Below are 56,747 nucleotides of genomic sequence, written 5' to 3' on the forward strand. Positions count from 1 at the left end.
TTGCGAGTCAGCTTCGAGGCGAGGCTGACATCCTTCGGCAGCACGTCTGAATGGGCGGGAACGAGCAGGACGTCGTCAAACGTCAGGGCCTTCTGAATCAGGCGCATATCTACTATCCTTGCACGCAAAGACGCATTATACGGATCGCGCCGGCTTGCTGCAAAACCGGTGGAAAGCGTCACCTGGAGAACACATGTCCCGTAACAGCCTGACCGCTTTTGCCCTAGTCCTGTTTGCCGGCGCCACCAGCGCCCAGATCTACACCTGGAAAGACGCCAGTGGTCGCGTGCATTACGCGGACAGCCCGCCTGCGGGCGTAAACGCGCAGCCTGTACGCGGCGGCGGAACCGTCAGCACGACTGCTCCGACAAGCCAGTCAAAACCGGCCGCGACTGCTTCAAGCCCCAAGTCCTGGGCGGAGAAAGACCTTGAGTACCGGCAACGCAAGGCGGATCAAGCCGCAAGCGATGAAGCAAAGCGCAAAGCCGACGCACAGAAGGCGGAGAAATCCGCCTATTGCAACGACCTGCAGCGCAACATCACCATGCTCGACCAAGGCGGCAGGATCACGCAAGCCGGGCCGAACGGAGAACGGGACTACATGAGTGACGACGCGATCCGCGCCGAGGCTGACCGGCTCCGCGCGCAGCACGCCCGCGACTGCCGCTGATTCCCGCCAGCGTCCCAAGTCAGGCGGCGGCTTTAGGCCCGCCGCCTTTTTTCATGGCCTTGCCTTCTTCCGCCCTCCTGCGGCGAACCTCCTTCGGGTCGGCCAGCAACGGGCGATAGATTTCCACGCGATCACCATCGTGAAGGACGTCTTCGGGCCTTGCCAGCTTCCCGAACACCCCCAACTGGTTGACGCTGCCTAGTGATATCTCGGGAAACATCCGCAGCAAACCTGATGCGGACACCGCGTCCTCCGCCGTGCTGCCCAACTCCAGGTGCAAGCTCACAACCTGCTGCGCCTGCGGCGTGGCGGCATAGCTGACTTCGACGGCGATCATGCGCGGCGCGGCCATCACCCCACCTGCTGCGCGCGCTTCACGAAGGCATCGACGAAGGTGGTGGCGATGTGATGGAACACCGGTCCCACCACCTTTTCCAGCAGCTTGTTCGAGAATTCGTAGTAAAGGCGGAACTCGATCTTGCAGGCGGCTTCTCCCAACGGGATGAATCGCCACTCCCCTTCCAGATGACGGAAAGGGCCATCACGCAGGGCGATCCGCATTTCTCCGGGCGGCACCTTGGTATTGGCCGTCGTGAATTGGGATTTGATGCCGTGATAGTTGATGTGCAAGGTCGCCACCGTCAGCGTCTCCGTTCGCTCGACGACTTCTCCACCGGCACACCAGGGCAGGAACTGCGGATACGCTTCCACCCGGTCCACGAGTTCGAACATGTGCGCGGGGGTGCGCTCTATCAGCACGGTTTTTCTGACTTCGGCCATGAGCGTTTTTGCGGCAGACGGAGGCGGGCAGTTAGAATGTCCGATTCTAGCCGATGGTCCGCCAGATGGGCCCGCGCGCGACACTGACGACACAATGAGCATCATCGACAACCGCAAGGCCTTCCACGAGTACTTCATCGAAGAACGCTTCGAGGCCGGCCTTGCGCTCGAGGGCTGGGAGGTCAAGGCGATCCGAGACGGTCGCGCGCAGATCAAGGAAGCCTACGTGGTGCTGCGCGATGCCCAGGTGTATGTGATCGGCATGCATATTTCGCCGTTGCCGACCGCATCGACGCACATCAAGCCGGACCCGGTGCGCACCCGCAAGTTGCTGCTGCATGCGGAAGAAATCAGCAAGCTGATCGGCAAGGTGGAGCGTGCCGGCTTCACCCTTGTCCCGCTGGATCTGCACTACACCCGCGGCCGGGTGAAGATGGAAATCGGCCTCGCCAAGGGCAAGAAGCAGTACGACAAACGCGACACCGAGAAACAGCGGGACTGGGATCGCGAAAAGCAACGCCTCATGCGCGACAAGGTGCGCTGAGCCCTTCTGGACTCAGCGGCAGCGCGACAACCAGAACAGTCAGCTCACGGTTTGCGCATCGCGCCGACTGCGCGGGCGACAGCTTCCTGCAGATCGCCGGGCAACATCACGATCTTGCTGTTCGGCGAATGGGCCAGCTTGTCCAGGGCGTTGATGTACTTCTCGCCAAGGATGTACATCACCGGCGTCGTGTCGTCGCCCACCGCGTCCTTCACCCGACGGATCGCCTCGGCGGACGAAGCCGCCAACGCGACCTGTGCATTCGCGTCACGCTTGGCCGCTTCCAGGCGCGCCTCCGCCTCCAGGATCGCCGACTGCTTGTCACCTTCGGCACGCGTGACCATCGCCTTGCGTTCGCGCTCGGCAGCCGCCTGCATTTCCATGGCTTTCTGCATCGACTCCGAAGGCTTGATGTCCTGGATCTCCACGGACTTGATGCCGATGCCCCAGTCGATCGCTTCGTCCGCGATGCTCTCGCGCAGGCGGGCCTTGATCTTGTCGCGCGACGACAGCGCCTCGTCCAGCTCCATCTCACCGACGATGGACCGAAGCGTGGTCATCACCAGGTTGCGGATCGCCTCCTGGAAATCGGTCACGCCATACACCGCCTTCACCGGGTCGGTCACCTTGATGAAGGCCAGCGCATTGGTCAGGATCACCGCGTTGTCGCGCGTGATCACCTCCTGCTGCTGCACATCGAGAATCAGGTCCTTGGTGACGACCTTGTAGGCCACCGCGTCCAGATAGGGAATCAGGATCGACAGGCCGGGCATGATGGTGCGCTGGTAACGCCCCAGCCGCTCGACCACCCACTCCTGCCCCTGCGGCACGATGCGCACCCCCTTGGCAATCGTAATGACGACGAAGGCGGCAAACGCGATGACAACAATCAAACCTTCCATGCTGGCTCCCGGATGATGCGGATCAGGCGCCGCGCTGGCGCCGTGCTTCGAACAGACAGATACCACTGGCGACTGACACGTTGAGGCTCTCCACCGTCCCCACCATCGGAATCTTCGCGAGCTCGTCACAGGTCTCGCGCGTCAGGCGACGCATGCCGTCGCCCTCGGCCCCCAGCACCCAGGCTGTCGGCCCGCGCTGGTCGATCGCATGGATGGTCTTTTCCGCCTCGCCTGCAGCGCCGATTACCCACACCCCCGCCTCCTGCATTTCCCGCAGGCTTCGCGCCAGATTGGTCACAGTGATATAGGGCACCGTATCTGCCGCACCGCTGGCCACCTTGATGGCAGTGGCATTGAGCCCTGCCGCGCGATCCTTCGGCGCGATCACCGCGTGCGCGCCCGCCGCATCGGCCACTCGCAAGCAAGCGCCGAGGTTGTGGGGGTCCTGCACGCCGTCCAGCACCAGTAGCAAGGCCGGTTCGCTCAGGTTCTCCAGCACGTCGTCGAGCTTCAGCTCGCGGCGACGCGCATCCACCTTCGCGACCACGCCCTGGTGCCGCTGGCCACCAGCCATGCCATCCAGCCGCGCCGCATCGGAGGGAATCACCCGGACGCCGGCCGCTTCCGCACGCACCAGCAAATCGCGCGCGCGCGCATCCTGGCGCTGCGCAGCGACATGGATTTCCAGCACACCCTCGGGGTCGTTACGCAGCTTTGCTGCAACGGCATGAAAGCCATAGATGAAACGGGTTTCAGCCACGCCGTTTTGCCTTTCCGCGAGTAGCTTCGCTCGCCTTGGTCGTTCGAGGAGCGGATTTTGCCTTGCTCGCGCCTGTCTTGCTTGGCGTTCTGGCGGGCCGCTCTGCACCACCACGCGTACCTCCAGCATCGCGCAGGGCCTTCACCATGCCGTCTGCAGGCAGGCCGGCCAGTTCGCGCCAGCTCACCGGCTCTTCTTCTTTCACGGGGGGCTTCACCGCCCTGGCGGCGCGTTTTGGTGGGCTGGCATCGACGTCATTTTCGATCGGAGGCTTCGCTGCCACCTTCACCTGCTTCCCGGGCACTTTCTTCTCGCCAGCCTTTCCGGATTCTTCGCCCGGTTTTTCCTCAACCAGGCGGAAGTCGATCTTGCGACTCTCCAGATCCACTCTCACCACCTGCACGCGCACCCGGTCGGACAAGCGGAAACGCCTGCCCGTGCGCTCGCCCACCAGTTCGTGACGTGCCTCATCGAAATGGAAGTAGTCGGCACCAAGGTCGGAGATGTGCACCAGGCCTTCGACGAACAGCTCATCCAGGGTCACGAAGATGCCGAAGGAAGTCGCCGCCGAGATGCTGCCGGAGAATTCCGAGCCCACGTGATCCTGCATGTAGAAGCACTTCAACCAGGTCTGCACGTCGCGGCTGGCCTCGTCGGCACGGCGCTCGGTCATCGAACAATGGACCCCGATGGACTCCCACAGCCCTTGCTTGGCCGCCTTGCGCTGCTGCGGTTGTTCGCTCTTCCCGTCCTCGTTGCGCACCCGCTTCACACGGCGCGTGTCGGGCATCAGTTCGACGCCCTCGACCATCGGAACGTACTGCGCGCGATTGAGCACGGCCTTGATGGCGCGATGCACCAGCAGGTCCGGGTAGCGACGGATGGGCGAGGTGAAGTGCGCATACGCGTCGTAAGCGAGGCCGAAGTGGCCCACGTTGTCGGGGCTGTACATGGCCTGCTGGAGGGAGCGCAGCATCACCGTCTGGATCAATCCGAAATCCGGACGCTCACGGATCTCGTCGATGACCCTGGCAAAATCCGCAGCCTTTGGCTCCTCACCGCCGCCCAGCGTCAGGCCGAACTCGGACAGGAAGGCGCGCAGCTTCTCCAGCTTCTCCGGCGTCGGCCGCTCGTGGATACGGTACAGCGTCGGGTGTTCGTGCCTGGCAAGAAAGTCCGATGCACACACATTGGCCGCCAGCATGCACTCCTCGATGACGCGATGCGCATCGTTGCGCGACTCGGGCACGATGCGTTCGATCTTGCCGTGCTCGTTGAAGATCATGCGCGTCTCGACCGTCTCGAAATCGATGGCGCCACGTTTTGCGCGCGCCTTGAGCAGGATGCGGAACACCGCATCGAGGCTTTCAAGTTGCGGCATCAGCGCACCGATGCGCTCCTGCTCGGCAGCATCCTTGTCGTACAGCGCGGCCGCCACGCGGTTGTAGGTCAGGCGGGCATGCGAGTACATGACAGCCGGGTAGAAGCGATACTGCTTGATCTCACCGGTCGTCGAGATCGACATGTCGCAGACCATGCACAGACGGTCGACCTCCGGGTTCAGCGAGCACAGTCCGTTGGACAGCTTCTCCGGCAGCATCGGAATCACGCGACGCGGGAAATACACGGAATTGCCGCGATTCAGGCCTTCACGATCCAGCGCCGAGCCCGGCGTCACATAGTGGCTGACGTCGGCAATGGCCACCAGCAGGCGCCAACCGCGCCCCTGCTTTTCGGCGTACACGGCGTCGTCGAAATCCTTGGCCGTTTCGCCGTCAATCGTGACCAGTGGCAAGTGACGAAGGTCTTCGCGCCCCGTCAGGTCCTTCTTGCGCACGACGTCAGGCAGCTTGCGCGCCTCGGCTTTCACGTCGGCCGGAAACTCGAAAGGCAGATCGTGCTTGCGCAGCGCAATCTCGATCTCCATGCCGTCGTCGGCATAGTTGCCCAGCGTCTCCACGATGCGCCCGATCGGCTTGCTGTGCGGGCCTGGCTGCTGGGTGAGCTCGACGGTCACGACCTGACCGGGTTGCGGCCTCGTCTTGCCGCCCGGCGCCAGCAGGATGTCCTGGCTGATGCGACGGTTCTCCGGCGCCACGATCGCCACACCCTGCTCCATCACCACTCGACCGATGACGCGGGTGTTGGCGCGATCAAGCACCTCGACGATCTTGCCTTCCGGGCGTCCGCGCTGGTCCTTGCCAATCACCTGCACCAGCACGCGATCACCATGCAGGACTTCACGCATCGCCCGCGGCCCGAGGAAGATGTGGTCGCCGTCGTCTTCCGGAATCAGGAAGCCAAAGCCATCCGGATGCCCTTCGACACGACCGCGGATCAGTGCAGCTTTCTCCGGCAGGATGTAATCGCCACGCCGGTTGCGCAACAACTGGCCGGCACGCTCCATGGCAGAAAGACGGCGCGCGAAGTGCTGCTCTTCTTCGGTGGTGATGGCAAAGAAGGCGCGCAAGGCATCGAAGTCCATCGGGCGTGATTGCTCGGCCAGGACCTGCTCGATGTACTCGCGGCTGGGCAGCGGTTCGTCATATTTCTCCGACTCGCGCGCAAAGAAGGGGTCGGCACGGCGGACGGCGGGGAGTCGGGTGTTTTTCTTTTTTGATGTTGACATTCAGTATTGGTCACTTATAATGGCGGTCTTCGTTGCCCAGGTGGCGAAATTGGTAGACGCGCTAGTTTCAGGTACTAGTGCCGCAAGGTGTGGAGGTTCGAGTCCTCTCCTGGGCACCAAATTTCGCAAGGAAGCCGACCCAAAAGGTCGGCTTTTTTGTTTTCTGCTTTTCCGTTGAACAAGAACGGCGCGTTCCGGTAGCGCCGAAAACAGCGAGGCGCAAACAACACGACCGCTTTGCCGTGTTGTTTGCGCCTCGCATGGACAGATCACTGGAACGGGTGGCGCAGGACAATCGTTTCTTCGCGGTCCGGTCCGGTCGAGATCATGTCCACCGGAATCTCGCACAGTTCCTCGATACGCTTGATGTACGCACGGGCATTGGCGGGCAGGTCCTCGACACGCTTGGCGCCCACCGACGACTCCGTCCAGCCGGGCATGGTCTCGTAGATAGGCTCACACGCGCCGACGCTCTCCGACCCTACCGGCAGCAGATCCGACACGCCACCATCGACACGGTAGCCGGTGCAGATCTGCAGTTCTTCGATACCGTCCAGCACGTCGAGCTTGGTGAGGCACAGGCCGGTAACACCGTTGATCTGGATCGAGCGACGCAGCGCTGCCGCATCGAACCAGCCGCAACGACGCACGCGGCCCGTCACCGTGCCGCGCTCATGGCCGATCGTCGACAGGTGATGGCCCACGCTGCCCTCTTCCTCGATAGGCAGCTCGCTCGGGAAGGGGCCGGAACCCACGCGGGTCGTGTAGGCCTTGGTGATGCCCAGCACGTAGTGCAGCATGCCCGGGCCCACGCCTGCACCGGCACTGGCGGCACCCGCCACGCAGTTGCTGGAAGTCACGTACGGATAGGTGCCGTGATCCACGTCCAGCAGCGTGCCTTGTGCGCCCTCGAACAGCAGGTTCTCGCCACGCTTGTGCGCGACGTGCAGCGCAGCCGACACGTCGGCCACCAGCGGGCGGATACGCGGGACCAGGGCCAGTGCCTCATCCAGCGTCTGCTGGTAGTCGACCGGCTTTCCGCCCAACTGCTTTTCCAGCATGAAGTTGTGGAAGTCCATCGTCGCGCGCAGCTTTTCCGCAAAGCGCTCCGGGTGGAACAGGTCGAGTACACGCAGTGCACGGCGTGCCACCTTGTCCTCGTAGGCCGGGCCGATGCCCTTGCCGGTGGTGCCGATCTTGGCGCCACCACGGGCCTCTTCGCGCGCGAGGTCCACCGCACTGTGGAACGGTAGGATCAGCGGGCAGGCCTCGCTGATCTTCAGGCGCGAACGCACCTCGATGCCGCCCGCTTCCAGCTTGTCGATTTCGGACAGCAGATGCGAAGCGGACAACACCACACCGTTGCCGATGTAGCAGGCCACGCCGTCGCGCATGATGCCGGACGGAATCAGGTTCAGCGCGTACTTCTTGCCCTTGATGACAAGGGTATGGCCGGCATTGTGGCCGCCCTGGAAGCGCACCACGCCCTGAGCGTGATCGGTCAACCAGTCGACGACCTTGCCCTTGCCTTCGTCGCCCCACTGGGTACCGACTACGACTACGTTCTTTGCCATTCCCATCAATCTCCAAGCAGGGGCTCGACGCGCCATGCGTCGTCCCGCAAAACCAGTCGGCGGTCGCAACCCGCCTCACGCCAGGTACCTTCGTGGCCCGGCAACTCGATGACGATCACTTCGCCGTCTGCGCGCAAGGCAGCGACCGCATCGGCCAGCCCCGCATCGCCAGCCACGGGCGCGAGGATCGCGCTTGCAACCGGAGCCGTCGCGGACGATGCGCTGACCAGATCACGCAGATCCAGGCTGAAACCCGTTGCCGGCCGGGCCCGGCCGAAGGCCTGCCCCGATTCGTTATAGCGCCCGCCCAGCGCCACCGCTGCAGCCGAATTGCCGCAGTAGGCGGCGAACACCAGCCCTGTGTGGTAGTGGTAGCCACGCAGATCGGCCAGATCGAAGCTGATCGGCAGGTCGTGCAGGCGCTTGGCGAGGTGCAGCAACTCATCCAGGGCGATGCGGACATCCGGCACCGCCGAGAGCTGCTCGTAGGCTTTCACCAGGACGTCGGCGCCACCGTAGAGACTGGGCAAGGCCAGCAAGGGCGCGCGCACGGTCTCCGGCAGGTCCGCGGCGAATTCGCGCAGGGCCGGTACGTCCTTGGACTGCAGGATGTCGAACAAAAGCTCCTCGGCCGCATCGTCCAGCTCCGCCATGCGCGACAGGGCGCGGAAGATGCCGACATGTCCCAGATCGATACGCAGGCCACTCAGGCCGGCAATGTCGAGCCCACGCGCGAGCAGGCGCAGGATTTCTTCGTCCGCCTCGATGCCGGCATGGCCGTACAGCTCGGCACCGATCTGGATCGGCTCCCGGCTCGCTGTCAGCGCCCGCGGCAAGGTATGCACGACGCTACCGCAGTAACACAGGCGCGCCACGCCCCGACGATTCAGCAGGTGGGCGTCAATGCGCGTCACCTGCGGCGTGATGTCTGCACGCAGGCCCAGCGTGCGGCCGGACAACTGGTCCGCCAGCTTGAAGGTGCTGTCGGCCATGTCCTGGCCGGTACCGGAGACGAGCGAATCCAGGTGCTCCACCATCGGCGGCACGACGAGCTGATAGCCGTGAAGGCGGAACTCGTCCAGCAAGGCACGACGCAAACCCTCGACGCGCAAGGCGTCGAAAGGCAGTACATCCTCGAAATGTTCGGGCAGGGCCCAGCGCGGCAAAGCCATTGAAATCAGTGCAACAGGATGAGAAGCACCAAGCCGACGATCATGGATGTCAGCCCGATGAAGCGGACCTGACCATCCGCCATCGCGGTGATGCGTTTGAAGGTTTCGCGCCATACGCCAGGCGCGAGAAAGGGCAACAAGCCTTCGAGCACCAGCATCAGTGCGAAGGCTGTCAGCAGGTACGACAGCATTTTACTTGGTGCCCTGCGCCCCGCCGCTGCCCTTCAGATACCGGAAGAACTCGGTATTCGGCTCGACCACCAGCACGTCGTTCTTGCTGCGGAAGCTCTGCTTGTAGGCTTCCAGGCTGCGGTAGAACCGGTAGAACTCGGGGCTGCGACCGAAAGCTTCGGAATAGATGGCGGCCGCCTTGGCGTCGCCCTCACCCTTCAGCTTCTGGGCATCGCGGTAGGCCTCGGCCACGATGACCTCGCGCTGACGGTCGGCATCGGCCTTGATCTTCTCGGCTTCCGCAGAACCCGTGGAGCGCAATTCGTTGGCGACCCGCTTGCGCTCGGCTTCCATGCGGCGATAGACGGAATCGCTGACGGCATCGGGCAGATCGACACGCTTCAGACGAACATCAACGATCTGCATGCCGAAACGGCGGGCATCGTCATCAGCCTTCTTGCGCACTACATCCATGATGGCGCCGCGTTCGCCGGACACCACCTCGTGCACGGTACGGCGACCGAACTCTTCGCGCAGGCCGGAGTTCACGGTCTGTTCGAGGCGGTTACGGGCGCGCGACTCTTCGCCACTGAACGAGCGGTAGTACAAGGCCGGGTCGGCGATGCGCCACTTCACGAAGAGGTCGACCAGCACGTTCTTCTTTTCCGCGGTCTGGAAGAGCTCCGGCTCGACGGTATCCGACGTCAGGATGCGGCGGTCGTAGTAGCGGACGTTCTGGATCAACGGCCATTTGAATTTCAGGCCGGGCTCGGAAACGGTTCTCTTGATTTCACCCAGCTGGAACACGAGCGCGTACTGGCGCTGGTCCACAGTGAAGAGGGACATCGACAGCAGCACGACCACGAACAGCAGCAGGCCGACGAAAACGGGCAGACGATCACGCATCTCAGCGATCTCCCCGGTCACGGTTGCGCAGCGCTTCGCGACGATCCACCGGCTGTGGTGTCGGTGGCGGCACCGTGGCAGTGGGCTCCGGGGCGCGCGTCGCATCGGCAGCAGTTGCCGCGCCGGCCGCCTGCATGATCTTGTCCAGCGGCAGATAGAGCAGATTACCGCTGCCGCTGGTGTCGACCATGATCTTCGTCGTGTTGTTGTAGACCTGCTGCATGGTGTCCAGATACATCCGGTTGCGGGTAACTTCAGGGGCCTTGGCGTACTCGGTGTAGACCTGCTTGAAGCGGCTGCCATCACCTTCGGCCTGCGAGACGACGCGGGCCGCATAGCCCTGCGCCTCTTCCATCAGGCGCGAAGCCGTACCCTTGGCTTTGGGAATGACGTCGTTGGCATACGCTTCGCCTTCGTTCTTGAGGCGCTCGCGATCCTGACCGGCCTTCACGGCGTCGTTGAACGCTTCCTGCACCTGCTCCGGCGGCTGGGCGTTCTGCATCGTGACCTTGTTGATCTGGATGCCGATCTCATAACGGTTGAGGATTTCCTGCATCAGCACCTGGGCGTTCTTGGCGATCGCTTCGCGGCCTTCATACAGGACGAAATCCATCTTGCTCTTGCCGACGATCTCGCGCATGGCGGTTTCGGCGGCCTGCTTGACGGCGTCATCCGGGTCGCGGCTGTTGAACACGAAGGCACGGGCATCGCTCAGCGTGTACTGCACGGCGAACTGGATATTGATGATGTTCTCGTCGTCGGTGAGCATCAGCGCTTCGCGCAGATCCTTCGCACGCTCGTTGCCGCGATAACCCACCTCCACGGTGCGCACGCCGGTGACGTTCACCAGTTCATGCGTCTCGAAGGGGAACGGCAAACGCCATTGCAGACCTTCATCCGTGATTTCCTTGAACTTGCCGAAGCGCAGGACCACACCCTTCTGGCTGGCATCGACACTGTAGAAACCACTCCCCAGCCATAGCAGTACCACGACGCCGATCACCAGACCGAGGCCACCGCCAAGCTGACGCGGAGAGAAGTTGTTGTCACCGCCACCGCTGCTGCCACCGTTACCACCGGAACCACCCGGGGTCTTGCGGCCGAAAATGCCGGACAGACGACGATTCAGGTCGCGCCACACTTCTTCCAGATCAGGCGGTCCTTGATCACCGCCGCCGCGATTGCCGCCCTGGTTGTTGTTTCCCCAGCGTGGGTCGTTCAATGACATGAAGATTCCAGTAATCACGGGTGCAATCATGCTTAGTAGGTGAGCCCGGAAGGGGCGAACTGGGCTTCCGGCGGGGGCAGGCTGGGGAACAACGTGGCGACCAGCGCCTCCCTCAACAACTCCAGGCCCGCGCCGGTGCGGGCGCTGAGCGAAACCCGCGCGATATTACCATAGGGTGCAAGGTCGTCGCCCCGCTCCAGCCCGGGCTGTCCATGGGTGGCGTCGATCTTGTTCCAGACTATCAACTGCGGTACGTCACCGGCGCCAATCTCTCGCAACACGCCGTTTACGACTTCGATCTGCTCGTCGCGTTCCGGACTGGATGCATCGACGACATGCAACAGCAGGTCGGCCGACGCGGTTTCCTCGAGCGTGGCATGGAAAGCGGCCACCACCGAGTGTGGCAGATCGCGGATGAAGCCGACCGTATCCGAAAGGATGATGTGCCGGTCCGCATCCTGCAGGTAGACGCGACGGCTGGTGGTATCCAGCGTCGCGAACAACTGGTCGGCCGCGTAGGCACCCGCCTTGGTCAGTGCATTGAACAGCGTGGACTTGCCGGCGTTGGTATAGCCGACCAAAGAGACGGTCGGCACCTCCTTGCGCTCGCGTGCGCGACGCCGCACCCGGCGCTGCTTTTCGAGCTGGCGAAGGCGTTCCTTCAGCAGCTTGACGCGGTTGCCGAGCAGACGACGGTCCGTCTCCAGCTGGGTTTCACCGGGACCACGCAGGCCGATGCCACCCTTCTGCCGTTCAAGGTGAGTCCAGCCGCGGACAAGTCGCGTGGCCATGTGCTCAAGTTGCGCAAGTTCGACCTGGAGCTTGCCCTCGTGGCTCTTGGCGCGCAGCGCAAAGATATCGAGGATCAGCGAATTGCGGTCGACCACACGCAGCTTGAAGCGCCCTTCCAGGTTGCGCTGCTGGGCCGGTGACAGTTCGTGATTGAAGATGACGATTTCCGCGCCGAGCGCGATGGCCGTCTCTGCAATTTCATCGGCCTTGCCTTTGCCGACAAACAGCGCCGGATCGGGCGCAGCACGCCTGGCCTGCACCACGCCGAGCGTCTCGGCCCCGGCGGAGCCGGCCAGCAGCTTGAGCTCTTCCAGGCGCTCGGCAACGCCGCCGGCACCAAAATCAATCTGAACGAGTAGTGCGCGATTGCCTGAACCCGGCCTGTCAAACACGGCAGGCCTTGTTCAGGCGGTACAGCCTGGAAGACAACACCACGCGCTCAGGATTCCTTGGCGTCGGCGTTGTCGTGCGGAATGCTGACAGCGCGTGCCGGCACGACCGTGGAGATCGCGTGCTTGTACACCATCTGGGTGACGGTGTTCTTCAGCAGCACGACGTACTGGTCGAAGGACTCGATATGGCCTTGCAGCTTGATGCCATTGACGAGGTAGATGGAAACGGGGATGTGCTCGCGACGCAGGGTATTGAGAAAGGGATCCTGCAGGAGTTGGCCTTTGTTGCTCATGTTGTGGCCCTCAATGTTGTTATTTGGAATGAAAAGTAGTTACCGCAGACTGTCACGCCGCCCCACGCTTGTCAATTTTGACACCCGGCGCCGCACCAAGGTACAGGGCAGGCCTTACGCGTCTTTGACGAAAGGATTGCGCGTACTACGGAATTCGATGCGCAATGGCGTGCCTTGCAGTTTGAACGCCTCTACAAAGGAACGTTCCAGAAATCTCTGATACGAAGCGGGTACATGCTCGAGCGCATTGCCGTGAATCACAACGACCGGCGGATTCTGTCCGCCCTGGTGGGCGTAACGCATCTTCGGACGGAAAGCGCCGTGACGCGGTGGCGCCTGCTTCACGAGCGCCAGTTGCAACACCCGTGTGAGCTTCGGGGTCGGCAGCTTGACCATCGCGGCAGCATAGGCGCCATCCACGGATTTCATCAGACCATTGATGCCCTGTGACTGCAAAGCGGAGATGTAATGATGTCGCGCAAAGTCCAGGAAGTGCAGCTTGCGCGCGATGTCCTGCTTGATGCGTTCCCGGTGGTAGTCGTCGACGTCGTCCCACTTGTTGACGGCAACCACGAGCGCCCGACCGGCTTCCATGACGAAGCCGGCGATATGGGCATCCTGGTCGGACACATCCTGGCTGGCATCCAGCACCAGCACCACGACGTTCGCTTCTTCGACCGCCTGCAGCGTCTTGATCACCGAGAATTTCTCGATGGCTTCGAAGACCTTGCCGCGGCGACGCAGCCCCGCGGTATCGATCAAGGTGTAGTGACGGCCATCGCGCTCGAAGGGCACGGAAATGGCATCCCGCGTGGTCCCGGGCATGTCGAAGGCGATGACCCGCTCCTCGCCGAGCAAGGCATTGATCAGCGTGGACTTGCCGACATTGGGACGCCCGACGATCGCGACACGCGGGCCACGACTGTCATCGTCGTTCTCGCTTTCAGGTGCCGGGAAAGTCTCCAGCACCATTTCCACGAAGGGGCGCACGCCCTCGCCGTGCGCTGACGAGATCACGTGCGGTTCGCCACAGGCCAGCTCGTGGAACTCGGCCGAAAAAACCGCTCGGTCCACGCCCTCACCCTTGTTCACGGCCAGGAAGATCGGTCGCCCGCTGCGGCGCAGGCGCTCGGCGATCTGCTTGTCGTGCGGGGTCAGGCCGGTGCGGCCATCGACAATGAACAGCAGCGCATCAGCCTCGGCGATCGCCGCCTCCGCCTGGCGGGCCATCTCGGCGACGATGCCTTCCTTGGCAAGCGGTTCGAAGCCACCGGTATCCACGACCAGGAACTCGCGCTCGCCAAGGCGGCCAAGACCATAGTGGCGATCGCGGGTCAGGCCGGGCATGTCCGCCACCAGCGCATCGCGGGTACGGGTCAGGCGGTTGAACAGCGTGGACTTGCCCACATTGGGGCGTCCGACGAGGACCAGCGTAGGCTTCACGGCAGCGTCAGATCAGAGGTTCTTGAGATTGATGACATAAACGTAGCCGCGACGCGACTGCGCAACGATACGTCCATCATAGGCGAGCAGCGGCGCCGAGACGCCGGAACTGTCGAGTTCCAGACGGCCGACGAACTGGCCATCGCTGCGGTTCATCACATGCAGCCAGCCCAGCGAGTCCGCCACGGCGACATGGTCACCCATCACCAGCGGGCGGCCGCTACCGCGATTGAGCAGTTTGTCCTGGCGCCAGTTGGTGGCGCCGGTACGTACGTCCAGCGCAGTCACCGCGCCGAGGTCTTCGGTGACGTAGACCTGACGGTCGTCCAGGTCGAGCCCCGCAGAAGAGCCGATGTCACGCGTCCACTGCACTACACCGCGCTGCGTTTCGACGCAGGCAACCCGCCCCTGGTAAGCCGCCACGCAGACGCTTTCGCCACGCACCACCGGATCAGCCACCAGGTCGGCGAGGCGTTCGATCTCGTTGGAACCGCGCGGAATCGCCACCGAGGCTTCCCAGCGCGGCATGCCGGCCGCAAGCGTCACCGCCACCAGCTTGCCGCCAGAGAAGCCTGCAATCAGCAGATCGCCCACGCGGGTCATGCCGATCTGGCCCCGCAATGACAGTGCGGCCTGGCTGCGCTGGTAGATCCAGCGGCGCTTGCCATCCGCTAGCGCATGCGCAATCAGCTGGTTGTCGCCGACGCGGGTAATCACCATGCCATCGGCGATCAGGGGAGCGCCGATCGGCTCGCCGGTCACCGGAGCCTTCCACAACGGCTTGCCGGTCTTGGCGTCGAAAGCCAGCACTTCGCCATCGCCGCTGCCGACGATGACGCGCTCGTCATCCGCCGCAACACCGGCGGTCACCCGCTTGGCAGCCCGGATGCGCCAGGTCTCTCGGCCGAATTCGGTGCGCGCCAGCGTTCCTTCCGCACCCGCGGCGTAGAGGGCGTCTCCGACCAGCGCAGGACGCAAGGCCGCGTCCGCTGTCTCGCCAACACTGCCGCGCCACAACTGCTTGACCTCGACAGAGGGCTTCAGGGTCTGCAGCGGCGTCGGCTCGACGGTTTTCTTGGACGAGAACAGCGAACAGCCGGATAGACCGACCGCCAGCGCGACGCCCCACAGCAATTGCTTCATCAGGCTTCTCCGAGCGCCTCGAGCTTGAGTTCCACGAAGGACTTGTATTGCGCCATGCCCTGCTCCTCCTTGGCCAGCAGATCCAGCGCCTGCTTGTAGGCGGTGCGCGCATCGGCAACGCTGCCCTTGGCCACGTGGATGTCGCCACGCAGATCGGCAAACCGTGCCGCGAAAGCGTCGGAAGGCGCCGCTTCAATGGCCTTCAGCGCGTCGTCGTAGGCCTTTTCGTCCAGCAGCAGACCTGCCAGGCGCAGGCGGGCCAGGTCGCGCAGGGCCGGCTCCGCAGCATGCGCAACCACCCACTCCAGTTTGGTACGCGCAGCCTTGGGCTCATTCGCTTCGATTTCGGCCTTGGACGCCAGCAGCGCGCCCAGGTCCGCCTGCAGGGTGCCGTCGTAACCAGCCAGCAGTTCGCCGGAAGCCTGACGGACCTTGGCCACGTCCTTGGCATTGCTGGCCTGTACCAGGGCGCCATAAACGGCGGAAGCCTGGGCCGCCCGACTGGCCTGGTACCAACGCCATCCCGTCGTGCCCACCACGGCAACGGCCAGAATCACCACGCCGGCGGTCACCAGCGTGCCGTACTTGCGCCACCAGTCCTTAAGCTCGTCGAGCTGTTCCTGTTCCTGCAGGTCGAATGCAGCCATGTTCGTGTCCTTTTTGGATTGTCTCGTTTGCTTGTCACGACCCGGTCAGGGTCTTGTCGCTTTGCGCTTGCTGATCAGCCGTCGCTTTCGTTGTCGCTGAACAAGGCCTCGGCCAGTTCTTCGGCCAGCGACTCCACGGACAGCCGGCGTTGCTCGCCTTGCTCGCGCAAGGGCTTCAGCGTCACCTGCTCAGCCGCCACTTCTTCGTCGCCGATGATCACGGCGTAATTGGCACCACTGCCATCCGCCTTCTTCATCTGCGACTTGAAACTGCCACCACCGCAGTGGAACACCGCGGAAAACCCGGCGCCACGCAGCATTTCACCGATGCGGAAGGCGAATTTCTGGGTCCCTTCGCCCTGATGCACGAGATACACGTCGGGACGCGTCAAGGCGCCCTCCTCCTGCCCCTCGAGCCACAGCAACATCACCCGCTCGATACCCATGCCGAAACCGCAGGCGGGCGCAGGTTTTCCACCAAGCTGCTCGACGAGCCCGTCGTAGCGGCCACCGGCGCAGATGGTCGCCTGCGCGCCGAGACGCGTGGTCACCCACTCGAACACCGTGCGGTTGTAATAGTCCAGCCCGCGCACGAGGCGCGGGTTGATGCGATAGGGGACTACGGCTTCGCGCAACAACGCCTGGACCTCCTCGAAATGCTTCAGCGACGCTTCGCCGAGGAAATCCATCAGCTTCGGCGCAGCCTCGATGATCGGCAGCATGTCCGGGTTCTTGGAGTCCAGCACCCGCAGCGGATTGGTGTGAAGGCGGCGGCGGCCGTCTTCGTCCAGCTTCGACTCATGGCCCTGCAGGTAGGTGATCAACTCCGTGCGATGCCGGGCGCGCTCGTCCGCCTCGCCCAGCGAGTTGATCTCCAGCGTCACATCCTCCAGCCCGAGGTCGTCCCACAGACGCGCACACATTACGATGTGCTCCGCATCGATGTCGGGGCCGGTAAAGCCCAGCGCTTCCACGCCCACCTGGTGGAACTGGCGGTAGCGGCCCTTCTGCGGCCGCTCGTGACGGAACATCGGGCCGGTGTAGTACAGGCGCTGCGGCGCGGCGTACAGCAGGTTGTGCTCGACCACCGCACGCACGCACGAGGCCGTGCCCTCGGGGCGCAGCGTCAGGTGCTCGCCATTGAGGCGATCTTCGAAGGAGTACATCTCCTTCTCGACGATGTCGGTGTGTTCGCCGACACCACGGGAGAACAGCGGCGTGTGCTCGACGATGGGCGTGCGGATCGGGCGGTAGCCGTAGCTCTTGAGCCAGTCGCGCACGATGTCCTCGAACGCTTCCCAGCGCTCCGCCTCGTCCGGCAGCAGGTCGTTCATGCCGCGGACGGCCTGGATCTTGTTGCTCATTCTGGTCGGTTCTTGTGTCGTCGCCGATGCGCCTGCGCGCTCAGCGGATCTTCTTCGGGTATTTGGTGGCGACGTAGTTGTCGAGGATGTCGCGGAACTCCAGCGCGATGTTGTCGCCGCGCAGGGTGGTCACCTTCTGGCCATCCACGAACACCGGCGCCGCCGGCGTCTCGCCGGTGCCGGGCAGCGAGATGCCGATGTTGGCATGCTTGCTTTCACCGGGACCATTGACGATGCAGCCCATCACCGCGAGGGTCAGGTTTTCCACGCCGTCGTACTGCAGGCGCCATTCGGGCATCTTGTCGCGCACGTAGTCCTGCACGCTGCCAGCCAGCTCCTGGAAGAAAGTGCTCGTTGTGCGTCCGCAACCCGGACAGGCCGTCACCATCGGCGTGAAGGCGCGCAGGCCCATGCTCTGCAGGATTTCCTGCGCGACCACCACTTCCTGCGTGCGCGAGCCATTGGGCTCCGGTGTCAGAGAGATGCGGATGGTGTCGCCGATGCCTTCCTGCAGCAGCACGGACAAAGCGGCGGTGGACGCCACGATGCCCTTGCTGCCGATGCCGGCTTCGGTCAGGCCGAGGTGCAGCGGGTAATCGCTGCGACGGGCCAGTTCGCGATAGGTCGCGATCAGGTCCTGCACGCTGGACACCTTGCAGGACAGGATGATGCGGTTGCCGGCAAGGCCGACGTCCTCTGCCGCCTTCGCCGACTCCAGCGCGGACACGATGAGCGCTTCGCGCATCACCGCACCGGCGTCCCAAGGTTCGGCACGCCTGGCGTTTTCGTCCATCATGCGCGCCATCACGGACTGGTCGAGGCTGCCCCAGTTCACACCGATGCGCACGGGTTTGTCGTACTTGCAGGCCATTTCCACGATCTGCGCGAACTGCGTGTCGCGCTTGTGGCCGTGGCCGACGTTGCCGGGGTTGATGCGGTACTTGTCCAGCGTCGCGGCGCAGTCCGGATTGTCGGCAAGCAGCTTGTGGCCGTTGTAGTGGAAGTCGCCGATCAGCGGGACATCCTGGTTCATCTTCAACAGCTGCTCGCGGATGCGCGGCACGGCCTTGGCGGACTCGTCGTTGTTGACGGTGATGCGCACCAGCTCCGAGCCGGCACGGGCCAACTGGGCCACCTGGATCGCGGTCGAGATGTGGTCGGCCGTGTCGGTGTTGGTCATCGACTGCACGACGACGGGCGCGCGCGCGCCGACCAGCACCTTGCCGATGCTGACCTGGCGCGTACCGTGACGAGGAGAGGCCGAAGCGATGGATTCAGTCATACAACGAACTACCGGTCATTCGATGTTGATGCGCGCCACGTCCACCTTGATGTGGGGCTGCAGGTCGAAGGGCTTGCCCTCGACGGAAACACTGACTTCACGCGCGTTGCCGATCACCAGCGCAAACGGCGGCTTGCCCTGGACCTCCTGGCTGCTGCCCGCGGCGTTCAGACGCGACAACAACACGTTGCCGTCGGCATCACGAACCTCCACCCAGCTTTCACCCTTGAAGCTGAGCAGCACCCGCTTCTGGCCGGATACGGCAACCAGCGCGCGCGGTGCGCTCTGCGCCAGCGGCGCGCTCTGGGCGGTGGGTGCGATTTGCGTCGCGGACAAGCCCTGCTCAACGGGAGCGCTCTGCGCGGCAACGGGTGCGGATGCCGACAAGGGCGCGCTTGCGCTCGCCTGCGGAGCGGATTCGGCTGCAAGCGGTTCGCTGCCCGTGACCGGGAACGGCTCCGGTGTCGCTTCCAGCACTTCCGCGACAGGAGCGCCTTCCGCCACCAACTGCTCATCACGCGCTTCGAACCAACCGAAATACCAGCCCGCCGCCACGAGGCCCAGCAAGCCGGCGCTGATCAGCATGGCGCGCAGCGAAGAACGATCCAGGCTCCTGATGCGCGGCATCGGCCCGAGTGCCGGCGGCTGGGTAGGAATCCCCTCGAAGGTGGTGGGCGCCGCGCCCATGCTTGCCAGAAAAGTCTGCGGATCCAGTTGCAGGAAGCGCGCGTAGTTGCGCACGAAACCACGCGCAAACGCCGCGCCCGGCAAATGATCCAGCGCCCCGGCCTCCATCGCTTCGATCTGCTTGGGCGTGAACTTCAGATGCTGCGCCACCTCGGAGATCGACAGGCCGCGCGCCTCACGCGCTTCGCGCAAAAGGTGCCATACCAGTCCGGACGCCTCCTCGGGCGCCGGCGTCTGAAGCAGATCGTCGCTCAATCGAACTTCCCTTGCGTCAAGGCGGCGTACTCATCGGATGAAGGGAAATCACGCTTCAGCTGTGCGGCATAACGTGCCTCACCCTCCCGATTGCCAAGTTTGCGTTCGATGCGCAACCCTAACCACAGTGTTTCCGCAGCGGGAGCAGCCATACGTGCCTGCAGCTCTGTCAGCCACTGACGGGCACGTGCAGCATTGCCTTCGCGATAGGCGATGCTCGCCAACTGGTACAGCACCTGCGGATTGTTGCGGTCGATCTGGATCGAGCGCTGGAAGTAGGACTCGGCCGCCTTGTCGTTACGACGGTTCAGTTCGCACAGGCCGGCATTGGCGAGGGAGCGTGCCGGGAAACGGTAGTACGGGTTGCGCGCTGCCTGCTCCAGCTTCACAAGGCCTTCCGCCTGGCGACCACGGTTGCAGAGGTACCAGCCGTAGGCATTTGCCACTTCGGGGTCGTATGGCGCCAGACGCTCGGCCTGCTGGAACGAAGCCGTCGCCAGTTCATGCTGCTCCAGGAAGCTATACACCAGCCCCATCAGGAGATGGCCGGGTGCGTAGTTGCGGTCATACGCCTGGGCGATCTTGGCCTCGTCAAGCGCTACGCCATAACGACCCGCGTCCAGATAGGCGTTGCCAAGCTCGACGTGCGTTCTGGCCTTGCCCTGGAGCTCGCTCGTGACAGGTTTTTCGGATGTCGCCCGATCGATACCACCTTCGGCCTCCGCCGTGACACCTCCTGTCGATGCACAGCCTGCCAGCGCCATTGCCAGCAACCCGGCCATCCATGCTCGCATCATGTTCTTACCTCGGTGACCGGAATCACGTTCCGGGTGGACTTGCTGGTCCTGCGGGTCTTGTCCTGCACCTGGCCTGCGAGCTGGCCACATGCCGCGTCAACATCATCGCCGCGCGTCTTGCGCGTGGTGGTGACGATGCCGGCATCGATGAGGATCTGCGAGAAACGCCGGATGCGCGGCGCGGGTGAGCGCAGGAAGCCGGAGTTCGGAAATGGATTGAACGGAATCAGGTTGAACTTGCAGGGCACGTCGCGGGTGAGAGCGACGAGTTCGCGGGCATGTTCGTCCTGGTCGTTCACACCGTCGAGCATCACGTACTCGAAGGTGATGAAGTCGCGCGGCGCCTTGTCGAGGTAACGCTGACAGGCCGCCATCAGTTCGCGCAGCGGGTACTTCTTGTTGATCGGCACCAGCACGTCGCGCAGCGCATCGTTCGGCGCATGCAGCGAAACCGCGAGCGCCACCGGGCAGGCATCGCGCAGACGATCCATCGCCGGCACGATGCCGGAGGTGGACACCGTGACGCGGCGGCGCGACAGGCCGTAGGCGTGGTCGTCCAGCATCAGCTTGAGGGCGGACACGACGTTGTCGAAGTTCGCCAGCGGCTCGCCCATGCCCATCATGACGACGTTGCTGACCACCCGCTCGCCGGTTTCGTCGGCACCCAGCATCCGGTTGGCCAGCCAGAGCTGGCCGATGATCTCGGCGGCCGTCAGGTTCCGGTTGAAGCCCTGCTTGCCGGTCGAGCAGAACGCGCAATCCAGCGCGCAACCGGCCTGCGAGGAGATACACAGCGTGCCGCGCGTGGTCTCGGGAATGAAGACCGTCTCCACGGCATTGCCATTGCCGACATCCAGCAGCCACTTGCGGGTGCCGTCGGTCGAAACGCTGTCGCGTACCGGCACCGGCGGCTTGACGCAGGCGGTTTCCGACAGCTTGGCGCGCAAGGACTTGGCCACGTCGGTCATCTGCTCGAAGTCGGTGGCACCGAAGCGGTGCACCCAGCGCAGCACCTGGCGGGCACGGAACGGCTTCTCGCCCTGTTGTTCGAACCAGGCGATCAGGGCTTCGGCGTCGAAATCGAGCAGATTGATCATTTGCAGCATTACGGAGCGGGTAACCGGAAAGGCACCCGCTCCCGACCGATTAACGGCTGTAGACGTTCAGGCCCGCGAAGAAGAACGACACTTCCACGGCGGCGGTTTCCGGGGCATCGGAGCCATGGACAGCGTTGGCGTCGATGGATTCCGCGAAATCGGCGCGGATGGTGCCGGGGGCGGCCTTCTTCGGATCGGTGGCACCCATCAGTTCGCGGTTCTTGGCGATGGCGCCTTCACCTTCCAGCACCTGGATCATCACCGGGCCGGAGATCATGAAGCTCACCAGGTCCTTGAAGAAGGGGCGCTCCTTGTGCACGGCGTAGAACTGGCCGGCTTCCACTTCGGACAGGTGTACCAGCTTGGCGGCGATGACCTTCAGGCCGGCGTCTTCGAAACGCTGGTAGATCTTGCCGATGACGTTCTTGGCGACTGCATCCGGCTTGATGATGGAAAGGGTGCGTTCGATAGCCATGAAAACTCCGAAAATTCGTGTTGGAACAAGGGGGTAATTGACATCAGGTCAATCGCGGATTGTAGCATGGACAAGCTTCAAGCCTAGCCCGTCCGTACCGCCGGACTCCCCGCCAAGGGCACGAAAACACAGGGCCGCGGCCGGAAACACACGTCGTGACACGTTCGTTTCCGTCGCGGCCCATCCGGAGCGCACCAGAATCGGGCCTTCCCGGCGTTCAACCGGTTCCGCCCCGCATCCTGGCGCTTTTCACGGTTCCTCCTGGAATGCCTCCTCGCGCTTCTTGCGCAGCGCAGGGCTCAACACCACGACCAGCGCCAGCACGGCGGTGACCAGCAGGGTCAGGCTGATCGGCCGCTCGAGGAAGACCATCGGGTCGCCGCGCGAGATGATCATCGCGCGACGCAGGTTCTCCTCCATCAACTCGCCCAGCACGAAGGCCAGCAACAGCGGCGCCGGCTCGCTGCCCAGCTTGGAGAACACGTAGCCGAGTACGCCGAACAGCGCCATCAGCCAGACGTCGTACTCGCTGTTGTTCACGCTCATCACGCCGATGGCGCAGAACACCAGGATGACCGGGAACAGCAGGTGGTACGGCACGGTGATGAGCCGCACCCACACGCCGATCATGGGCAGGTTGAGCACCACCAGGAACAGGTTGCCGGCCCACATCGAGGCGATGATTCCCCAGAACAGCGCCGGCTGCTCCGTCATCACCGTCGGGCCGGGCTGGATGCCCTGGATGATCAGCGCACCGATCATCAGCGCCATCACCGGGTTGGACGGGATGCCCAGCGTCAGCATCGGGATGAAGGACGTCTGCGCGCCGGCATTGTTGGCCGACTCCGGCGCCGCCACCCCCTCGATCGCCCCCTTGCCGAACTGGGCGCGGTTGGGCGACACCTTCTTCTCGATGGAATAGGACGCGAAGGACGCGAGCATGGCCCCGCCGCCCGGCAGGATGCCCAGCGCCGAGCCCAGCACGGTGCCGCGCAGGGTCGGGGCGATGATGCGCTTGAGGTCCTCCTTGTCCGGCAGCAGGCCGCTGACGGACTTCATCATCAGCTCGCGTTTCTCGTCGTGTTCGAGGTTGCGGATGATCTCGCCCACCCCGTACATGCCCATCGCCAGCACCACGAAGTGGATGCCGTCCGCCAGCCAGGGCTGGTCGAAGGTGTAGCGCGGCGCGCCGGAAATGACGTCGGTACCCACCTGGCTCAGCAGCAGGCCGAGCAGGATCATGCCGAAGGCGTGCAACAACGAGCCGCTTGCCAGCACGATGGACGCCACCAGGCCCAGCACCATCAGCGAGAAGTACTCCGGCGCACCGAACTTCAGCGCCAGGTCGGCCAGCGGCGGCGCGGCCAGCGCGATCAGGAAGGTCGCCACCGTGCCGGCGAAGAACGAGGCCAGCGCAGCGGTGGCCAGCGCCTTGCCGGCCTTGCCCTGGCGTGCCATCTGATGGCCATCCAGGGCAGTCACCACCGAGGACGTCTCGCCCGGCAGGTTCACCAGGATGGCTGTCGTGGAACCGCCGTACTGCGCGCCGTAGTAGATGCCGGCGAGCATGATCAGCGCCGACTCCGGCGGCAGGTTGAAGGTCATCGGCAGCAGCATCGCGATGGTTGCCACCGGTCCCAGGCCGGGCAGCACGCCCACCAGGGTGCCGAGGATGACCCCGGCCAGGCAGTACATCAGGTTGCTGAAGGTCCACGCCGTGCTGATGCCCAGCGCGAGATTGGAGAGAAGACCGGAATCCATGTGCCCTCCTCCTCAGAAACCGAACCAGGCGCCGAACGCCTGCAGGGGCACGCCAAGCCCCTTGGTGAACAACAGCCAGGAGGCAACGGACGAGACCACCGCCAGCAGCAACACCGGCAAGGGCCGCGACAGCTGGCTGCCCCAGGCGGACACCGCCACCAGCACGACCACCGCGGGCACCAGCCCCGCACCGCGCGCCAGCACCCCGAACGCGACCACCGCAACCGTCACCAGCAGCATCGCCTTCACCGCGAAAGGCATGATGCGGTCGCCATGGCGCAGGAAGGCGCGCACCACCGAGATCAGCCCCACGCCACACAGGGCGTAGCCCAGCACCGTCGGCACATAGCCGGGCCCCATGCGCAGCAGGCTTCCGCGCTCGTAGTCGGCGGCAATGAATACCGCGGCGGTGCCGATCACAAGATAGATCAGGCCGCCCCAGAAGTCCCGTGGCGCCTGAGTAATGTTGAGTTGCAAGACAGCTCCTCTACGCGGGTCACCCGCGTTGCTTTCCAGGTTCATGCATTCCAGGCTCGCACCTGCTTGTCCCCGCACGTCCGTCCTTGAACGTCCTTGACCGTGCAGGTGGCCGTTCCGCGGGCGTGGCGACGACGCCATGCCCGCGGAACATCAGGCCCCGGCCTGCTCAGTCTGCGTAGACGCCGGCCTTCTTGATGACCGGGCTCCACTTGTCGATCTCCGCCTTCAGGTGCGTCCGCAGCGCATCCGGGGTGGCGCGGTTCTGCGGCACCGGCTCGGTTCCCAGCTCGGCCAGGCGGGCCACTACGTTCGGGTCCTTCAGCGCGGTCTGCAGGGCAGCGGTCAGCTTGTCGAGCACGGGCTTCGGCGTGCCCTTGGGCGCGTACAGGCCGTGCCACACCGCCACCTCGAAGCCGGGCAGGCCGGACTCGGCCATCGTCGGCAGCTCCTTCAGCGACGGCACATGGGCCTTCGTGGTCACGGCATAGGCCTTCACCTTGCCGCCCTTGATCTGGCCGGTGGTGTTGGTGGTCTGATCGCACATCAGGTCGACCTCGCCGCCCAGCATTGCGGTCATGGCCGGGCCGGTGCCGCCGTAGGGCACGGTGGTGAGGTCGGTCTGGATCGTGCTCATGAACAGCAGGCCGCACAGGTGCGAGGCGGAGCCGACGCCGGCATGCGCGTACAGCACCTTCTCCTTGTTGGCCTTCAGGTAAGGCAGCAGCTCCTTCATGTCCTTCGGCGGCAACGCCTGCTTGGCGATCATGGTCATGGGCACGTCGGCCACCAGGCCGACCGGCTCGAAGTCGTTGATCGGGTCGAACGCCAGTTTGCGGTACAGGGCGGGCGCCGTGGACATGCCGATGTGATGGAGCAGCAGCGTGTAGCCGTCACCCCCGGCCCGCGCGACGCGGCCGGCGCCCAGCGTGCCGCCGGCCCCGCCGACGTTCTCCACGATGATCTGCTGCTTCAGGTTTGTGGTCATGGACTGCGCCACCAGGCGCGCCACGGTGTCGGTCGGGCCACCCGCGGCAAAGGGCACCACGATGGTGACGGCCTTGTTGGGGTAGTCCTGCGCATGCGCAAAGGTACCCGCCGTGGCGATGGCGGTGATGGCGGCCAGCCCGAGGCGGCGAAGGATCTGGTGTTTCATGTCGTGCTCCTTTGGTGATACGGAGGCGTGGGCCTCGTTGTTTATTGGTGACTGCTACTGCTTTCCCCCGGCATGCCCGGCTTGTTGCGGCTCGATTTCGTGTCTCGTGTCGCGTGTCTCGCGTCTCGTGTCTCGTTTCATTTCCTGGCCGGATCGAATCCCGTCTCGCGGTAGATGGCCTGGATCAGTTCGCCCCCTACCCGCGAAGCCTGGCTCTTGTGCACATCCACGAGCGCACGCTTGAGTGCGGCGCGCTCCGCCGTGGTCGGCACGATGATCTGTGTCTTGCCGGAGCGGTGCACCGCCTCCAGCGCCTGCGCGTTGTCGCGCTCCGCAATCGCATTGGCGAATTCGGTGGCCTCGCGCATGGCCAGCTGCAGCTCGCGGCGCACCGGGCCGGGCAGGTCGTCCCAGAACCGCTTGTTCACGATCACCGCGTAGCCCAGGTAGCCGTGGCTGCTGCGCAGCAGGTACTTCTGCACCTCGTGCATGCCCTGGGTGTAGAAGTTGGAAGGCGGGTTCTCGGTGCCGTCCACCATGCCGGTACGCAAGGCGTCATGCACGTCGGAGAAGGCCATCACCTCCGGCCGCGTACCGAGGGCGCGCATCTGCGCATCGATGACGGCGGAGGACTGGATGCGCATCTTCAGACCGCGGAAATCCTCCGGCTTGCGCAGCGGCCGGTTGGCGGAAAAATCCTTGAAGCCGTTGTCCCAGTAGGCCAGGCCGACGATGCCCTTGTCCTCCAGCTTGTCGAGCAAACGGGCGCCGATGGGGCCGCCGGTAATGCGGTGCACCGCGCGGTAGTCGTCGAACAGGTACGGCAGGTCGAAGACCTCGAACTCGCGGATGCCCAGCGGGCTGAACTTCGCCAGCGACGGCGCCAGCATCTGCACCACGCCCAGCTGCAGCGCCTCCAGCTCTTCACGGTCCTTGTACAGCGTGCTGTTGGGATACACCTCCACCCGCACGCGGCTGCCCAGGCGTGCCGCCACGCGGCTGCGGAAGAACTCCGCCGCCCGCCCCTTCGGCGAATCCGGCGCCACGACGTGGCTGAACTTGATGACGATGGGGCCCTGCGCAATACCCAGGGTGGCCGACACCATCAGGCAGGCAGCAGCAATGGCGACACGCAGGGGCTTGAACATGAATCGGGGACGCAGATCGGGAGCGCGGATCGTGAGTGGAAGCAGCGCGGGTGAAGGCAGCTGCGCCCATTCAACCCTCTGCCCGGACTGCAAACCATTGTGGAACTCCCGTAAACCCTGAGGGGAACTGCACGGATCCCGACAGCACGGCAGGCACGCGGCGCGCTACCATCGCGGCCACTATGCGAGTTGCCCGTACCGCCCTCACCGCCCCCACCCTGCCGCCGGAGACGCGCATGCAGGCCTGGTACTGGCGCCTGCCCTACCTGTCCATGGCCCTGCTGGCGGCCTGCCTGCTGGTCTTCGTGTGGCTGGGCCTGCGCGCCGAGCGCGAGGAACTCCGCTCCAAGCTGATCAGCGACGTGCTGTGGATGGAGCAGAACCTGCACCGCCACTTCGAGTCGGTGGAATCGTTGCTGTCGCCCATGGCCACGGCCCTGATGTCCGACGACCAGCTGAGCGACGACAGCCGCGCGCGCGTGCGCCAGTTGCTGCAGAGCGACACCGGCCTCACCTCCGCCACCTGGCTGGACATCGCGGGCGCGCAGCGCCTGGCCGTTCCGCCGCGCGGCGAGAACAACTCCGTGCCGGCCGTCGAAGAGGCTGTGCGGCGGGCCCGCACCCTGTCCAAAACGGCCTACTCCACGCCCTTCCGCTCTGACGACGGCTCCTGGGCACTCGCCACCGTGGTGCCGGGCTACGACGACAACCGGCTGACCGGCTTCGTGGTGGCCGAGTACTCGCTGGCGAAGGTGCTGGCCCAGCAGGTGCCCTGGTGGTTCGCCGAGCGCTATCGCATCAGCATCCACGACGGTCGCGGCAACGAGCTGGCGAGCCGTTCCAAGGTGGACGCCATCGACCGTTCGCTGACCTACGACGTGACGATGGAGCCACCCGGTGGCGAAGTGACGCTGCACGTGGAGGCCTACGAGGTACCCAGCGAGACGACTCCCAACCTGCTGGTCGGCGGAATCGCCGTGTTCGGCGTCGTCATGCTATGGAGCCTGTGGATGCTGCGGCGCCAGCTGATCCGCCTCAACACCACCCAGACCGAACTGCGCGCCGAGCACGCCTTCCGCCTCGCCATGGAAGACTCCATGCTCGTCGGCATCCGCGCCCGTGACCTCGGCGGCCGCATCACCTACGTGAACGCCGCCTTCTGCAAGATGGTCGGCTACAGCACCGAGGAGCTCATCGGCATGCAGGCGCCGATGGCCTACTGGGTGCCCGAGGAAATGGAATACACCCAGGCGGTGCACGACCGCATCCTCGCCGGCAAGGAAGCAGTGGATGCCGTCGAGGTGCGCTACCGCCGCAAGGACGGCACCATCCTGGACATCCTGCTCGTCGAGTCCCCGCTGATCGACGCCAATGGCAAGCACGCCGGCTGGATGGGTTCGGTGCTCGACGTCACCGAGCGCCGCCGTGCCGAGGCGCTGGCACGCAGCCAGCAGGAACGCCTGGAGGCCACCGGCCGCCTCGTCACCATGGGCGAGATGGCCTCGTCGCTCGCCCACGAGATCAACCAGCCGCTGTCCGCCATCTCCAGCTACAGCGCCGGCTGCCTCAACGCGCTGGAGTCCGGCCGCGGCAGCCTGTCGGAAATCGGCACCGTGCTCGGCAAGATCAACCACCAGGCACAGCGCGCCGGCCGCATCATCCGCCGCGTGTACGCCTTCGTCCGCCGCAGCGAACCGAAGCGCGAACGGGTGGACGCCAACCAGATCATGGTCGAGGCCAGCGGCCTGGTGGAGACCGACGCCCGCAAGCGCAGCGTGCGCCTGCAACTGGAGCTCGCCACCACCCTGCCCCCCATCGAGGCCGACCCGGTGATGATCGAGCAGTTGCTGGTGAACCTCATCCGCAACGGCATGGACGCCATGCAGGAACTGCCGGTCAACGACCGCGTGCTCACCCTGCGCAGCGAGCAGATCGAGGACCGCGTGCGCATGACCGTCATCGACCGCGGCAGCGGCGTGCCGGCCGAGATCGCCGACAAGCTGTTCGACTCCTTCTTCACCACCAAGTCGGACGGTATGGGCATGGGGCTCAAGATCTGCCGCTCCATTGCCGAACAACATCATGGGCGCCTGTGGTTCGAAGCCGTCGAACCGCATGGCACCGCCTTCCACCTGCAGATCCCGGTCGCCCCGGACGCAGAACCCCAAGCAGAAGACGAAGCACTTGCCGTAGCGGAGGACGACAGGAATGGCCGACACAATGACTGAAGCGATGGTGCACCTCATCGACGACGATGAAGCGATCCGGGATGCACTGGGCTGGCTGTTCAAGTCGCGCAGCATCGCCACCGGCCAGTGGGCCAGCGCCGAGGATTTCCTCGCCGACTACAACAACCACATGAGTGGTTGCATCGTGCTCGACATCCGCATGGAAGGCATGAACGGCCTCACCTGCTTCGAGCAGCTGCGCAGCCGCGAATGCAGCATGCCGGTCATCTTCCTCACCGGCCACGGAGACGTACCGATGGCGGTGGCCGCCCTGCGCCAGGGCGCCTACCACTTCATCGAGAAGCCGTTCAACGACAACGAACTGGTGGACGTCGTCATCGGCGCCATGGACATGCACGCCCGCCACCGCGCCAGCCAGGCGCTGGAAGCCGGCGTGCAGGCCCGGCTGGAAACGCTGACCCCGCGCGAACGCGAGGTCATGGACCTCATCCTCGAAGGCCGCCTCAACAAACAGATCGCCGACGACCTCGACATCTCCATGCGCACCGTGGAAGTCCACCGCGCCCGCATCTTCGACAAGATGGGCGTGCGCTCGGCAGTGGATCTGTCGCAACTGCTGGCGCATTACAAGCCGGGGCAGTAGACCTGCATGCGTTGCCGGTCGCTGACTCGGCGGCGCAGTCGCTGATGCAATAGCAGCGCGTCGCTGGTTGAAACCGTACGGAAGAAACAGGGAAGGGGGAATGCCGCCCGCCTTGGTTTAGGCAGCCGAAGGGCACGAATGCCAGACCTGCTTTACGGCCAAGGTCAGCCAGCCCACTGCGAGTTGAGGACTGCTTCCAGCGAAGAGCGGACGCCTAGTTATCTGACTTCGGTGGTTCCAGAACGGCTGACTCAGCGGACTCAACCTGAATTTGTTCCTTGCGAAACTGTTCGACCCTAGCCTCAATAGCTTCCTCTGCCGACATTGTCATCATCATGTTTAGAGGAATGACTACCTCGCAATCGATGGGCTCGAAATCGCCGCAAGTCAGTTCGGCAATACCATTGCCAAACACCCTGAAGAAGAACGTTGCGTAGGCTCGCACATCATTTTCATCAGGCTTATCTTCCCCATATAGCAGTCCGCCGTCTTCAAGGTTCGTATGAATCCGGCCGCTCCGATAGTCCAGCCAAAACACTAGCAACACAGTCCGCCGTTCGTTTAGCAGGACTATGCGAACCACGCCGTTTTCCACAGCATCTGCATGCATAGTCATTCGTGCCAAGCCGAGAATCGGACCGTCTGGCCAGATTCCGATCGCCACTATGAGTCCATTGAGCGCTGAAACATCCTCCGGCGTTCCACCACTCCTAAGCGTGGTCAGAGTGTCCTCACTGAGCAGCTCGTCCCAAGGCACCAGTCGATCCCTAGTGCGATACTGCGACCGTGAGTCTGGAACCTTCAACTCATCGCGGATGTAGATGCGCGCTAGCTCTTCAATGACTACAAGATCCGCGGAGAGGCGCTTCCGATCCGCAGGAATATCTGGATCCACAATCTCGCCATCAAGCGAGGCATGCGCAACCGCGCAGCGGCCGCTGTCAAAGAGATGCTCGCTTACGTCGACACCGGCAGCACGCAGCTCCGCAACACGCTCTCCCGCTCTATCGGTAAGTTGGTCAATGTGATCCGTGATCCATTTTCCACGTCCGCGCCCATCACGAAACTGCGATTCGATGACTTTGTAGAAGCTGAGAAATGCGTAGCTATCGTGGATTTCGTCAAGTCGCTTTCCTTCGCGCCAAAACGCGAGAGCCTTCCGAACGTTCTCGTCCTCAATAACCGGCATGTGGTTGCAGTTGAAGGACTTGGAGCCAGCGATACCCATGGACGAGAAGACTGTGCGCCCCCCGTACAACACTGGATGACTGCTCCACAGGTAGCCGGACACGTCAACGTAGCCACCTGCAAACCAGCTTAGGATTGACGTGAACCGGTAAACCTTGCCGATCGCCGCATCTATGTCTTTGTCCCCATTGCATGCGATGGTGATGCAGGGGGGTGACGCTTTCCCATCGAGCTCTGATCCGCGCAGGAAATACTCATCACCTGCGTACTCAATACACACATCGAACGACGGCCACGGGATAGAAGATGCAACGCCCGCAGTCAACCAGCCCCTGCTACTGCGGAGCTTCGTGGCAACCGCATCGCCAAACGTGTGGCGGATATAAGGGCTCTTCATGCGGGGACTTCTACCGTGGGGACGGCCACATTCTACTGCCGGCACATCCCCAATCTGGACAGGAATCTCGGTGCTGGCAACGGTCTGCAGTCTCCATCTGAAGTGGCTGCTGCGGCAGCGATGATTCACCTCACGCTTTGGCCGAACAACTGCCAAAACGTATCGCCTTCGAGCAAGCGCCCTCCGTACTTCAGGCGTACCGCTGCCGCGCCACCACCGCCAGCCCGCAACCCACAGCACCTTCCAGGTCACCTTCCACCGCACGCGCAGCCGGGAACTGGCGGGCCAGCGCCTGGCGCAGCGCCGGCACGGCGGAGGAGCCGCCGGTGAAGAACAGGGTGTCGAGCTTGTCGGCTGAGACGCCGGCCTGATCCAGGCACTGTTGCGCGGACGCGCAGACGCGTGCCACTTCGTTGTCGATGGCGGCTTCGAAGTCGCTGCGGGACAGGGCGATGCGCAAGCCCTCCTCGGCTTCGTCCAGCGCCAGCATGGCCTGCGGCACGGCGGAGAGTTCGATCTTGGCGGCCTCTACCTGCATGGCCAGCTGGTGGCCAGCGTGCTTGTTCACTACGCTCAGCAGGCGGTCGAAGCGGCGGCCGTCGGCGACGCTGGGCGCGATGTCCAGGAAGCTGCGCCAGAACTTGCGGGCGTACACCTGGTTGATGGTGTGCCAGGTGGCGAGCAGGAAGAACACGCTGTTGGGGAAGGACGCGCCGTTCTTCAGCAGGCTGCCCATGCCCAGCTCCGGCATGACGCCGGCCAGCGACAGGCGCTTGTCGAAGTCGGTGCCACCCACGTGCACACCGCTGTTGCCCAGCAGGTCGCTGCTGCGGTCGGCTTGCCCACGCCGTTCCGGCGACAGGCGGATCAGCGAGAAGTCAGACGTGCCGCCGCCGATGTCCACCACCAGCACCAGCTCTTCGCGTTCGATGCCCTGTTCGTAGGCGTGCGCCGCGGCCAGCGGCTCGAACTGGAAGCTCACTTCGCGGAAGCCGAGACCCGCCACGATTTCCCGCAGCGTGTCTTCGGCCAGTTGGTCGGCCTCGCTGTCGTCATCCACGAAGCGCACCGGGCGCCCCACCACCACCGCATCGAAGCTGCGCTGCACCTCGCGTTCGGCACGCTTCTTCACTTCGCCGATGAAGCAGCCGATCAGGTTGCGGAAAGACAGGTGGCGGCCGCCGACCTCGGTGCCGGCATCCATCAGGCCACTGCCGAGCAGGCTCTTCATCGCCCGCATCAGGCGGCCGTCATAGCCTTCCAGGTATTCCGCCAACGCGGCGCGGCCGAAGCTCAGCGAATCTTCGTCGAGGTTGAAGAACACGGCCGAGGGCAACGTGTATTTGCCGTCTTCCAGCGGCAGCAGGTGCGCGTGCGCATCGCCGGCATCGCGGATGGCAACGGTGGAATTGGAGGTACCGAAGTCGATACCGCAGGCGGACAGACTCATGATCGAAAGGGGGAGGATCCGGACAACTGCCGGCGGCCGTACGGGCGCCCGCAGAAAAAGGGCGGCAAGCTTAAGGGCGGGCCGGCACGGGGGTCAATCGGAAAAATCGGGGAACGGACAACATCGCAAGCGGCGCCGGCAGCGCTCAGCGAAGGCTCGCGCCGGCCACCGTGGCGCCGGGCCAGCCGAACAACTCGGCAATCGCCTCGCGGTACATGCCATGGCCGATGGTGTTGGTGCTGTGGTGCGAGCCGCCCTCGACCAGCAACCACTTCTTGCGCGCGGGCGCGGCGTCGTACAGGGCCTGCCCCAGCGCCGGGGCGATAAGGCTGTCGTTGCCGCCATGCACGATGAGGACCGGCGCCTTGACCTTGGCGATCTTGCTGGCGGAGTCGAAGCGCTGCGTGATCAGCGGCGACACCGGCAGCCAGCCCCATTTGAAGGAGCTGACCACGGCCGGGATCGAGGTGAAGGTGCCTTCCACGATGAGGCCATCGAGATCCGCCACGTTCGCCGCGAGGTCGATGGCGATGGCCCCGCCCAGCGAATGCCCAAACACGTAGCGCGGGCGGTCCGGGTGATTCTTCGCCAGCCAGGCCCAAGCCTGTCGTGCGTCCTCGTAGGCGGTGTCCTCGGAGGGCAGCTCGCCACTGCTGCGGCCGAAACCGCGGTAGTCGACACCCAGCACGGAGAAGCCGAGCTCCTGCATGCGGCGCATGCGTCCGGCACTGCCGCGCACGTCCCAGCGGGCGCCGTGCAGGTACAACAGCACAGGCGCGTCGGCGCGGTCCGCCGGGTGCCACAGGGCGTGCAGCTTCGCCGGCGCGTTGTCTACGCGCGAATCGAACTCGATCCACACGTCCTGCATGCCCTCGGCAGCCATCATGCCGCCGCGCCAGGCGTCGCGGCTGGGCTGGAAGATCCATTTGCGCTGCTGTTCCTCCAAGCTCACGCAACCGGCGGAAATGGCAGCAGCGAGCCCCAGCAATACCGTCAGGCGGAACAGGGACAGGCGTCGGAACAGGGCACGTGCGAAAGGAACGCGTGTGAAAGGGGCGCGGGAAAAACGCATGTGCGGCAGACCGGCAGCGGGCAGAAAAAGTTCAGGCGAGGCGATGTCCGGCATGGTGGCAGGAGCGGCGGCACCGCCCGATGCAGCCTGCAACCAATCGCATGACACGGGAGCTGCGACGCCCCGCGGCGGCGTTGGTGTCGACTGGCCCTGGCCGCGACCTACAGCACCAGCGGGCGGTTGCCCAGCTCGTCCGGATTATTCCGGTCGCCCGCCGGGAAGTGCGTCGCGAGCAAGGCGGTGATCGCATCGATCAGCTGCACCAGCCCGGCCTCGCCACGGCCGGCGCGGAAGTGCCCGGTGGCATCGCTGACCAGCCGTTGCCAGGCGTCGGCAGGCACATGCGCATCGATGCCGCGATCCGCCAGCACCTCCAGGCGATGCTCCGCCATCAGCAGGTAGATCAGCACGCCGGAGTTCTCCTGCGTGTCCCATACGCCCGTCTGGCCGAACACCGCCAGCGCACGGGCGCGCGCATCCACGCCGCGGGCGCCGGCCCAGCCCAGGCCGCCTTCGATCACCACCCGCAACTCGCCGCGATGCTGGCGCTCGGACGCGGCGACATGCGCCTCCACCTCGCTGAGCACCTGAGGCGAAAACAACCTGCGCGCTTCCCGTTCGCCGCCCCACAGGTGGCGATAGAGACGTTGCAGCCCGTTCATCCTTGCCATCTCACCAGCCTCCCGACGCGCCGCCGCCACCAAAACCACCGCCGCCACCGCCCCAGCCTCCACCCCCGCCGAAGCCACCTCCGCCGCCGCGATGGCGGGCCGTCTGCGACAGCACGTCCAGCAACACGCCGGTGGCCACGCCCTTGCCGAAGCCGCCACCCTGCGACGCGTAGTAGCTGCGCCGCCGCGCACCGCGAAGCGCCAGCACGATGACGACGATGATGAAGAACAGCGCCGACAGCGACATGGACAGCCCGGCCTGACCGCCCTGCGCCCGGCGATCCGGTGGCGGCAGGGCCTCGCCGCCGATGCGCGCGGCAATCCGCTCGATGCCGGCCGCAATGCCGGCGTGGAAATCGCCGCGCTGGAAATGTGGGGCGATGGTCTCGGCGATGATGCGCTTGGCAATCGCATCCGGAATCGCCCCTTCCAGGCCGCGGCCCACTTCGAGGCGCAGCTTGCGGTCCTGGGTCGCGACGATGAGGATCACCCCGTCGTCGACGTTCTTGCGCCCCACCTTCCAGGCATCCGCAACGCGGATGCCATAGGCCGCGATGTCCTCCGGCTGCGTGGTCGGCACCAGCAACACCGCCACCTGGCTGCCGCCCTGCTGCTCGATGGCCGCGAGTCGCGCCTCCAGGTCGTTGCGCTCGTCAGGCTTCAGCGTTCCGCTGGTGTCGGTGACGCGGGCGCTCAGCGGCGGAATGGCCGCAAGGTCCTGCGCCCGGGCCTGACCCTGAGTCAGTGCGAGCAAACCCGGCAGCAGGCCAAACGCGGCGAACACGGCGACCCGCAGGCCGCGCCAGATGGACATGGCTTACTTGTTACCGCTGTTGCTGCCGCCGAAATCGACCTTGGGCGCGTCGGAAATCGCCTTCTCGTTCTCCACCGTGAAGCTGGGCTTCACGTCGTAGCCGAACATCTTGGCCGTCAGGTTGGTGGGGAAGCTGCGCACATGCACGTTGTAGGTCTGCACCGTCTGGATGTAGCGGTTGCGCGCCACGGTGATGCGGTTCTCCGTCCCTTCCAGTTGCGCCTGCAGGTCACGGAAGTTGGCGTCCGCCTTCAGGTTCGGATAGTTCTCGGACACCACCAGCAGTCGCGACAGCGCGCTGCTGAGCGAAGCCTGGGCCTGCTGGAAGCGCTCCATCGCGGCCGGGTCGTTCAACGTCTCGGGCGTCACCTGCAGGCTGCCGACACTGGCACGCGCCTCGGTGACCCGGGTCAGCACTTCCTTTTCGTGGTCGGCGTAACCCTTCACCACGTTCACCAGATTGGGCACCAGGTCGGCACGTCGCTTGTATTGGTTGAGCACCTCGGCCCAGGCGGACTTCACCGCCTCGTCGTTGGCCTGGATCTGGTTGTAACCGCAACCGCTGAGCAGCGCTGACAGGCAGACAGCGGCCAGCAGCGAACGGAACATCGACAGGCTTGGGAAGGAAGGCATGCGCATGACATCTCCTGGACAGGGTGCGTGTGACATCGCGTGTGGAAGCCGCGTGTAGGATCTTCTTTCGCTGGCACCACGAGCGTGCCAGCAGGGCAAGCGCGATTCTGGCCCCGAAAGCCTGCAGGGGGAAGTCAGCCGGGTCTGATAAATCAGGCCAGGCGGGCCAGCAGGCGATCGAGCTGGTTGGCGAAGGCCTGGCGGTCGGCCTGCGAGAACGGCGGCGGCCCGCCGGTCTGCACGCCGCTGCTGCGCAGGCCTTCCATGAAGTCGCGCATGGACAGGCTCTCGCGGATGTTGGCGGCGGAATACAGCTCGCCGCGCGGATTGAGCGCCGTCCCGCCGCGCTCGATGACCATCGCCGCCAGCGGAATGTCGGCCGTGATGACCAGGTCGCCCGCCTGCACCTGGGCGGCGAGGTGGTGGTCGGCCACGTCGAAGCCGGCCGGCACCTGCACCGCGCGCACGTATTGCGAGGGCGGCACGCGCAGCATCTGGTTGGCCACCAGTGTGGTCATGATCCGCTTGCGCTCGGCGGCGCGGAAGAGAATGTCCTTGATGACGGCCGGACAGGCGTCGGCATCGACCCAGATGTTCATTACCGCAGTGTCTCACTTCCCCTGCGTACAGGGGGTATGCCGCGGGGGCGGACACCGCTAGAGTTGCGGGGTTTTTGCTTGCTGCATCACTGGATAGTTCCGGCGATCAAGGCTGCATGGCGCCGGCCCCGACACCCCTGCAAGGAAGCGTCGCCATGACCGGCCTCACCGCCACCCCGCCCGCAGCCGTCCCCCGCTACGCCGCACGCGCGCTGTTCGCGGGAACCATCTTCTCCAGCGCCTTCCTTCTTTTCCTCGTCCAGCCGCTGATCGCCAAGCAGATCCTGCCGTGGTTCGGCGGGTCGGCCACGGTGTGGACGATCTGCATGGTGTTCTTCCAGGTCGTGCTGCTGGCGGGCTATGCCTACGCCGACTGGCTGTCGCGCAAGCTGGCGGCGCGCTGGCAGGTCGTCGCCCACGTCGCCTTGCTGGCCTGCAGCCTGCTGTTCCTGCCCATCGTGGCGGACCCGCAGTGGAAGCCGGTGGCCGGGGGCGACCCCAGCCTGCACATCCTGGGGCTGCTGCTGGCCACCATCGGCCTGCCGTATTTCCTGCTCTCCACCACCGGGCCGCTGATCCAGTCCTGGGTGTCCAGCAGTGCGGTGGGGGCGCAGGTGTATCGCTACTTCTCCCTCTCGAACTTCGCATCGCTGGTGGCGCTGGTGGCCTACCCGTTCGTCATCGAGCCCTACACCGCCCTGCGCGTGCAGGCCGTCGGCTGGTCCTGGGGCTATGCAGTGTTCGCCCTGCTGTGCAGCGGCAGCGCGCTGTACTTCCTGCGCTTTCTTGCCGCCGCCGGCGGGGCTTCGGCGCAGGCGGCCGCGCAGGCCCGCACCGACACGTCGAACGCCGACGGCACCGCCCCGACGCTCGGCACCAGCCTGCTGTGGCTGTCGCTGTCGGCCATGGGCTCCTGGCTGTTGCTGGGAATCACCAACCACCTGACCCACAACGTCTCGTCGATTCCCTTCCTGTGGATCCTGCCGCTGTCGGCCTACCTGTTCACCTTCGTGCTGGCCTTCGAGAGCGACCGCTGGTATCGCCGCCGCCTCTTCCTGCCGCCGGCCGCCGTGTTGCTGGTGCTGTGCGCCTACGGCCTGCAGCACGGCATCGGTGCCAGCCTGCAGGACGACCTGCCGCTGTACGTGCTGGGGCTGTTCCTGTTCTGCATGTTCTTCCACGGCGAACTGGCCCGCATGCGGCCGGCCCCCCGCTACCTGACGCGCTTCTACCTGATGCTGTCGCTGGGCGGCGCGCTGGGCGGCATCGCCGTGGGTCTGGTGGCGCCGCATGTGCTGCCGGCCTACTACGAGCTGGGCATCGGCCTGGTGATCACCGCCGTGCTGATCGTCGTGGTGTTCCGCCAGCACAGGCCGATGGCGCTGGCGGGCGTATGCCTGTGCCTGGTGTGCAGCTACTTCCTGGCGATGCAGGTCTACAACGACTTCAGTGGTGCCCGCCGGGTGGTGCGCAATTTCTACGGCTCGCTGCTGACCTACGACCAGGCGCGTGACCAGCCGGACGACAACGTGCGCGCCCTGCTGCACGGCTCGATCAAGCATGGCGAGCAGTACCTGGTGAGCGCACGCAAGCGCGAGCCCACCAGCTACTACGGCCCCGGCTCCGGCGTGGCGCTGGCCATCGCCAGCAAGGAAGGCGACGGCCTGTCGGGCAGCCTGCGGGTCGGCGTCATCGGCCTGGGCGCGGGCTGCCTTGCGGCCTACAGTCGCCCGGGCGACCTGTACCGCTTCTACGAGATCAACCCGCAGGTGGTGGAGCTGGCGCAGAGCGAGTTCAGCTTCATGCGCGACAGCCCGGCGCAGATCGAGACCGTGCTGGGCGACGCGCGCCTGTCGATGGAGCGCGAGCCGCCGCAGGACTTCAACGTGCTGGCCATCGACGCCTTCTCCGGCGGCTCGGTCCCGGTTCACCTGCTGACCGTCGAGGCCATGGAGGTCTATCTGCGCCACATGAAGGCCGATGGCATCGTGGCCTTCCACGTCACCAACGGACATCTGTCACTGGCACCGGTGGTGGAGCGCATCGCCCTCGCGCACGGCGTGCACGCGCGGCTGGTCCATGACGACGCCACCGACACGCCGCTGCGGCGGACCGACTGGGTACTGGTGAGTCGCGACGCCGCCAGCCTGGGCCGCGGCGCCCTGCGCAACGCCACGGCGCCGATCGACGACATTGCCGGCCTGCAGGCCTGGACGGACGACTTCAACGACCTGTTCCGGGTCATGAAGTAGCCGCCCGACTGGCATCCTTCCGCTGTCGGCGCCCTCTGACAGCGGAAGGGGATTCTGCTGACAAGGGGGTGTCCGGCCTTACCGGATGATTCGCTCACCGTTGCGACATGAGGTCGCACAGATCAAGTGGGAGAGCGAACATGAAAAAAACCAACTCACGCCTGTTGCTCAGCGTGCTGGCTGCCGCCAGCCTGACACTGGGACTGGCTGCCTGCGAGAAGGAAGGGCCGGCCGAACGCGCCGGCAAGTCCATCGACGAAACACTGGGGACCAAGAAGGAACCCGAGACCCTGGGCGAAAAAGCCGCCGAGACCGGCGAGGCGATCGGCCAGAAGGTCGAGGACGCTGGCGAGAAGATCCAGGACAGCGCCGACAAGAAATAACCAGAATAACTACCAAAGCAGGCGGGAGGAGACAAACCCCAGCACTGCACCGGACGGCCCCGCCCTGCGGGGCCGTCCATCTTCTGGCGTCCGGAAAACGTGGGGGCCGAGCGTTTGGTTGAACCTGCAGCTGAACCTGCGGCCGGACGTGCGGCAGAGGGCGCGTTGCGGCGCATGCGCGCCGTTGCTCAAAGCGACGCCGCCCCTGGCGGAGCCCGGGGAACCACGGCACGAATGACGTGCCGCCCCAAGTGCCGCCCCACATGCCGTCCCGGGAAGCGCGCGGATCAGACCGCCGCCGTGCTCCCCGCTTGCTCCGTCACCTCGGCCTCTTCGGCCTCTTCCGCCTCCTCGCCAAGGAAGCCGCCACTCTGGTGTGCCCACAGGCGCGCATAGAGCCCGCCCTTCGCAAGCAGGCTGCGGTGGTCGCCCTCTTCCACGATGCGCCCGTGGTCCAGCACGATCAGCCGGTCCATCGCCGCGATGGTGGACAGGCGGTGAGCGATCGCCACCACCGTCTTGCCCTCCATCAGGCGATACAGGCTGCCCTGGATGGCGGCCTCCACCTCGGAGTCCAGCGCGCTGGTGGCTTCGTCCAGCAGCAGGATGGGCGCATCCTTCAGCATCACGCGCGCGATCGCCACGCGCTGGCGCTGACCGCCGGAGAGCTTCACGCCACGTTCGCCGACGTGCGCGTCATACGACCTGCGGCCCGCCGGATCGGTCAGGCCCTGTACGAATTCATGCGTCTCGGCGCGCTCGGCGGCGGCCATCATGTCTTGGTCATTCGCGTCCGGTCGGCCGTACAGGATGTTCTCGCGCACCGAGCGATGCAGCAGCGAAGTGTCCTGGGTCACCATGCCGATGCTGGCGCGCAGGCTGTCTTGCGTCACCTGCGAGACGTCCTGGCCGTCGATCGTCACCCGGCCGGCTTCCACGTCGTAGAAACGCAGCAGCAGGTTGACGATGGTGGACTTGCCGGCGCCAGAGCGTCCCACGAGGCCGATCTTCTCGCCGGGACGGATCGTCAGGTTGAGGTGGTCGATGACCTTCTTCTCGCCACCGTAGGCAAAGCTGACGTCCTCGAAGCGGATCTCGCCACGGCTGACCTCCAGCCGCTTCGCATCGGCACGGTCCACGATGGCATGCGGGCGCGACAGGGTATTGATGCCGTCCTGCACGGTGCCGATGTGCTCGAACAGCATCGCCATTTCCCACATGATCCAGTGGGCGATGCCGTTCAGGCGCAAGGCCAGCGCGGTGGCCGCCGCCACCGCACCCACGCCGATCTGCCCCTGCGCCCACAGCCACAACGACAGGCCGGCGGTGGACACCACCAGCAGCATGTTGAGCGCGTGGTTGGTGATCTCGAAGGCGCTGACCAGGCGCATCTGGCCATGCACGGTGACGAGGAAGTCCTGCATGGCGGCGCGTGCGTAACCGGCCTCGCGGCGGGCATGCGAGAACAACTTCACCGTCGCGATGTTGGTGTAGGCATCGGTGATGCGCCCCGTCATCAGCGAGCGCGCATCCGCCTGCGACTTGGCGGCCTGCCCGAGTCGCGGCACGAAGATGCGCATCGCCAGCAGGTACAGCGCCAGCCATGCCAGGAAAGGCGGCAGCAGCCAGAGGTCGAAGCTGCCGACCACCACCACCATGGTGACGAAATAGATCACCACGTAGACCAGGATGTCCGTGATGATCAGCACCGTGTCGCGCACCGCCAATGCCGTCTGCATCACCTTGGTGGCGATGCGGCCGGCGAATTCGTCCTGGTAGAAGCTCATGCTCTGGCCGAGCATCAGGCGGTGGAAGTTCCAGCGCAGGCGCATCGGGAAGTTGCCCGCCAGCGCCTGGTGCTTGATGAAGGTCTGTACCGCGACGACCAGGGGGCTGGCCAGCAGGATGACGGCAAGCAGGGCCAGCGTGCCGGCCTCGTCCTGCCACAGCGTCGCGGGCTGGATGCGCCCCAGCCAGTCCACCATGCGCGCCAGCGCGCTGTAGAGCAAGGCTTCGAAGGCACCGATGGCCGCCGTGCACAGGGCCATGGCGAACACATAGCCGCGCAGGCCCTGGGTACAGGCCCACAGGAAGCCGGCAAAGCTGCGCGGTGCCGTCTTGGGCGCACCGTCGGGATAGGGATGGACGAGTTTTTCGAACCAGGTGAACACGCGGGGTCTCCGTTGACACGCGGTGAGGGAACACCAGAAAGAGCAACGCCGCACTGCGGATCACGCAGCGCGGCGCACACCTCTGTAAGGGACCGTCATTCTCCCAGCAAGTGCCGCGCATCGCAAAAAGCAGGCCGTCGCCTGCTGCCACAACGCTGTCAGCGGTGGAAGTGATGCACCAGCCAGGGCACGGCCATTGCGGTGAGCGCGCCGTTCAGGCCGATGGCCAGACCGGCGAACGCCCCCATGATCTCGCGCTCCTGGAACGCCCGCGCAGTGCCGATGCCATGCGCCGTCACGCCCATCGAGAACCCCCTCGCCACCGGATGATGGATGCCCAGCGCAGCATGGATGGGATTGGCCAGCATCGCGCCGAGGATGCCGGTGAGAATGACCAGCACGACCGTGAGCGAGGGCAGGCCACCGACGTGCTCCGACACGCCCATGGCGATCGGCGTGGTCACCGATTTCGGAATCAATGACAGCAAGGTTTCAGCGCTCGCTCCCAGCATCCAGCCGATGAGCACGGCCGAGCCCGCCGCCGCGAACGAACCGACGAGCAGGCCCGCGGCCAGCGGCAAGGCGTGGCGCCGCAACACGTGGCGCTGCTGGTACAGCGGCAGCCCGAGTGCCACCGTCGCCGGCCCCAGCGCGAAGTGGATGAACTGCGCCCCTTCGAAGTAACGCGCATAGGGCGTGCCGGTGGCGAACAACACGCTCACCAGCAGCACCACCGAGATGGCCACCGGGTTGGCCGCCGGGTGGTGGCAGAAACGCTCGCTCACCAGGCCGCCGAAGATGAAGGCGGCAAGGGTCAGCATCAGCCAGGTCAGCGGCGAGGCGTCGAGGTACACCCACAGCGCGGCCAGCGAGGCATTCAGGGGATCGGGCAGGACCGGCGTCATGGCTGGACACCGCCTTGCGAAGCTTCCTTGCGCTCCTGCCTCGCCACCAGCCATTGCACCACGCCGGCCGTGACGGCCAGGCCGATGGCCGTGCTTAGCACCAGCGCCACAAGGATCGGCAGCCATTCGTCACGCAGGCGATGCAGATGCAGCATGACCCCGACCGCCGCCGGCACGAACAGCAGGGAGAGGTTGCCCAGCAAGGCCGAACAGGTCTGCTGGAGCGCCGTGCCGCGCGCACTGTCGAGGCCGCGCCAGCCCAGCCAGCAGGCCAGCATCAGCATGCCGATGACCGGCCCAGGCAAGGGCAGGTTGAAGGCCCGCGCCAGGCTCTCCCCGGCAAGCTGGAGCGCCAGCAACAGGCAACACGCGATCAGGATATTCATGTGCTTCAGGGCAGCCGCAGCTGCGGGGACGGCATCAGCCTGTCATCTTCGCCGACCACCGCGCTTGCGCCAAGGCGGCGGCCTGATATGGATCAGTCGGCAAGGCAAATACCGGCTCTACCAGCCGGCACCCGCAGGCCGTCGCCAGTCCAGCGCCCAGCCCGCCTCGCCGGGTTCGCAGCGGGCACCAGCGTCGGCGCCGATCGCGCCGATCCACACGGCCTTGCCGTCGGCCGCCCGCAGCACCGGCAGACGATCCCGCCACCAGGGCGGCACGCCGCGCTCCTGCGCGAGTTGCCTGAACGCCCGTGAAGGGCCGCCCTGGTGTTCGCGCAGGCGGTCGTCAGCGCGACGCAGGCCGATGGAGAACGCCTGTTGCGGGTCGATGCGCAGCGCATCCGGGCCGTTTGCAGGCGAGAAGGCGAGTTCGCCACCGCACCAGGGCCATTGTGTTTCTCCTTGCCACACGCCGGCATGCTCGCCCGCCGTTGCCGGCATGTCGGCCTCCAGCCAGAAGGCGTCTCGATAGGCGCATAGCGCCGTGGCGCCGTGCACCTGGCGGATCGCCCGCACACCCACCAGCTGGCGCAGGCTCTCCTGCAGGTGTCGCGTATCCGGCATGCGCTCGCCATGCAAGGCCAGCAAGGCGCGCAACACGTGGCGGGCGCGGGCCTCCGGCAAGGCGGCAAGACGCGAACGCGCGCCAGCCGTGCCGGGCAGCACCGTCGCGATGTCCTGCTCTGCCAGCTCTGCCAGCAGTTGCGCCGCGTCGCCGAAATGCGCCGCCGCGCGCGCCAGCGTGGTGGCCGCACCCGGCCAATGCGCCGTGAGCGCCGGCACCACCGCGTGACGCAGGTGATTGCGTGCGTAGCTCGTGTCCGAGTTGCTGTCGTCCTCGATCCAGCGCCAGCCTTCCGCCTGCGCGCACGCCAGCAGCTCGGCACGCGACACGTCGAGCAAGGGCCGCCACAAGCGCCGCGCCGGGTCGAGCGCACGCATCGCCGCCATGCCTTCGACGCCGGCGCCACGCAGCAGGCGCATCAGCACCGTTTCAGCCTGGTCGTCGCGATGATGCGCAAGCGCGATCCAGTCCGCATCCTGTGCCGCCAACACCGCATGCCGCGCATCGCGCGCCGCCGACTCGACACCACGCGGATCGTCGCGCGACACCACCACGCGCGCCACGTGCAGCGGCACGCCCAGCGACGCACACACCGCCTCGCAATGCGCCGCCCAGTCGTCCGCCTTCGGATTCAGGCCGTGATGCACATGCACGGCCTGCAACTGCGCCGCGTGCTCGGCCGCAATGGCGCGCAACAGATGCAGCAGCACCGTCGAGTCCAGCCCGCCGCTGAACGCGACGCATACCCGCCGCCCCTGCTTCGGCAGCTGTCCGCTCACCACATCAGGAAGATTCATCCTGCCCGCCACGCCAATCCCGTCCCACAAAAGAAAAAGGCCGCATTGTCTGCAGCCTTCGGGTGAGGATGGGAGAAATCGTAGCGAGCGGTTCAAGGCCGGAACGAGGCGCGGAGTCGTACTGAAGTACGACGAGCACCGGAGTTCCGGGATTGGACCGCGCAGTAGATTTATCCCGTCCTCAGGTGGCGAGTTCTTTGAACTTGCCGTAACTCATCAGCCGCTCGAAACGCTTCTCGATGAGTTCATCCGCCGACAGCTCCGACAACTGCTTGAGGCTGTCCTGCAGGCCACGCTTGAGGCTTTGCGCCGTGGCGCGGTGGTCGCGATGCGCGCCGCCCACCGGCTCGTTGATGATCTTGTCGACCAGGCCCAGGGACTTCAGGCGCGCCGCCGTGATGCCCATGGTCTCGGCCGCCTCCGACGCCTTCTCGGCGCTCTTCCACAGGATGGAGGCGCAGCCTTCCGGCGAGATGACCGAGTAGGTGGAGAACTGCAGCATCATCAGCTGGTCGGCCACGGCGATCGCCAGCGCGCCACCGGAACCGCCTTCACCGATGATGGTGGAGATGATGGGCACGCGCAGCTCGGCCATCACGTACAGGTTGTGGCCGATGGCCTCGGACTGGCCGCGCTCTTCGGCGTCGATGCCGGGATAGGCACCGGGCGTGTCGACGAAGGTGAAGACGGGAATCGCGAACTTCTCGGCCAGGCGCATCAGGCGCAGGGCCTTGCGGTAACCCTCCGGACGCGGCATGCCGAAGTTGCGGATGATCTTTTCCTTGGTGTCGCGGCCCTTCTGGTGGCCGATGACGATGCAGCTCTGACCGTTGAAACGGGCCAGGCCGCCGATGATGGCGCGGTCGTCGGCGAAGGCGCGGTCGCCATGCAGCTCTTCGAAGTCGGTGAAGATGTGCTGGAAGTAGTCCAGCGAATACGGACGCTGTGGATGGCGCGCCACCTGGGCGATCTGCCAGGGCGTCAGCTTGCCGTATACCTCCTTGGTCAGCGCCTGGCGCTTGACCTCGAGGCGGGAGATCTCCTCCGAGATGTCGACGGCGGAATCGTCCTGGACGAAGCGCAGCTCCTCGATCTTGGTTTCCAGATCGGCAATGGGCTGCTCGAATTCGAGAAAAGTGGTCTTCACTGAGACAGGCTGGCGTGACAGAGGGCGCGATTGTACCGCAAGCGCCACGGGTGCCGATCGGCTTCGATCAAGCCCGCATCAACCCGCCTACGGGCGCACTACGGGTGGCTTTCCCGCCCGTCGCCGGCCCGTGCCCGGGGCCTTACGGGGCAAACAGATAGGCGCGTATTTCATAGTCGCTGCCACGGTCGAGTACCGACAAGGGGACGAGCTTGGCCGTCCGGCCGTGATCCAGCAGGTACAGCGGCACCCCGTCGCGCGGGCCGGGCAGCGGCACGGCGATGCGCACGGTGGCACCGCGCTTGAGCGGATCGAGCACCAGCACCCGGACCGCGCAGGAGCCGTCGTCGGCCGAGGCGGCCATCGGCGAGCCTTCCAGCAGCTCCACGCCGACATGGCCACGGTTTTCCGCCGTCCGCCACAGGCGCTTGATCTTGCCGACCCGCCAGCGGTCCCCGTCCAGCGAGTGCATGCCGACCAGGGCTCCGACCCGGACTTCGTCCTGGCCGTCCAGCGGCGCCACGGCGCCCACCCCCTGCCGGCTGGCATCGCGCAGCTCCCAGGTGCGCGGCACGATGACTTCACCGTCGCCCGCCAGTCGCCCGAGGAAACGCATCAGGCCGCTGATGACCATCATCTGGCCGGGCAAGGCATGGCGGCGGTGGCGACGCACCGGGGCCTCGCTGGACCAGGCCTTGACCATATGGCCCAGCACCAGGGCCAGCCGCGCCCGCGAGGCGTCGTCGTCCGCCGCCAGGCTGGCCGGTGCATTGCCAGCCAGCAGCAGGTCGTGCAGCTGCTGGAGGGCTGGCAGGGCTTCCAGCCCGCTGAAGAACCGCGGCAGGCTGGCGTGCTCGGGTGTCCGCACCAGGCGGGCCGGTGGCAGCGACTGCGCGGCCTCCACCCAGTAGGTGCTGCCGGCGGCCGGGGCGGCGACCAGTTGCAGGTGCGGCCAGACGTAGGTGATGAGGCGCGCAGCCAGTTCCAGCTGGGGCGGATCGAGCTGGTCGGCGCCCACCGCGTGCAGGGCCACGCAGCGCAGGTATTCGCGCTCTACCGAGGTTTCCAGGCGGCGGTCGGCACGCAGCTGGACCGGCAGCCTGTCCTGGCCGGCGCCGACGGCCAGCCGGTAGGCCAGATTGGCGCGCGCCCACAGGGTCTCGTCATGCGGGCCGTGGCGGAAGGCGTCCCACTTGGCACGCTGGCAGGCGGTGCGGATCGCGCGGGCGGCAAGTTCAGCGAACACCGGGGTGGCACGCGCACGTTCTTCCGCCGCGGCCGCGGTGATCAGGCATTCGCCGTAAGCGTCGAGCAGCATCGCCAGGAAGCCGCGCGTACGGTTCCACAGGTTGCGCCGCACGCTGCCCTCGCTGGCGGGCGCCGCGAGGTAGAGCTCGGACAGCTGCCGGACATGCGGCTGGGTGGCCTCGTCCAGCGCGAAGATCAGGCGGTGGCGGTCGGCATCGTTGAGGTCGGGGTTGCCGAGCAGGGATTCGACCCAGGAGGCGGCCTCGCCGAGCGCCTCGGCAGGTTCGGCCCCCCGCAGTTCGGCCAGGGCCTGCTGGAGTGCGCGGTTTGCTGCGAGCGGATGACTTCTGGACAGCAGGGACAACATGCGCACCCCCGGGGAATCAACAATTTCGCCGGCCATCCGGCGGATTCCGGCAGATTCTAGCCAGAGTCGCCAGAAACAAACAGCCGACCATCGGACCAAGGGCGACCCCTCAAGTAGAATCCCCGGAGTTTCTCCTCCGCGCCACTTCCCCTCAGCTCCCATGCGCCAATACCTGGATCTCATGCGTCACGTGCTCGAGCACGGCCACGCCAAGTCCGACCGCACCGGCACCGGCACCCTGTCGGTGTTCGGCTACCAGATGCGTTTCGATTTGTCCGAAGGTTTTCCGGTCACCACCACCAAGAAGCTGCACCTGCGCTCCATCATTCACGAGCTGCTGTGGTTCCTGCAGGGCGATACGAACATTCGTTACCTGAAGGAAAACAAGGTCTCGATCTGGGATGAATGGGCGGATGAATCCGGCGAGCTGGGGCCGGTATATGGCAAGCAATGGCGGCGCTGGCAGACCGCCGATGGCCGCGAGATTGACCAGATCAGGCAATTGGTCGAGGGCCTGAAAAGGAACCCGGATTCGCGCCGCCACCTGGTGAGCGCCTGGAACCCGGGCGACGTGGACAAGATGGCCCTGCCACCCTGCCACGCGCTGTTCCAGTTCTACGTCGCCGACGGCAAGCTGTCCTGCCAGCTCTACCAGCGCAGCGCCGACATCTTCCTCGGCGTGCCCTTCAATATTGCGAGCTACGCACTGCTGACGCTGATGATCGCGCAGGTCTGCGGGCTGAAGCCGGGCGATTTCGTGCATACGCTGGGCGACGCGCACCTCTACAGCAACCACCTGGAGCAGACGCGCCTGCAACTGTCGCGCGAAACGCGTCCGCTGCCGGTGATGAAGCTGAACCCGGAGGTCACCGACCTGTTCGCGTTCCGGTTCGAGGACTTCACCCTGGAAGGCTACGACCCGCATCCGCACATCTCCGCACCGGTGGCGGTATGAGCCAGCCGAAGATCGCGCTGATCGCCGCGGTGGCGAAGAACGGCGTCATCGGTCGCGACAACACCCTGCCCTGGCGTCTGCCGGAAGACCTGAAGCGCTTCAAGGCACTCACGCTCGGGCACCCGATCATCATGGGCCGCAAGACCTGGGACTCGCTGGGCCGTCCCCTGCCCGGCCGCGAGAACATCGTCATCACGCGCCAGCAAGGCCTGGACGCCGCCGGCGCACGTGTCGTCCACAGCCTGCAGGACGCCATCGACGCCTGCGCCGGCAAGGACACCGTGTTCGTCATCGGCGGCGCCCAGCTCTACACGCAGGCCCTGGCGCAGGCCGACCTGCTGTATCTCACCGAGGTCGACGCCGAGGTGGAAGGCGATGCCTTGTTCCCGCCTTTCGACCGGCTGGCGTTCAGCGAAACGGCACGCGCGTTCCATCCCGCCGACGAGCGCCACGACCACGCCTACAGCTTCGTGGACTACGCGCGCATCCCTGCCTGAAGCGCCGAAAAAGTCAGACAGCCTTCGACGAAAGGCGGCATATCGCCCACGGGCGACGTCATTGTTTTTGGCGGAAAATAGCGATTCCGGAATTTGCGGGACCTTTGTCACGCTTCCCTTTCGATCTGTCGTCACCTGTGCATGCAAGCATGCTCGTGCGACGTAGCGAGCCCAGCCGGATCCATTCCGGATCCGGACCTACCCCCGGGGCGAGGCGCAGAGAGAGGATGCAAGCATGGACAGGAAGATTCGGGTACTCGTCACCGGCTGTGACGGGCAGATTGGCCGCGTACTGGTACCGGCGCTGAGAGAGCGCCACGGCGAACCGGCAGTCGTCGCAAGCGACTTGCGCGAACCGGACATCGACGGCCCCACCGCAAAGCTCGACGTCACCGACGCGGATGCGGTGCGCGCACTGATCGCCCGCGAAAAACCCGACCATGTCTATCACCTTGCCGGCGTCCTGTCCGCCGTGGGCGAGCGTGATCCCGGCCGCGCCTGGCAGGTCAACCTCAACGGATTCCTCAACGTGCTGGAGGCCTGTCGCGAACACGGCGTCAGCCGCGTGTTCTTCCCCTCCACCATCGCGGTCTACGGCCCGGACGCGGCCAGCAACGCCACGCCGGACGACGCTCCGACCCGGCCGACCACTGTGTACGGCATCGCCAAGGCCGCGGGGGAAAACCTCGCCGCCTGGTATCGCCGCCGCTTCAACCTGGACGTTCGCGTGCTGCGCTACCCCGGCGTCATCGGTTGGGAAAGCCTGCCCGGTGGCGGCACCACCGACTACGCCGTTGAGATCTACCACGCAGCCGTCGCGGGCGAGACCTACCGCTGCCCGCTGTCGGCCGAGCGCGCCCTGCCGATGCTGGCGATGGCCGACGCCATCCGCGGCACCATCGACTTCATGGCCGCCCCGGCCGAACAGATCCGCCAGAGCACCGGCTACAACCTGGGCGGCTTCTCCGGCGCCCCGCAGGATTTCGTCGCCGCCATCACCAGGCTGATGCCGGCGTTCAAGGTGCAGTACCAGCCGGACCATCGCGACCAGATCGCCGCCAGCTGGCCGGCTGGCCTGGACGACAGCGCCGCCCGCCAGGATTGGGGCTGGGCGCCGCAGTTCGACATCGACAGCCTGTCGGAGGAAATGCTGGCGCAATGCGCAGCGCAACTGGCAGCGCGTGCCGCGGCACAGGCGGCCGAGATCGCCAGCCAGCGCTACGACAACCTGGAGCGCCTGCAACGCAAGGCCAGCTGAAGCTGACGCTCCGCGTGCGAAGGGCCGGCCACGGAATGTGGCCGGCCCTTCGTCGTTTGTGGTCGTATCTTCCTCTTTGTCCTTCCGTTTTCCACTGGCGCCACGGGGCCTGCCGCCATGACTATCCGCAGCGCTGCACACGGTAAAATCGCCACCAGTGCATCACGCAGGGCAGTCCCATGTGCCAGCTTCTCGGCATGAATTGCAATACGCCGACCGACATCGTCTTTTCCTTCGAAGGCTTCAGCCGCCGCGGCGGGCTGACGGGGGAACACGTGGATGGCTGGGGAATCGCCTTCTTCGAGGATGACGGCTGCCGGATCTTCCTGGACTACCTGCCCTCGGTGTCCTCACCGATCGCAGATCTCGTGCGGCAATACCCGATCAAGAGCCGCAACGTGATCGCCCACATCCGCAAGGCCACGCAGGGCCGCGTGAGCCTGGCCAACACCCACCCGTTCCGCCGCGAACTGTGGGGCCGCGACTGGATCTTCGCGCACAACGGCAACCTGGCCGACCTGCCCGCTATGAACGGCAACCGCTTCACGCCGGTGGGCACCACCGACAGCGAATGGGCGTTCTGCTGGTTGATGAACGAACTGTCGGTGCGCTTCGCGCAGATGCCGTCGCACGACTTGCTGTACGCGAACCTGAAGAGCCTGCTGGCCGAGCTGACCGGCCGCGGCACGTTCAACTTCCTGCTCGGCAGCGGCAAGCTGCTGTTCGCGCACTGCGCGACGGATCTGCACTACATCGTCCGGCAGGCGCCCTTCACCTCGGCCCACCTCGCCGATGCCGACCTGAGCGTGGACTTTGCCCAGCTCACGACGAACGAAGACCGGGTTGCCGTCATCGCCACGCATCCGCTGACCGACAACGAAACCTGGACCCGCATGCAACCGGGGGAATTCGCGCTGCTGGAGGGCGGGGAGCGCGTGTACTGAGGTCCGGCTGAGGCCGGGCCACCCTAGCCCCGGTTGTTGCGTCGTGCCAGCGCGATGCCGAACAGCACCAGCACACAGCCGAGCACCTGCATCACGGCCATCGTCTCGCCGAATATCAGCACGGCCAGCCAGGCCGCGGTGACCGGCTGGATCAACAGGCCGATGGACGCCATGTTGGCGCGGATGTGGCCGACCGCCCAGGTGATCAGGCCCTGCCCCAGCACCTGACACACCAGCGCGATGCCGACGACCGCCCCCCAGCCCTGCGCAGAGCGCGGCCAGAAGGTCTCGTCCAGCGCGACCACCACCGGCAGCAGCGATATGGCAGCCACCGAAGCCGTGCCCGCCAGGATCGTCCAGGTCGAGAAGTAACGACGGCAGTACTTCACCGTCAGTTGATACCCCGCGTAGAACACCGCCGCCAGCAAGGCCACCATGTCGCCCCGCAAGGCCTCCCCGGTACCGAAGCTCGCCCGCACCAGCAAGGCGGCACCGGCAATGGCGCAGACGAGCGCCAGCACGAACCCAGACCCCACGCGCTCCGACAGGAACCACCAGGCCCCGAGGGTCACGAACAGCGGCGCGAGGTTGATGAGGAAGGTGGAATTCGCCACCGAGGTCATGTGGATGGCGATGTGCCACAGCGCGAGATCCGCGCCCAGCATCAGGCCGGACACCACCAGCCACAGCCAGGCCTGGGGTGAGGCCTCGCGTACCGCGCGGCTGCCTTCGTTCCAGGCCAGCGCCAGGACGAAGGGAATCGACAGGCCCATCCGCCAGACCACGACCGAGACCGGCCCGGTATCGGCCAGGCGCACGAAGATCGGCGCGAACGCAATGCAGATGCCGCCCGCCAGCAAAGCGAGCAACGACCAGCGCGCCGTGGCCGGCGAGTTTCCGTGGGAGCTCATGGGTTGCCGAAAGAAAGCGCCCGACCGTGAAGCCTGTCGTGCACCGATATTGTTATGGGTTGACTGCCCGGCATTCTATCTGCAATCCACGCGTTTCCGTTGCCCTGCATCAATGCCAGTGGCAAGCCGGCACCCCGCAATGGCAGGCTGTGAGTGATGGTCACCGGAGGGCTGTCGGGCAACGTAAAATGCCGGCCATGACTGCCGCACTCCTGCCCCACGCTCCCGCCTTCGTCCATCTTCGCCTGCACAGTGAGTTCTCGGTCGAGGACGGCATCGTGCGGATCGACGATGCGATCGCCGCCGCCGCGGCGGAAGGCATGCCGGCGCTGGGCATCTCCGACCTCGCCAACCTCTTCGGCATGGTCAAGCACTACAAGGGCTGCCGCGGCAAGGGCATCAAGCCGATCATCGGCGTGGACGCCTGGATCACCAACGAGCTCGACCGCGACAAACCCTGGCGCGTGCTGCTGATCTGCCTGCACCGCGAAGGCTATCGCCAGATCTGCGAGCTGCTGACGCGCGGCTTCCTGGAGAACAAGCATCGCGGCCGGGCCGAGCTGCGCAAGGAGTGGCTGGACACGACCACCACCGCCGGCCTGATCTGCCTGTCCGGCGCCATGCAGGGTGACATCGCCGGTGCGCTGGCGGCCGGCAACCTGGAACGCGCCACGGAGCTTGCGCGCGACTGGGCGCAGCGCTTCCCCGATCGCTTCTACATCGAAGTGCAGCGCGCCGGCCACGCCGGCACCGAGCAGTATGTGCAGCAGGCCCTGCACCTCGCCGGCGAGCTGGAACTGCCGGTGGTAGCCACCCACCCGGTGCAGTTCCTCAAGCGCGAGGACTTCATGGCCCACGAGGCGCGGGTGTGCATCGCGCAGGGCCATGTGCTGGCCGACACGCGCCGCCCGAAGCGCTTCACCGAGGAGCAGTACTTCAAGAGCCAGGCCGCGATGGTCGAGCTCTTCGCCGACATTCCGGAAGCGCTGGAAAACGCCGTCGAGATCGCGAAGCGCGCCTCGCTGTCGGTGACGCTGGGCAAGAACTACCTGCCGCTGTTCCCGACACCCGACGGCATGAGCCTGGACGACTTCCTGGTGCTGGAAGCGCAGCGCGGCCTGGAAGAGCGCCTGGTGCAGCTCTACCCGCATCCGGAAGAACGCGAGAAGCAGCGCCCGCGCTACGACGAACGCCTGAAGATCGAGACCGACACCATCATCAAGATGGGCTTCCCCGGCTACTTCCTGATCGTGGCGGACTTCATCCAGTGGGGGAAGAACAATGGCGTGCCCGTCGGCCCCGGCCGCGGTTCGGGCGCCGGCTCGCTGGTCGCCTACTCGCTGAAGATCACCGACCTCGATCCGCTGGAATACGCGTTGCTGTTCGAGCGCTTCCTGAACCCGGAACGGGTGTCGATGCCCGACTTCGACATCGACTTCTGCCAGGACAACCGCTACCGCGTCATCGAATACGTGCGTGGCCGCTACGGCGCGGACGCGGTGAGCCAGATCGCCACCTTCGGCACCATGGCCTCCAAGGCCGTGGTGCGCGACGTCGGTCGTGTGCTGGATCTCTCGTACGGCATGTGCGACCGCCTGTCCAAGCTCATCCCTGTGGTGCAGAACAAGCCGCTGGGGCTGGAGGAAGCACGCGAGCAGGAGCCCGGCATCGGCGACATGATGAACGACGCCAACGACGGCGAGTCCATCACCGAATTGTGGAACCTGGCGCTGCCGCTGGAAGGCATGACCCGCGGTGTCGGCATGCACGCGGGCGGCGTGCTGATCGCGCCCGGCAGGCTCACCGACTTTTGCCCGCTCTACATCGCCGACGGCGAGGACGCCACGCCGGTTTCACAGTTCGACAAGGACGACGTGGAGGCCATCGGCCTGGTGAAGTTCGACTTCCTCGGCCTGCGCAACCTCACCATCATCGAACTCGCGCTGCAGTACGTGGAGCGCGAGACCGGCGCGCGGCCGGACCTGATGTCGCTGGGCTTCGGCGACCCGGCCGCCTACCAGATCCTGAAGGACGCCAACACCACGGCGATCTTCCAGGTTGAATCGGACGGCATGAAGAAGCTTCTCAAGAAGCTGGGGCCGGACCGCTTCGAGGACATCATCGCCGTGCTGGCGCTCTACCGTCCGGGCCCGCTGGGCTCGGGGATGGTGGACGACTTCATCCTGCGCAAACAGGGCAAGCAGGAGATCGACTATTTCCACCCGGACCTGAAAGCCTGCCTGGAGCCGACCTACGGCGTGATCGTGTATCAGGAACAGGTGATGCAGATCTCGCAGATCATCGGCGGCTACACGCTGGGCGGTGCCGACATGCTGCGCCGGGCGATGGGCAAGAAGAAGCCGGAGGAGATGGCCGCCCACCGCGCCACCATCGCGGACGGCGCGAAGAATCTCGGCTACGACCCCGCGCTCGCCGAACAGCTCTTCGACCTGATGACCAAGTTCGCGGAGTACGGCTTCAACAAGTCGCACACTGCCGCGTATGCCGTCGTCACCTACCACACCGCCTGGCTGAAGGCGCATCACTGCGCGGCCTTCATGGCCGCCACCATGTCCTCGGACATGGACAACACCGACACGGTGAAGATCTTCTTCGAGGACACCGTCGCCAACAAGGTGAAGGTCCTGCCGCCGGACGTGAACCACTCGAACTACCGCTTCGAGCCGACCGACCCGAAGACCATCCGCTACGGCCTGGGCGCGGTGAAGGGCGTCGGCGAGCCGGCGGTGAACTCCATCCTCGCCGCGCGCCAGGATGGCCCCTTCAAGGATCTGTTCGACTTCTGCGGCCGCGTTGATCGCCGCACCGTCAACCGCCGTGCCGTCGAGGCACTGGTACGTGCCGGTGCACTGGATGCCATCGCGCCGCTGACACCGGACGGCAAGGCCCATCGCAACAAGTTGCTGATGAGCGTTGGCATCGCCATGGAAGCCGCCGAACAGGCCGCCGCCAGCGCCGGCCAGGGCGGGCTGTTCGACGCGCCCGGCGAAGTGTCCGCCATCGCCCCGGAATACATCGACGCCAAGCCCTGGAGCGAGAAGGTGCAGCTCGCGGAAGAGAAGACCGCCATCGGTTTCTTCCTGTCCGGCCACCCCTTCAACACCTACAAGGAAGAGGTGCGCCGCTTCGTGCGTACCCCGCTGTCCAGGGTCGAGCCGCGCCGCGAGCCGCAACAGGTCGCCGGCGTGGTGTCCGCCGTGCGCATCAAGATGGGCCAGCGCGGCAAGATGGCTTTCGTGACGCTGGACGACGGCAGCGCGCCGCTGGACGTGACCGTCTATGCCGAAGTGCTGGACGCCAACAAGAACAAGATCCAGGCCGACGAGGTGCTGATCATCGAAGCCAAGGTCAGCCCGGACGATTTCTCCGGCGGCCTGCGCGTGGTCGCCGACAAGGTGATGAGCCTGGGCGAAGCCCGCGGCCGCTTCGCCCGCGGCCTGGCCCTGCGCATCAACGGCGAGGTGGCGAAGACCGGTGGCCCGCGCAAGGCCGCCGACCACCTGCAGGGCCTGCTATCCGCCCATGCCGCCCCGCGCGACCAGGGCGCCTGCCCGGTACGGGTGCGCTACCGCAACGGTAGCGCCGAGGGCGACCTGCCACTGTCCGACCGCTGGACCGTCCGCCTGGACGAGCCACTGCTGGAAAACCTGCGGGAGTGGTTGAGCCAGGACGGCGTGGAGATCATCTACAACTAGCCGGGCCGTGCGCGGGCGTGGCGCCGCTGCGCCCCGCCGGCCGCTTCGACGGTTGATGCTACAGTTGCGTGCCCGAATGCCGTTCAGGTATCCGTTGGCCCACAGACAACGAGGAGACATCACCATGAAGCTGTCCCGTACCCGCGTCATATATGCCGGCACGCTGATGCTGGCCTTGTCTGCCACCGCCCCCGCACACGCGGCGGGTGCCGGCGTCCGTATCGGCACCACCGGCCTGGGCGGCGACGTCGCCTTTGAACTCATTCCGACGCTGTCGGCCCGCCTCGGTTACTCCTACGCTACCTACAACACGACGCTGGACGACACGGACGTCAGCTACGACGCCGACATCCGCCTGTCCAACTTCAATGCCTTCCTGGACTGGAGCCCGCTGCCCGGGCCGTTCCGCCTGACCGCAGGCCTGATCCCCAACGGCAACCGCATAAAGGTGAATGGCCGCCCCACCAACGGGAATTACGTCATCAACGGGCAGACCTACTCGGCCAGCCAGATCGGCTCGCTGGACGGTGAGATCAAGTCCGGCAACTCCGTGGCGCCGTACCTGGGCATCGGCTGGGGCACCGTCGCTGGCGCGGGGGTGAACTTCTATGCAGACCTGGGGGTGATGTACATGGGCACACCCAGCAGCAGCCTGAACGTCGCCTGCGGCGCCGGCCTGTCCGCCTCGGACTGCCAGACCCTGCGCTCGAATGTCGCCGCCGAGCAACAGAAGCTGCAGGACGACCTGAAGAACGCCAAGTGGTACCCGGTGCTCAACATCGGCATCACCATCGGCTTCTGAGCCCCGGGCCGGCGCGCATGACAAGTGGCGGGAAACCCGGGATATTCCGCCTTCCGCCCGCCGGCCTGCGCGATCTATGATTCATACAGGTACCCGGTATGTTTCCCCCCATGCGCACGCCTGCCCTCCTTCTCCTGATCGCCGCATTCTCCGGCCTGGCCCACGGCCAGGGCCTGCGTGTGCCGGTCGACAGCAAGGAGGGTGAAAGCCGCTTCGAACTGGGTAGCGGGGGCGTTCCCGGGGTCAGCCAGGGCGAGGACGGCAATGCTCTGGGTTCGTCCTGGCTGGCGGCTTCCTGGAAACCCTTCGGCGAAGGCCTGCGGACGTCGCTCGGCATGGTCTGGCGCGACCGGCAGGAACACCTCTACCGCGCGCCCGGCGAATCCGACCTGTTCGGCCGCCTCTCCACCCCCTACGTGGGCGTCGGCTGGAGCGGCGCTGTCACGGAAAACAGCCGTTGGCGGCTGTCGGCCGAGATGGGCACCATGCTGCTGGGAAGCGGCAACTGCTCGGCCGATGTCAGCTGCCTGAGCGTGCCCTCGGTCGGCCTCAAGCCCGACAGCCAGGGCGGCGGCATGCGCTTCAACCCCTACGTCACCTTCGGCGCGACCTTCAGTTACTGATCGCCAGGCCTGGCGCTTTCCACAGCTGCGCCGGCAGTGACAACCTGCAACAGCCTCCACTTGCCCGCCTTCTTCGATCGCGACCTGCTTGATGCGCTGAGTACAGCGGCCGCTGGCTCGCCACGCCTGCGCAGCCATCGCAACCTGCACGCCAGCATGGATGAACCGGTCCAGCGCCTGCTGATCGGTATCGAGCCCGGCTCCTACGTCATGCCGCATCGCCACCTCACGCCCGGCTATGACGAAACCCTGCTGATCCTGCGTGGCAGCGTCGGCGTGCTGGTGTTCGACGATGCCGGGCACGTCGAACACTGCGTGAGGCTGGACGCCGGCGGCTCGACCACGGGCTACCACCTGCCGTGCAACACCTGGCACAGCATCTGCGCCCTGCAGGCCGGCACCATCTGTTTCGAGGTGAAGCTGGGGCCATACCGGCCCCTGGTGGACGCGGAGCGAGCGACCTGGGCACCGACGGAAGGCAGCGAAGGCGTTACAAGCTATCTGGCCGGCCTGCAGGCGCACTTCGCGGCCTGAGCCGCACGACCAAGCTCAGGCCAGCATG

General features: G+C 65.5%; 55 protein-coding genes and 1 tRNA gene (2 of these 56 only partly in view). 15 read left to right on the top strand and 41 right to left on the bottom strand.

Annotation, left to right across the window (positions count from 1 at the left end; translation table 11 throughout):
- Nucleotides 1-107, bottom strand: partial view of an IMP dehydrogenase gene (guaB, locus tag VVD47_RS03895; protein WP_327603179.1) — the start only. Its footprint begins 1,354 nt before the window's first position; only the first 107 of its 1,461 coding nucleotides appear in the window; its start codon is at nt 105-107; its stop codon lies off the left edge, out of view.
- Between the two features lie 86 nt (nt 108-193).
- Here guaB and VVD47_RS03900 point away from each other — a divergent pair, with 86 nt between their 5' ends.
- A complete protein-coding gene (locus VVD47_RS03900) occupies nt 194-670 on the top strand; it encodes a DUF4124 domain-containing protein (RefSeq protein WP_327602088.1) in 477 nt (158 codons plus the stop codon).
- Between the two features lie 19 nt (nt 671-689).
- Here the strand turns inward: VVD47_RS03900 and VVD47_RS03905 are convergent, their stop codons facing one another.
- Nucleotides 690-1,007 (bottom strand): RnfH family protein, encoded by a 318-nt coding sequence (locus VVD47_RS03905; protein WP_327602089.1) that lies wholly within the window; start codon nt 1,005-1,007, stop codon nt 690-692.
- Between the two features lie 14 nt (nt 1,008-1,021).
- Nucleotides 1,022-1,450, bottom strand: a complete 429-nt coding sequence (locus VVD47_RS03910; protein WP_327602090.1) for a type II toxin-antitoxin system RatA family toxin — start codon at nt 1,448-1,450, stop codon at nt 1,022-1,024.
- 94 nt (nt 1,451-1,544) lie between these two features.
- Between VVD47_RS03910 and smpB the strand changes: the two genes are divergently transcribed.
- Nucleotides 1,545-1,994 (top strand): SsrA-binding protein SmpB, encoded by a 450-nt coding sequence (smpB, locus tag VVD47_RS03915; RefSeq protein ID WP_327602091.1) that lies wholly within the window; start codon nt 1,545-1,547, stop codon nt 1,992-1,994.
- Between the two features lie 44 nt (nt 1,995-2,038).
- Here smpB and VVD47_RS03920 read toward each other — a convergent pair whose 3' ends face one another.
- Genes VVD47_RS03920 through rnr form a run of 3 tightly spaced genes read right to left on the bottom strand, consistent with a single transcriptional unit; the run spans nt 2,039 to nt 6,285 of the window.
- Nucleotides 2,039-2,896 (bottom strand): SPFH domain-containing protein, encoded by an 858-nt coding sequence (locus tag VVD47_RS03920; protein ID WP_327602092.1) that lies wholly within the window; start codon nt 2,894-2,896, stop codon nt 2,039-2,041.
- Between the two features lie 22 nt (nt 2,897-2,918).
- The gene (rlmB, locus tag VVD47_RS03925) at nt 2,919-3,656 is read right to left on the bottom strand and encodes a 23S rRNA (guanosine(2251)-2'-O)-methyltransferase RlmB (RefSeq protein ID WP_327602093.1); all 738 of its coding nucleotides are present in this window, start codon (nt 3,654-3,656) and stop codon (nt 2,919-2,921) included.
- On the bottom strand, nt 3,649-6,285 hold the full coding sequence (gene rnr / locus VVD47_RS03930) for a ribonuclease R (protein WP_327602094.1): 2,637 nt from the start codon (nt 6,283-6,285) through the stop codon (nt 3,649-3,651). Before rnr ends, rlmB begins: the two co-directional genes overlap by 8 nt.
- A gap of 34 nt (nt 6,286-6,319) precedes the next feature.
- Between rnr and VVD47_RS03935 the strand changes: the two genes are divergently transcribed.
- A tRNA-Leu gene (locus tag VVD47_RS03935) sits at nt 6,320-6,404 on the top strand.
- 150 nt (nt 6,405-6,554) lie between these two features.
- Here VVD47_RS03935 and VVD47_RS03940 read toward each other — a convergent pair.
- The 20 genes from VVD47_RS03940 to VVD47_RS04035 all read right to left on the bottom strand — a co-directional run bounded on the left by VVD47_RS03940 (nt 6,555) and on the right by VVD47_RS04035 (nt 26,545).
- Nucleotides 6,555-7,859 (bottom strand): adenylosuccinate synthase, encoded by a 1,305-nt coding sequence (locus tag VVD47_RS03940; protein WP_443080934.1) that lies wholly within the window; start codon nt 7,857-7,859, stop codon nt 6,555-6,557.
- Nucleotides 7,860-7,864: 5 nt separating this feature from the next.
- On the bottom strand, nt 7,865-9,031 hold the full coding sequence (locus tag VVD47_RS03945; protein WP_327602096.1) for an ATP phosphoribosyltransferase regulatory subunit: 1,167 nt from the start codon (nt 9,029-9,031) through the stop codon (nt 7,865-7,867).
- Nucleotides 9,032-9,036: 5 nt separating this feature from the next.
- Nucleotides 9,037-9,222 (bottom strand): DUF2065 domain-containing protein, encoded by a 186-nt coding sequence (locus VVD47_RS03950; protein ID WP_327602097.1) that lies wholly within the window; start codon nt 9,220-9,222, stop codon nt 9,037-9,039.
- A gap of 1 nt (nt 9,223) precedes the next feature.
- Entirely contained in the window at nt 9,224-10,108 is an 885-nt protein-coding gene (hflC, locus tag VVD47_RS03955; protein WP_327602098.1) for a protease modulator HflC, read from the bottom strand.
- A 1-nt stretch (nt 10,109) separates the two neighbouring features.
- Nucleotides 10,110-11,336, bottom strand: a complete 1,227-nt coding sequence (gene hflK, locus VVD47_RS03960) for an FtsH protease activity modulator HflK (protein WP_327602099.1) — start codon at nt 11,334-11,336, stop codon at nt 10,110-10,112.
- 32 nt (nt 11,337-11,368) lie between these two features.
- Nucleotides 11,369-12,520, bottom strand: a complete 1,152-nt coding sequence (gene hflX, locus VVD47_RS03965) for a ribosome rescue GTPase HflX (protein ID WP_327602100.1) — start codon at nt 12,518-12,520, stop codon at nt 11,369-11,371.
- 47 nt (nt 12,521-12,567) lie between these two features.
- Nucleotides 12,568-12,813 carry an RNA chaperone Hfq gene (hfq, locus tag VVD47_RS03970; protein WP_327602101.1) on the bottom strand — a complete coding sequence of 82 codons (246 nt, stop codon included), beginning with the start codon at nt 12,811-12,813 and terminating at the stop codon, nt 12,568-12,570.
- Nucleotides 12,814-12,927: 114 nt separating this feature from the next.
- Nucleotides 12,928-14,256 (bottom strand): ribosome biogenesis GTPase Der, encoded by a 1,329-nt coding sequence (der, locus tag VVD47_RS03975; protein WP_327602102.1) that lies wholly within the window; start codon nt 14,254-14,256, stop codon nt 12,928-12,930.
- A 12-nt stretch (nt 14,257-14,268) separates the two neighbouring features.
- Nucleotides 14,269-15,399: an outer membrane protein assembly factor BamB gene (gene bamB / locus VVD47_RS03980; protein ID WP_327602103.1), complete on the bottom strand. Its 1,131-nt coding sequence runs from the start codon at nt 15,397-15,399 to the stop codon at nt 14,269-14,271.
- The gene (locus VVD47_RS03985; RefSeq protein ID WP_327602104.1) at nt 15,399-16,046 is read right to left on the bottom strand and encodes a YfgM family protein; all 648 of its coding nucleotides are present in this window, start codon (nt 16,044-16,046) and stop codon (nt 15,399-15,401) included. The genes bamB and VVD47_RS03985 overlap by 1 nt, the downstream gene beginning before the upstream one ends.
- A gap of 74 nt (nt 16,047-16,120) precedes the next feature.
- On the bottom strand, nt 16,121-17,410 hold the full coding sequence (gene hisS / locus VVD47_RS03990) for a histidine--tRNA ligase (RefSeq protein WP_327602105.1): 1,290 nt from the start codon (nt 17,408-17,410) through the stop codon (nt 16,121-16,123).
- Between the two features lie 40 nt (nt 17,411-17,450).
- Complete coding sequence (ispG, locus tag VVD47_RS03995; protein WP_327602106.1) at nt 17,451-18,692, bottom strand: flavodoxin-dependent (E)-4-hydroxy-3-methylbut-2-enyl-diphosphate synthase; 1,242 nt, start codon at nt 18,690-18,692, stop codon at nt 17,451-17,453.
- 15 nt (nt 18,693-18,707) lie between these two features.
- Nucleotides 18,708-19,634 (bottom strand): RodZ domain-containing protein, encoded by a 927-nt coding sequence (locus tag VVD47_RS04000; protein ID WP_327602107.1) that lies wholly within the window; start codon nt 19,632-19,634, stop codon nt 18,708-18,710.
- Nucleotides 19,631-20,416 (bottom strand): type IV pilus biogenesis/stability protein PilW, encoded by a 786-nt coding sequence (pilW, locus tag VVD47_RS04005; RefSeq protein ID WP_327602108.1) that lies wholly within the window; start codon nt 20,414-20,416, stop codon nt 19,631-19,633. The genes VVD47_RS04000 and pilW overlap by 4 nt, the downstream gene beginning before the upstream one ends.
- Nucleotides 20,417-20,427: 11 nt before the next feature.
- The gene (gene rlmN, locus VVD47_RS04010) at nt 20,428-21,537 is read right to left on the bottom strand and encodes a 23S rRNA (adenine(2503)-C(2))-methyltransferase RlmN (protein ID WP_327602109.1); all 1,110 of its coding nucleotides are present in this window, start codon (nt 21,535-21,537) and stop codon (nt 20,428-20,430) included.
- Between the two features lie 40 nt (nt 21,538-21,577).
- Entirely contained in the window at nt 21,578-22,003 is a 426-nt protein-coding gene (gene ndk / locus VVD47_RS04015; protein ID WP_327602110.1) for a nucleoside-diphosphate kinase, read from the bottom strand.
- Nucleotides 22,004-22,252: 249 nt separating this feature from the next.
- Entirely contained in the window at nt 22,253-23,764 is a 1,512-nt protein-coding gene (locus VVD47_RS04020; RefSeq protein ID WP_327602111.1) for a tripartite tricarboxylate transporter permease, read from the bottom strand.
- Nucleotides 23,765-23,776: 12 nt separating this feature from the next.
- Nucleotides 23,777-24,241 carry a tripartite tricarboxylate transporter TctB family protein gene (locus VVD47_RS04025; protein WP_327602112.1) on the bottom strand — a complete coding sequence of 155 codons (465 nt, stop codon included), beginning with the start codon at nt 24,239-24,241 and terminating at the stop codon, nt 23,777-23,779.
- A 169-nt stretch (nt 24,242-24,410) separates the two neighbouring features.
- The gene (locus tag VVD47_RS04030; RefSeq protein WP_327602113.1) at nt 24,411-25,397 is read right to left on the bottom strand and encodes a tripartite tricarboxylate transporter substrate binding protein BugD; all 987 of its coding nucleotides are present in this window, start codon (nt 25,395-25,397) and stop codon (nt 24,411-24,413) included.
- A 137-nt stretch (nt 25,398-25,534) separates the two neighbouring features.
- Nucleotides 25,535-26,545 (bottom strand): TRAP transporter substrate-binding protein, encoded by a 1,011-nt coding sequence (locus VVD47_RS04035; protein ID WP_443080936.1) that lies wholly within the window; start codon nt 26,543-26,545, stop codon nt 25,535-25,537.
- 182 nt (nt 26,546-26,727) lie between these two features.
- Between VVD47_RS04035 and VVD47_RS04040 the strand changes: the two genes are divergently transcribed.
- On the top strand, nt 26,728-28,773 hold the full coding sequence (locus VVD47_RS04040) for a PAS domain S-box protein (RefSeq protein WP_327602114.1): 2,046 nt from the start codon (nt 26,728-26,730) through the stop codon (nt 28,771-28,773).
- Nucleotides 28,766-29,377: a response regulator transcription factor gene (locus tag VVD47_RS04045; RefSeq protein WP_327603181.1), complete on the top strand. Its 612-nt coding sequence runs from the start codon at nt 28,766-28,768 to the stop codon at nt 29,375-29,377. Before VVD47_RS04040 ends, VVD47_RS04045 begins: the two co-directional genes overlap by 8 nt.
- Before the next feature lie 214 nt (nt 29,378-29,591).
- Here the strand turns inward: VVD47_RS04045 and mauJ are convergent, their stop codons facing one another.
- The 7 genes from mauJ to VVD47_RS04080 form a co-directional block, all read right to left on the bottom strand.
- Complete coding sequence (mauJ, locus tag VVD47_RS04050) at nt 29,592-30,962, bottom strand: methylamine utilization protein MauJ (protein WP_327602115.1); 1,371 nt, start codon at nt 30,960-30,962, stop codon at nt 29,592-29,594.
- Between the two features lie 190 nt (nt 30,963-31,152).
- Nucleotides 31,153-32,412 carry an Hsp70 family protein gene (locus VVD47_RS04055; protein WP_327602116.1) on the bottom strand — a complete coding sequence of 420 codons (1,260 nt, stop codon included), beginning with the start codon at nt 32,410-32,412 and terminating at the stop codon, nt 31,153-31,155.
- Nucleotides 32,413-32,557: 145 nt separating this feature from the next.
- A complete protein-coding gene (locus VVD47_RS04060) occupies nt 32,558-33,484 on the bottom strand; it encodes an alpha/beta hydrolase (protein WP_327602117.1) in 927 nt (308 codons plus the stop codon).
- Nucleotides 33,485-33,645: 161 nt separating this feature from the next.
- Nucleotides 33,646-34,155 carry a TPM domain-containing protein gene (locus VVD47_RS04065; RefSeq protein ID WP_327602118.1) on the bottom strand — a complete coding sequence of 170 codons (510 nt, stop codon included), beginning with the start codon at nt 34,153-34,155 and terminating at the stop codon, nt 33,646-33,648.
- Nucleotide 34,156: 1 nt separating this feature from the next.
- A complete protein-coding gene (locus VVD47_RS04070; protein WP_327602119.1) occupies nt 34,157-34,969 on the bottom strand; it encodes a TPM domain-containing protein in 813 nt (270 codons plus the stop codon).
- Between the two features lie 3 nt (nt 34,970-34,972).
- Nucleotides 34,973-35,602, bottom strand: a complete 630-nt coding sequence (locus VVD47_RS04075; RefSeq protein ID WP_443080937.1) for a LemA family protein — start codon at nt 35,600-35,602, stop codon at nt 34,973-34,975.
- 152 nt (nt 35,603-35,754) lie between these two features.
- Entirely contained in the window at nt 35,755-36,201 is a 447-nt protein-coding gene (locus VVD47_RS04080; protein ID WP_327602120.1) for a YaiI/YqxD family protein, read from the bottom strand.
- A 155-nt stretch (nt 36,202-36,356) separates the two neighbouring features.
- Here VVD47_RS04080 and VVD47_RS04085 point away from each other — a divergent pair, with 155 nt between their 5' ends.
- Both VVD47_RS04085 and VVD47_RS04090 read left to right on the top strand, forming a co-directional pair.
- Nucleotides 36,357-38,453 (top strand): fused MFS/spermidine synthase, encoded by a 2,097-nt coding sequence (locus tag VVD47_RS04085; RefSeq protein ID WP_327602121.1) that lies wholly within the window; start codon nt 36,357-36,359, stop codon nt 38,451-38,453.
- A gap of 140 nt (nt 38,454-38,593) precedes the next feature.
- Nucleotides 38,594-38,836 carry a hypothetical protein gene (locus VVD47_RS04090; RefSeq protein ID WP_327602122.1) on the top strand — a complete coding sequence of 81 codons (243 nt, stop codon included), beginning with the start codon at nt 38,594-38,596 and terminating at the stop codon, nt 38,834-38,836.
- Between the two features lie 287 nt (nt 38,837-39,123).
- Here the strand turns inward: VVD47_RS04090 and VVD47_RS04095 are convergent, their stop codons facing one another.
- The 6 genes from VVD47_RS04095 to VVD47_RS04120 form a co-directional block, all read right to left on the bottom strand.
- A complete protein-coding gene (locus tag VVD47_RS04095) occupies nt 39,124-41,007 on the bottom strand; it encodes an ABC transporter ATP-binding protein (RefSeq protein WP_327602123.1) in 1,884 nt (627 codons plus the stop codon).
- Nucleotides 41,008-41,165: 158 nt separating this feature from the next.
- The gene (locus tag VVD47_RS04100; protein WP_327602124.1) at nt 41,166-41,912 is read right to left on the bottom strand and encodes an LrgB family protein; all 747 of its coding nucleotides are present in this window, start codon (nt 41,910-41,912) and stop codon (nt 41,166-41,168) included.
- Nucleotides 41,909-42,298, bottom strand: coding sequence for a CidA/LrgA family protein (locus VVD47_RS04105; RefSeq protein ID WP_327602125.1), 390 nt, complete (start codon nt 42,296-42,298; stop codon nt 41,909-41,911). Before VVD47_RS04105 ends, VVD47_RS04100 begins: the two co-directional genes overlap by 4 nt.
- A 117-nt stretch (nt 42,299-42,415) precedes the next feature.
- Nucleotides 42,416-43,717, bottom strand: a complete 1,302-nt coding sequence (gene tilS / locus VVD47_RS04110) for a tRNA lysidine(34) synthetase TilS (protein WP_327602126.1) — start codon at nt 43,715-43,717, stop codon at nt 42,416-42,418.
- A gap of 181 nt (nt 43,718-43,898) precedes the next feature.
- Entirely contained in the window at nt 43,899-44,864 is a 966-nt protein-coding gene (locus VVD47_RS04115; protein ID WP_327602127.1) for an acetyl-CoA carboxylase carboxyltransferase subunit alpha, read from the bottom strand.
- Between the two features lie 142 nt (nt 44,865-45,006).
- The gene (locus tag VVD47_RS04120; RefSeq protein WP_327602128.1) at nt 45,007-46,479 is read right to left on the bottom strand and encodes a hypothetical protein; all 1,473 of its coding nucleotides are present in this window, start codon (nt 46,477-46,479) and stop codon (nt 45,007-45,009) included.
- Nucleotides 46,480-46,639: 160 nt separating this feature from the next.
- On the opposite strand from VVD47_RS04120, the gene VVD47_RS04125 reads away from it, so the two are divergent.
- The 4 genes from VVD47_RS04125 (at nt 46,640) to VVD47_RS04140 (ending at nt 50,133) form a co-directional block, all read left to right on the top strand.
- Complete coding sequence (locus tag VVD47_RS04125) at nt 46,640-47,434, top strand: thymidylate synthase (protein ID WP_327602129.1); 795 nt, start codon at nt 46,640-46,642, stop codon at nt 47,432-47,434.
- Nucleotides 47,431-47,931, top strand: a complete 501-nt coding sequence (gene folA / locus VVD47_RS04130; RefSeq protein ID WP_327602130.1) for a type 3 dihydrofolate reductase — start codon at nt 47,431-47,433, stop codon at nt 47,929-47,931. Before VVD47_RS04125 ends, folA begins: the two co-directional genes overlap by 4 nt.
- Nucleotides 47,932-48,166: 235 nt before the next feature.
- The gene (locus VVD47_RS04135; RefSeq protein ID WP_327602131.1) at nt 48,167-49,189 is read left to right on the top strand and encodes an NAD-dependent epimerase/dehydratase family protein; all 1,023 of its coding nucleotides are present in this window, start codon (nt 48,167-48,169) and stop codon (nt 49,187-49,189) included.
- 179 nt (nt 49,190-49,368) lie between these two features.
- Entirely contained in the window at nt 49,369-50,133 is a 765-nt protein-coding gene (locus VVD47_RS04140; protein WP_327602132.1) for a class II glutamine amidotransferase, read from the top strand.
- Nucleotides 50,134-50,156: 23 nt separating this feature from the next.
- Here the strand turns inward: VVD47_RS04140 and VVD47_RS04145 are convergent, their stop codons facing one another.
- The gene (locus tag VVD47_RS04145) at nt 50,157-51,044 is read right to left on the bottom strand and encodes a DMT family transporter (protein ID WP_327602133.1); all 888 of its coding nucleotides are present in this window, start codon (nt 51,042-51,044) and stop codon (nt 50,157-50,159) included.
- Between the two features lie 197 nt (nt 51,045-51,241).
- Between VVD47_RS04145 and dnaE the strand changes: the two genes are divergently transcribed.
- The 4 genes from dnaE to VVD47_RS04165 all read left to right on the top strand — a co-directional run bounded on the left by dnaE (nt 51,242) and on the right by VVD47_RS04165 (nt 56,719).
- Entirely contained in the window at nt 51,242-54,760 is a 3,519-nt protein-coding gene (gene dnaE / locus VVD47_RS04150) for a DNA polymerase III subunit alpha (protein ID WP_327602134.1), read from the top strand.
- A gap of 124 nt (nt 54,761-54,884) precedes the next feature.
- Entirely contained in the window at nt 54,885-55,562 is a 678-nt protein-coding gene (locus VVD47_RS04155) for a hypothetical protein (RefSeq protein WP_327602135.1), read from the top strand.
- A 98-nt stretch (nt 55,563-55,660) separates the two neighbouring features.
- Nucleotides 55,661-56,185 carry a hypothetical protein gene (locus VVD47_RS04160; protein ID WP_327602136.1) on the top strand — a complete coding sequence of 175 codons (525 nt, stop codon included), beginning with the start codon at nt 55,661-55,663 and terminating at the stop codon, nt 56,183-56,185.
- Between the two features lie 60 nt (nt 56,186-56,245).
- Complete coding sequence (locus VVD47_RS04165) at nt 56,246-56,719, top strand: WbuC family cupin fold metalloprotein (RefSeq protein WP_327602137.1); 474 nt, start codon at nt 56,246-56,248, stop codon at nt 56,717-56,719.
- A 15-nt stretch (nt 56,720-56,734) separates the two neighbouring features.
- On the opposite strand, the gene VVD47_RS04170 is transcribed toward VVD47_RS04165, so the two are convergent.
- On the bottom strand, nt 56,735-56,747 hold the final stretch of the coding sequence (locus tag VVD47_RS04170; protein ID WP_327602138.1) for an EAL domain-containing protein. It continues 3,095 nt past the right edge of the window; the window shows 13 of its 3,108 coding nt (coding positions 3,096-3,108); the start codon falls outside the window, past its right edge — the gene reads right to left on this strand; its stop codon occupies nt 56,735-56,737.

The organism is Uliginosibacterium sp. H1, assembly GCF_036017065.1.
GTDB lineage: Bacteria > Pseudomonadota > Gammaproteobacteria > Burkholderiales > Rhodocyclaceae > Uliginosibacterium.

Coding starts and splice junctions, on each gene's coding strand:
- VVD47_RS03900 (WP_327602088.1), top strand. CDS start 194: ATGTCCCGTAACAGCCTGACCGCTTTTGCCCTAGTCCTGTTTGCCGGC.
- VVD47_RS03905 (WP_327602089.1), bottom strand. CDS start 1,007: ATGATCGCCGTCGAAGTCAGCTATGCCGCCACGCCGCAGGCGCAGCAG.
- VVD47_RS03910 (WP_327602090.1), bottom strand. CDS start 1,450: ATGGCCGAAGTCAGAAAAACCGTGCTGATAGAGCGCACCCCCGCGCAC.
- smpB (WP_327602091.1), top strand. CDS start 1,545: ATGAGCATCATCGACAACCGCAAGGCCTTCCACGAGTACTTCATCGAA.
- VVD47_RS03920 (WP_327602092.1), bottom strand. CDS start 2,896: ATGGAAGGTTTGATTGTTGTCATCGCGTTTGCCGCCTTCGTCGTCATT.
- rnr (WP_327602094.1), bottom strand. CDS start 6,285: ATGTCAACATCAAAAAAGAAAAACACCCGACTCCCCGCCGTCCGCCGT.
- VVD47_RS03940 (WP_443080934.1), bottom strand. CDS start 7,859: ATGGCAAAGAACGTAGTCGTAGTCGGTACCCAGTGGGGCGACGAAGGC.
- VVD47_RS03945 (WP_327602096.1), bottom strand. CDS start 9,031: ATGGCTTTGCCGCGCTGGGCCCTGCCCGAACATTTCGAGGATGTACTG.
- VVD47_RS03950 (WP_327602097.1), bottom strand. CDS start 9,222: ATGCTGTCGTACCTGCTGACAGCCTTCGCACTGATGCTGGTGCTCGAA.
- hflC (WP_327602098.1), bottom strand. CDS start 10,108: ATGCGTGATCGTCTGCCCGTTTTCGTCGGCCTGCTGCTGTTCGTGGTC.
- hflK (WP_327602099.1), bottom strand. CDS start 11,336: ATGTCATTGAACGACCCACGCTGGGGAAACAACAACCAGGGCGGCAAT.
- hfq (WP_327602101.1), bottom strand. CDS start 12,813: ATGAGCAACAAAGGCCAACTCCTGCAGGATCCCTTTCTCAATACCCTG.
- bamB (WP_327602103.1), bottom strand. CDS start 15,399: ATGAAGCAATTGCTGTGGGGCGTCGCGCTGGCGGTCGGTCTATCCGGC.
- VVD47_RS03985 (WP_327602104.1), bottom strand. CDS start 16,046: ATGGCTGCATTCGACCTGCAGGAACAGGAACAGCTCGACGAGCTTAAG.
- hisS (WP_327602105.1), bottom strand. CDS start 17,410: ATGAGCAACAAGATCCAGGCCGTCCGCGGCATGAACGACCTGCTGCCG.
- ispG (WP_327602106.1), bottom strand. CDS start 18,692: ATGACTGAATCCATCGCTTCGGCCTCTCCTCGTCACGGTACGCGCCAG.
- pilW (WP_327602108.1), bottom strand. CDS start 20,416: ATGGCCGGGTTGCTGGCAATGGCGCTGGCAGGCTGTGCATCGACAGGA.
- rlmN (WP_327602109.1), bottom strand. CDS start 21,537: ATGCTGCAAATGATCAATCTGCTCGATTTCGACGCCGAAGCCCTGATC.
- ndk (WP_327602110.1), bottom strand. CDS start 22,003: ATGGCTATCGAACGCACCCTTTCCATCATCAAGCCGGATGCAGTCGCC.
- VVD47_RS04020 (WP_327602111.1), bottom strand. CDS start 23,764: ATGGATTCCGGTCTTCTCTCCAATCTCGCGCTGGGCATCAGCACGGCG.
- VVD47_RS04030 (WP_327602113.1), bottom strand. CDS start 25,397: ATGAAACACCAGATCCTTCGCCGCCTCGGGCTGGCCGCCATCACCGCC.
- VVD47_RS04035 (WP_443080936.1), bottom strand. CDS start 26,545: ATGTTCAAGCCCCTGCGTGTCGCCATTGCTGCTGCCTGCCTGATGGTG.
- VVD47_RS04040 (WP_327602114.1), top strand. CDS start 26,728: ATGCGAGTTGCCCGTACCGCCCTCACCGCCCCCACCCTGCCGCCGGAG.
- VVD47_RS04045 (WP_327603181.1), top strand. CDS start 28,766: ATGACTGAAGCGATGGTGCACCTCATCGACGACGATGAAGCGATCCGG.
- mauJ (WP_327602115.1), bottom strand. CDS start 30,962: ATGAAGAGCCCTTATATCCGCCACACGTTTGGCGATGCGGTTGCCACG.
- VVD47_RS04055 (WP_327602116.1), bottom strand. CDS start 32,412: ATGAGTCTGTCCGCCTGCGGTATCGACTTCGGTACCTCCAATTCCACC.
- VVD47_RS04060 (WP_327602117.1), bottom strand. CDS start 33,484: ATGCGTTTTTCCCGCGCCCCTTTCACACGCGTTCCTTTCGCACGTGCC.
- VVD47_RS04065 (WP_327602118.1), bottom strand. CDS start 34,155: ATGGCAAGGATGAACGGGCTGCAACGTCTCTATCGCCACCTGTGGGGC.
- VVD47_RS04070 (WP_327602119.1), bottom strand. CDS start 34,969: ATGTCCATCTGGCGCGGCCTGCGGGTCGCCGTGTTCGCCGCGTTTGGC.
- VVD47_RS04075 (WP_443080937.1), bottom strand. CDS start 35,602: ATGCCTTCCTTCCCAAGCCTGTCGATGTTCCGTTCGCTGCTGGCCGCT.
- VVD47_RS04080 (WP_327602120.1), bottom strand. CDS start 36,201: ATGAACATCTGGGTCGATGCCGACGCCTGTCCGGCCGTCATCAAGGAC.
- VVD47_RS04085 (WP_327602121.1), top strand. CDS start 36,357: ATGACCGGCCTCACCGCCACCCCGCCCGCAGCCGTCCCCCGCTACGCC.
- VVD47_RS04090 (WP_327602122.1), top strand. CDS start 38,594: ATGAAAAAAACCAACTCACGCCTGTTGCTCAGCGTGCTGGCTGCCGCC.
- VVD47_RS04100 (WP_327602124.1), bottom strand. CDS start 41,912: ATGACGCCGGTCCTGCCCGATCCCCTGAATGCCTCGCTGGCCGCGCTG.
- VVD47_RS04105 (WP_327602125.1), bottom strand. CDS start 42,298: ATGAATATCCTGATCGCGTGTTGCCTGTTGCTGGCGCTCCAGCTTGCC.
- tilS (WP_327602126.1), bottom strand. CDS start 43,717: ATGAATCTTCCTGATGTGGTGAGCGGACAGCTGCCGAAGCAGGGGCGG.
- VVD47_RS04120 (WP_327602128.1), bottom strand. CDS start 46,479: ATGTTGTCCCTGCTGTCCAGAAGTCATCCGCTCGCAGCAAACCGCGCA.
- VVD47_RS04125 (WP_327602129.1), top strand. CDS start 46,640: ATGCGCCAATACCTGGATCTCATGCGTCACGTGCTCGAGCACGGCCAC.
- folA (WP_327602130.1), top strand. CDS start 47,431: ATGAGCCAGCCGAAGATCGCGCTGATCGCCGCGGTGGCGAAGAACGGC.
- VVD47_RS04135 (WP_327602131.1), top strand. CDS start 48,167: ATGGACAGGAAGATTCGGGTACTCGTCACCGGCTGTGACGGGCAGATT.
- VVD47_RS04140 (WP_327602132.1), top strand. CDS start 49,369: ATGTGCCAGCTTCTCGGCATGAATTGCAATACGCCGACCGACATCGTC.
- VVD47_RS04145 (WP_327602133.1), bottom strand. CDS start 51,044: ATGAGCTCCCACGGAAACTCGCCGGCCACGGCGCGCTGGTCGTTGCTC.
- dnaE (WP_327602134.1), top strand. CDS start 51,242: ATGACTGCCGCACTCCTGCCCCACGCTCCCGCCTTCGTCCATCTTCGC.
- VVD47_RS04155 (WP_327602135.1), top strand. CDS start 54,885: ATGAAGCTGTCCCGTACCCGCGTCATATATGCCGGCACGCTGATGCTG.
- VVD47_RS04160 (WP_327602136.1), top strand. CDS start 55,661: ATGTTTCCCCCCATGCGCACGCCTGCCCTCCTTCTCCTGATCGCCGCA.